The organism is Streptomyces sp. H27-H5 (genome assembly GCF_026627505.1).
In the GTDB taxonomy this organism is placed as follows: Bacteria; Actinomycetota; Actinomycetes; order Streptomycetales; family Streptomycetaceae; genus Streptomyces.
The window spans coordinates 1-56,403 of the sequence record NZ_JAPNLK010000002.1 but is presented as its reverse complement, the minus strand read 5'-3'; the positions used below and the strand labels follow the sequence as shown (position 1 = coordinate 56,403).

At 71.6% G+C, this 56,403-nt stretch carries 47 protein-coding genes, 2 pseudogenes and 1 riboswitch (1 of these 50 only partly in view); of the genes and pseudogenes, 22 read left to right on the top strand and 27 right to left on the bottom strand.

Annotated features, from left to right (window positions below; all coding sequences use genetic code 11):
- Positions 1-270, bottom strand: the 5' portion of a protein-coding gene (locus OTB19_RS01205) for an ATP-binding protein (RefSeq protein ID WP_267796026.1). Its footprint begins 1,743 nt before the window's first position; 270 of the gene's 2,013 nt are visible here — the first part of the coding sequence; the start codon lies at positions 268-270; its stop codon lies off the left edge, out of view.
- 128 nt (positions 271-398) lie between these two features.
- Here OTB19_RS01205 and OTB19_RS01200 point away from each other — a divergent pair, with 128 nt between their 5' ends.
- The gene (locus tag OTB19_RS01200) at positions 399-1,454 is read left to right on the top strand and encodes an Lrp/AsnC family transcriptional regulator (protein ID WP_267796025.1); all 1,056 of its coding nucleotides are present in this window, start codon (positions 399-401) and stop codon (positions 1,452-1,454) included.
- 176 nt (positions 1,455-1,630) lie between these two features.
- On the opposite strand, the gene OTB19_RS01195 is transcribed toward OTB19_RS01200, so the two are convergent.
- The 7 genes from OTB19_RS01195 to OTB19_RS01165 all read right to left on the bottom strand — a co-directional run bounded on the left by OTB19_RS01195 (position 1,631) and on the right by OTB19_RS01165 (position 7,613).
- On the bottom strand, positions 1,631-3,025 hold the full coding sequence (locus tag OTB19_RS01195; RefSeq protein WP_267796024.1) for a nucleobase:cation symporter-2 family protein: 1,395 nt from the start codon (positions 3,023-3,025) through the stop codon (positions 1,631-1,633).
- Between the two features lie 361 nt (positions 3,026-3,386).
- A complete protein-coding gene (locus OTB19_RS01190; RefSeq protein WP_267796023.1) occupies positions 3,387-4,790 on the bottom strand; it encodes an 8-oxoguanine deaminase in 1,404 nt (467 codons plus the stop codon).
- A gap of 190 nt (positions 4,791-4,980) precedes the next feature.
- Positions 4,981-5,904, bottom strand: a complete 924-nt coding sequence (pucL, locus tag OTB19_RS01185; protein ID WP_267796022.1) for a factor-independent urate hydroxylase — start codon at positions 5,902-5,904, stop codon at positions 4,981-4,983.
- Between the two features lie 5 nt (positions 5,905-5,909).
- Complete coding sequence (gene uraH, locus OTB19_RS01180) at positions 5,910-6,314, bottom strand: hydroxyisourate hydrolase (RefSeq protein ID WP_053676788.1); 405 nt, start codon at positions 6,312-6,314, stop codon at positions 5,910-5,912.
- A gap of 7 nt (positions 6,315-6,321) precedes the next feature.
- Positions 6,322-6,828, bottom strand: coding sequence for a 2-oxo-4-hydroxy-4-carboxy-5-ureidoimidazoline decarboxylase (gene uraD / locus OTB19_RS01175; protein WP_267796021.1), 507 nt, complete (start codon positions 6,826-6,828; stop codon positions 6,322-6,324).
- Between the two features lie 153 nt (positions 6,829-6,981).
- Positions 6,982-7,365, bottom strand: coding sequence for a helix-turn-helix domain-containing protein (locus OTB19_RS01170; RefSeq protein ID WP_267796020.1), 384 nt, complete (start codon positions 7,363-7,365; stop codon positions 6,982-6,984).
- Entirely contained in the window at positions 7,362-7,613 is a 252-nt protein-coding gene (locus tag OTB19_RS01165) for a hypothetical protein (protein ID WP_267796019.1), read from the bottom strand. Before OTB19_RS01165 ends, OTB19_RS01170 begins: the two co-directional genes overlap by 4 nt.
- A gap of 125 nt (positions 7,614-7,738) precedes the next feature.
- Here OTB19_RS01165 and OTB19_RS01160 point away from each other — a divergent pair, with 125 nt between their 5' ends.
- The 3 genes from OTB19_RS01160 to OTB19_RS01150 all read left to right on the top strand — a co-directional run bounded on the left by OTB19_RS01160 (position 7,739) and on the right by OTB19_RS01150 (position 11,224).
- Positions 7,739-8,572 carry a TIM barrel protein gene (locus OTB19_RS01160; RefSeq protein ID WP_267796018.1) on the top strand — a complete coding sequence of 278 codons (834 nt, stop codon included), beginning with the start codon at positions 7,739-7,741 and terminating at the stop codon, positions 8,570-8,572.
- A 75-nt stretch (positions 8,573-8,647) separates the two neighbouring features.
- Positions 8,648-9,547, top strand: coding sequence for a 2-hydroxy-3-oxopropionate reductase (locus tag OTB19_RS01155; protein WP_266950471.1), 900 nt, complete (start codon positions 8,648-8,650; stop codon positions 9,545-9,547).
- A 219-nt stretch (positions 9,548-9,766) separates the two neighbouring features.
- A complete protein-coding gene (locus OTB19_RS01150; RefSeq protein WP_267796125.1) occupies positions 9,767-11,224 on the top strand; it encodes a catalase in 1,458 nt (485 codons plus the stop codon).
- Between the two features lie 353 nt (positions 11,225-11,577).
- Here the strand turns inward: OTB19_RS01150 and OTB19_RS43545 are convergent, their stop codons facing one another.
- Positions 11,578-12,066, bottom strand: a complete 489-nt coding sequence (locus OTB19_RS43545; RefSeq protein ID WP_420716772.1) for an agmatine deiminase family protein — start codon at positions 12,064-12,066, stop codon at positions 11,578-11,580.
- 164 nt (positions 12,067-12,230) lie between these two features.
- On the opposite strand from OTB19_RS43545, the gene OTB19_RS01135 reads away from it, so the two are divergent.
- Positions 12,231-12,797 (top strand): TetR/AcrR family transcriptional regulator, encoded by a 567-nt coding sequence (locus tag OTB19_RS01135; protein ID WP_267796017.1) that lies wholly within the window; start codon positions 12,231-12,233, stop codon positions 12,795-12,797.
- Positions 12,798-12,993: 196 nt separating this feature from the next.
- Here OTB19_RS01135 and gcl read toward each other — a convergent pair whose 3' ends face one another.
- Positions 12,994-14,772 carry a glyoxylate carboligase gene (gene gcl / locus OTB19_RS01130; RefSeq protein ID WP_267796124.1) on the bottom strand — a complete coding sequence of 593 codons (1,779 nt, stop codon included), beginning with the start codon at positions 14,770-14,772 and terminating at the stop codon, positions 12,994-12,996.
- 265 nt (positions 14,773-15,037) lie between these two features.
- On the opposite strand from gcl, the gene OTB19_RS01125 reads away from it, so the two are divergent.
- Both OTB19_RS01125 and OTB19_RS01120 read left to right on the top strand, forming a co-directional pair.
- A complete protein-coding gene (locus OTB19_RS01125; RefSeq protein WP_267796016.1) occupies positions 15,038-15,883 on the top strand; it encodes a hypothetical protein in 846 nt (281 codons plus the stop codon).
- A 129-nt stretch (positions 15,884-16,012) separates the two neighbouring features.
- Positions 16,013-16,501, top strand: coding sequence for a glutathione peroxidase (locus OTB19_RS01120; RefSeq protein ID WP_267796123.1), 489 nt, complete (start codon positions 16,013-16,015; stop codon positions 16,499-16,501).
- Between the two features lie 70 nt (positions 16,502-16,571).
- On the opposite strand, the gene OTB19_RS01115 is transcribed toward OTB19_RS01120, so the two are convergent.
- Together OTB19_RS01115 and OTB19_RS01110 are read right to left on the bottom strand one after the other, a co-directional pair.
- Positions 16,572-18,287, bottom strand: coding sequence for an AMP-binding protein (locus tag OTB19_RS01115; RefSeq protein ID WP_267796015.1), 1,716 nt, complete (start codon positions 18,285-18,287; stop codon positions 16,572-16,574).
- Positions 18,288-18,332: 45 nt separating this feature from the next.
- Complete coding sequence (locus OTB19_RS01110; protein ID WP_267796014.1) at positions 18,333-19,604, bottom strand: winged helix DNA-binding domain-containing protein; 1,272 nt, start codon at positions 19,602-19,604, stop codon at positions 18,333-18,335.
- Between the two features lie 400 nt (positions 19,605-20,004).
- Between OTB19_RS01110 and OTB19_RS01105 the strand changes: the two genes are divergently transcribed.
- The 8 genes from OTB19_RS01105 (at position 20,005) to OTB19_RS01070 (ending at position 28,076) form a co-directional block, all read left to right on the top strand.
- Positions 20,005-21,018, top strand: a complete 1,014-nt coding sequence (locus OTB19_RS01105; RefSeq protein WP_267796013.1) for a magnesium and cobalt transport protein CorA — start codon at positions 20,005-20,007, stop codon at positions 21,016-21,018.
- Between the two features lie 538 nt (positions 21,019-21,556).
- Positions 21,557-22,744: an ATP-binding protein gene (locus OTB19_RS01100; protein WP_267796012.1), complete on the top strand. Its 1,188-nt coding sequence runs from the start codon at positions 21,557-21,559 to the stop codon at positions 22,742-22,744.
- Positions 22,741-23,583 (top strand): roadblock/LC7 domain-containing protein, encoded by an 843-nt coding sequence (locus OTB19_RS01095; protein ID WP_267796011.1) that lies wholly within the window; start codon positions 22,741-22,743, stop codon positions 23,581-23,583. Before OTB19_RS01100 ends, OTB19_RS01095 begins: the two co-directional genes overlap by 4 nt.
- A complete protein-coding gene (locus tag OTB19_RS01090) occupies positions 23,576-23,968 on the top strand; it encodes a DUF742 domain-containing protein (protein ID WP_267796010.1) in 393 nt (130 codons plus the stop codon). The genes OTB19_RS01095 and OTB19_RS01090 overlap by 8 nt, the downstream gene beginning before the upstream one ends.
- A 3-nt stretch (positions 23,969-23,971) precedes the next feature.
- Entirely contained in the window at positions 23,972-24,532 is a 561-nt protein-coding gene (locus OTB19_RS01085; protein ID WP_267796009.1) for a GTP-binding protein, read from the top strand.
- 10 nt (positions 24,533-24,542) lie between these two features.
- Entirely contained in the window at positions 24,543-25,931 is a 1,389-nt protein-coding gene (locus OTB19_RS01080; protein WP_267796008.1) for a cytochrome P450, read from the top strand.
- A gap of 103 nt (positions 25,932-26,034) precedes the next feature.
- Complete coding sequence (locus tag OTB19_RS01075) at positions 26,035-27,282, top strand: cytochrome P450 (protein WP_267796007.1); 1,248 nt, start codon at positions 26,035-26,037, stop codon at positions 27,280-27,282.
- Entirely contained in the window at positions 27,279-28,076 is a 798-nt protein-coding gene (locus OTB19_RS01070; protein WP_267796006.1) for an enoyl-CoA hydratase/isomerase family protein, read from the top strand. The genes OTB19_RS01075 and OTB19_RS01070 overlap by 4 nt, the downstream gene beginning before the upstream one ends.
- A 152-nt stretch (positions 28,077-28,228) precedes the next feature.
- Here the strand turns inward: OTB19_RS01070 and OTB19_RS01065 are convergent, their stop codons facing one another.
- From OTB19_RS01065 to OTB19_RS01055, 3 genes are all read right to left on the bottom strand, one after another.
- Positions 28,229-28,798 (bottom strand): hypothetical protein, encoded by a 570-nt coding sequence (locus OTB19_RS01065; protein WP_267796005.1) that lies wholly within the window; start codon positions 28,796-28,798, stop codon positions 28,229-28,231.
- A gap of 223 nt (positions 28,799-29,021) precedes the next feature.
- Positions 29,022-29,810, bottom strand: a complete 789-nt coding sequence (locus OTB19_RS01060) for a tyrosine-protein phosphatase (RefSeq protein WP_267796004.1) — start codon at positions 29,808-29,810, stop codon at positions 29,022-29,024.
- A gap of 152 nt (positions 29,811-29,962) precedes the next feature.
- Complete coding sequence (locus OTB19_RS01055) at positions 29,963-30,247, bottom strand: hypothetical protein (RefSeq protein ID WP_267796003.1); 285 nt, start codon at positions 30,245-30,247, stop codon at positions 29,963-29,965.
- A 265-nt stretch (positions 30,248-30,512) separates the two neighbouring features.
- Here OTB19_RS01055 and OTB19_RS01050 point away from each other — a divergent pair, with 265 nt between their 5' ends.
- Complete coding sequence (locus OTB19_RS01050; protein ID WP_324290492.1) at positions 30,513-30,977, top strand: AfsR/SARP family transcriptional regulator; 465 nt, start codon at positions 30,513-30,515, stop codon at positions 30,975-30,977.
- A gap of 133 nt (positions 30,978-31,110) precedes the next feature.
- Here the strand turns inward: OTB19_RS01050 and tsaD are convergent.
- Positions 31,111-32,043: pseudogene (gene tsaD, locus OTB19_RS01045) on the bottom strand (tRNA (adenosine(37)-N6)-threonylcarbamoyltransferase complex transferase subunit TsaD); the annotation flags it as partial.
- A 173-nt stretch (positions 32,044-32,216) separates the two neighbouring features.
- Here tsaD and OTB19_RS01040 point away from each other — a divergent pair.
- Complete coding sequence (locus OTB19_RS01040) at positions 32,217-33,197, top strand: trypsin-like serine peptidase (RefSeq protein WP_267796002.1); 981 nt, start codon at positions 32,217-32,219, stop codon at positions 33,195-33,197.
- A gap of 258 nt (positions 33,198-33,455) precedes the next feature.
- Here OTB19_RS01040 and OTB19_RS01035 read toward each other — a convergent pair whose 3' ends face one another.
- Positions 33,456-34,424, bottom strand: a complete 969-nt coding sequence (locus OTB19_RS01035; RefSeq protein WP_267796001.1) for an oxidoreductase — start codon at positions 34,422-34,424, stop codon at positions 33,456-33,458.
- A 163-nt stretch (positions 34,425-34,587) separates the two neighbouring features.
- Between OTB19_RS01035 and cbiE the strand changes: the two genes are divergently transcribed.
- Genes cbiE through OTB19_RS01020 form a run of 3 tightly spaced genes read left to right on the top strand, consistent with a single transcriptional unit; the run spans position 34,588 to position 37,368 of the window.
- Positions 34,588-35,874: a precorrin-6y C5,15-methyltransferase (decarboxylating) subunit CbiE gene (gene cbiE / locus OTB19_RS01030; RefSeq protein WP_267796000.1), complete on the top strand. Its 1,287-nt coding sequence runs from the start codon at positions 34,588-34,590 to the stop codon at positions 35,872-35,874.
- A complete protein-coding gene (gene cobM / locus OTB19_RS01025) occupies positions 35,871-36,620 on the top strand; it encodes a precorrin-4 C(11)-methyltransferase (RefSeq protein WP_267795999.1) in 750 nt (249 codons plus the stop codon). The genes cbiE and cobM overlap by 4 nt, the downstream gene beginning before the upstream one ends.
- Positions 36,610-37,368 carry a cobalt-precorrin-6A reductase gene (locus OTB19_RS01020; RefSeq protein WP_267795998.1) on the top strand — a complete coding sequence of 253 codons (759 nt, stop codon included), beginning with the start codon at positions 36,610-36,612 and terminating at the stop codon, positions 37,366-37,368. The genes cobM and OTB19_RS01020 overlap by 11 nt, the downstream gene beginning before the upstream one ends.
- Positions 37,369-37,547: 179 nt before the next feature.
- Here the strand turns inward: OTB19_RS01020 and OTB19_RS01015 are convergent, their stop codons facing one another.
- From OTB19_RS01015 to OTB19_RS01005, 3 genes are read right to left on the bottom strand one after another with little or no spacing between them, the layout of a single operon-like run.
- The gene (locus tag OTB19_RS01015; RefSeq protein WP_267795997.1) at positions 37,548-39,050 is read right to left on the bottom strand and encodes a precorrin-2 C(20)-methyltransferase; all 1,503 of its coding nucleotides are present in this window, start codon (positions 39,048-39,050) and stop codon (positions 37,548-37,550) included.
- A complete protein-coding gene (locus tag OTB19_RS01010) occupies positions 39,047-39,694 on the bottom strand; it encodes a precorrin-8X methylmutase (RefSeq protein WP_267795996.1) in 648 nt (215 codons plus the stop codon). Before OTB19_RS01010 ends, OTB19_RS01015 begins: the two co-directional genes overlap by 4 nt.
- Positions 39,691-41,013, bottom strand: coding sequence for a cobalamin biosynthesis protein CobG (locus OTB19_RS01005; RefSeq protein WP_267795995.1), 1,323 nt, complete (start codon positions 41,011-41,013; stop codon positions 39,691-39,693). The genes OTB19_RS01010 and OTB19_RS01005 overlap by 4 nt, the downstream gene beginning before the upstream one ends.
- A gap of 243 nt (positions 41,014-41,256) precedes the next feature.
- A riboswitch (cobalamin riboswitch) is annotated at positions 41,257-41,335 on the top strand.
- A 52-nt stretch (positions 41,336-41,387) separates the two neighbouring features.
- Between OTB19_RS01005 and cobN the strand changes: the two genes are divergently transcribed.
- A complete protein-coding gene (gene cobN / locus OTB19_RS01000; RefSeq protein ID WP_267795994.1) occupies positions 41,388-44,996 on the top strand; it encodes a cobaltochelatase subunit CobN in 3,609 nt (1,202 codons plus the stop codon).
- A 154-nt stretch (positions 44,997-45,150) separates the two neighbouring features.
- Here the strand turns inward: cobN and OTB19_RS00995 are convergent, their stop codons facing one another.
- Entirely contained in the window at positions 45,151-45,372 is a 222-nt protein-coding gene (locus tag OTB19_RS00995; RefSeq protein ID WP_053681386.1) for a hypothetical protein, read from the bottom strand.
- A gap of 254 nt (positions 45,373-45,626) precedes the next feature.
- On the opposite strand from OTB19_RS00995, the gene OTB19_RS00990 reads away from it, so the two are divergent.
- Positions 45,627-47,843, top strand: a complete 2,217-nt coding sequence (locus OTB19_RS00990) for a terpene synthase family protein (protein ID WP_267795993.1) — start codon at positions 45,627-45,629, stop codon at positions 47,841-47,843.
- 129 nt (positions 47,844-47,972) lie between these two features.
- On the opposite strand, the gene OTB19_RS00985 is transcribed toward OTB19_RS00990, so the two are convergent.
- From OTB19_RS00985 to OTB19_RS00960, 6 genes and pseudogenes are all read right to left on the bottom strand, one after another.
- Positions 47,973-49,211, bottom strand: coding sequence for a GNAT family N-acetyltransferase (locus OTB19_RS00985; protein ID WP_267795992.1), 1,239 nt, complete (start codon positions 49,209-49,211; stop codon positions 47,973-47,975).
- 128 nt (positions 49,212-49,339) lie between these two features.
- Entirely contained in the window at positions 49,340-50,503 is a 1,164-nt protein-coding gene (locus OTB19_RS00980) for an XdhC family protein (RefSeq protein ID WP_267795991.1), read from the bottom strand.
- A gap of 79 nt (positions 50,504-50,582) precedes the next feature.
- Positions 50,583-52,046, bottom strand: a complete 1,464-nt coding sequence (locus OTB19_RS00975) for an NCS2 family permease (RefSeq protein ID WP_267795990.1) — start codon at positions 52,044-52,046, stop codon at positions 50,583-50,585.
- A gap of 362 nt (positions 52,047-52,408) precedes the next feature.
- A complete protein-coding gene (locus OTB19_RS00970) occupies positions 52,409-54,814 on the bottom strand; it encodes a xanthine dehydrogenase family protein molybdopterin-binding subunit (RefSeq protein WP_267795989.1) in 2,406 nt (801 codons plus the stop codon).
- A gap of 2 nt (positions 54,815-54,816) precedes the next feature.
- Positions 54,817-55,422, bottom strand: coding sequence for a (2Fe-2S)-binding protein (locus OTB19_RS00965; protein WP_267795988.1), 606 nt, complete (start codon positions 55,420-55,422; stop codon positions 54,817-54,819).
- 2 nt (positions 55,423-55,424) lie between these two features.
- A pseudogene (locus OTB19_RS00960) lies at positions 55,425-56,276 on the bottom strand (FAD binding domain-containing protein); the annotation flags it as partial.
- Positions 56,277-56,403 lie beyond the last annotated feature (127 nt).

The window sequence follows — 56,403 nt, the reverse complement described above, 5'->3', positions numbered from 1 at the left end:
GAAGACCAGCTCGTGTTCCATCACCGCCCACCGGGATTCGGGCAGCGTGGACAGTTCCACCCAGACGGTGTCGGCGCCGTCGCCGGAGGTCAGGCCGCGTACGGTGCGCAGGGCGAGCCGGGTCTTGCCGATGCCGGCCGGCCCGGTGAGGGTCACCAGCCGTCCGGCGGCGAGCAGTTCGGCGGTGGCCGCCGCCTCCCGGTCCCGGCCGACGACATCGGACAGCTCCGCGGGCACGGTGCGGCGCGCGCACGCTTCGGGGTCACCCACGCGTCCTCCCGCGACGTCCTGTGCTCGCGCACCACCGTCGGATTCATCGGTTCGGTGCACAAAGAGAGATGATCTGCGGAAAGTCCGGTCTTCCGACCCGCGACCGGGAGAACCACCAGGGAGAGGGTATGCACGCGGCCATTTCCGCCGTGGACGACACCGACCGGGCGCTCGTCCACGCACTCCAGCTCGCGCCCCGGGCGAGCTGGGAGCGGCTGGGACCGGTGCTGGGCGCCCGCCCCGACACGCTGGCCCGCCGCTGGGAGCGCATGACGGGGGCCGGCGAGGCCTGGATATCGGGGTTGGGGCTGCGTACGGGCAACCAGTCGCCCTGCATGGCCTGGGTGGAGGTGACCTGCGCGGCGGGCACCGCCCCCGCGGTCGGCGCGGCACTGGTCGGGGACCCGCACACGCTCGGCGTCCAGCACACCACGGGCGCGCGTGACCTGTTGGCGTTCGTGGCCGTCCCGAACCTGCACACGCTGTACCGCTACCTGTCCTTCCGGGTCCAGCGGATCCCCGGGGTGGGGGCGACCCGCTCGTCGATGGTGACGGCGGTGCACAGCGCCCCCGACCGGTGGCGCCTGGACCAACTGACCCCCCTCCAGATCGATCTGCTGACCGGGCGGACCCGCCGCTCCACGTCGTCGGCGGCCCCCGCCGGGCCGGCGCCGACGAGCATGACCGAGGAGGACCGGCCGCTGGTGCTGGCACTGGCCTCGGACGCGCGACGCAGCGTGGCCTCGCTGGCGCGGGAGACGGGCATGAGCGAGTCCACGGTCCGTCGCCGGCTGGGCCGGTTGGAGGCGGGGCAGGGCCTGCGCTACAGCTGCGCGATGGCCTCGGGGGTCTCGGGGTGGCCGGTGTCGGCGACCCTGTGGGCGGAGGTGCCCGAGCACGAGGTGGCCGACTGCGCGGCGGCGGCGATCGGGTTACGCGAGACCCGGACCTGCATGTCCGTCAGCGGACCCTGGAACTTCATGATCAGTGCGCGGCTGCACACGATCGCCGAGCTGTCCCGCTACACCTCGGACCTCTCGCGCCGGTTGCCGGCGATGCGGGTCACCGACTCGGCGGTGGCGCTCCACGTGCGCAAGTCGGAGGCGCAGGAGTTGGACCAGGAGGGCCGACGCGTGCGCACGGTGCTCCCGGACATCTGGACGGAGCCGACGCGCGCGGCCTGAGCCACACGGAACGGGGGCCCGAGAACGGACGGGCGGCGAACGGGCGGGCGGGCGGACGGACGGCCAGGCGATCCCGGGCGCGGACCCGCGGGGGGAACACGGGCGCGCGGCGGTGCGGACGCCACACCCGCAGTGGGTGACGTCCGCGCCGCCGCGCGCCGGCCGGTGACCCGGCCTCAGTGCACGAACGCCGGTTCCGACGTGGCCTGTGCGGCCTCGTCCTCCTTCTTGGCGCCGAGGTGGTTGAAGGCCAGGTTGAGCAGGATCGCCACGACGCAGCCGGTGCTGATGCCGGAGTCGAGGACGACCAACAGGTCCTTCGGGAAGGCGTGGTAGAAGCCCGGGGCGGCGATCGGTATCAGGCCGATGCCGACCGAGGCGGCCACGATCAGGGCGTTCTCGCCCTTCTCCATGGCGGCGCTCGCCAGGGTCTGGATGCCGCTCGCGGCGACCGAGCCGAAGAGCACGATGCCGGCGCCGCCGAGCACGGGCAGCGGCACCACGCCGATCACGGAGGCCGCCACCGGACACAGGCCGAGCAGGATCAGGATGCCGCCGCCGGCCGCGACGACGAACCGGCTGCGCACCTTGGTCATCGCGACGAGTCCGATGTTCTGGGCGAAGGCACTGCACATGAAGCCGTTGAACAGCGGGCTGATGGCACTGCCGAGGGTGTCGGCGCGCAGGCCGCCCTCGATGGTCTTCGCGTCCGCCGGACGGCCCACGATCTTGCCGAGGGCCAGGATGTCGGCGGTGGACTCGGTCATGCAGACGAGCATCACGATGCACATGGAGATGATGGCCGCGACCTGGAACTGCGGGGCGCCGAAGTGGAACGGGGTGGGGAAGCCGACGATGTCCGCGTTGCGGATGGCGTCGAAGTTCGTCATGTGCAGCGGGATCGCGATGAGGGTGCCCACGACCAGGCCGAGCAGGATGGATATCTGCTGGAGGAAGCCCCGCAGGAACTTCCGCATGACCAGCACGATCGCCAGGGTGAGCGCGGCCATGCCGATGTTCTGCATCGACCCGTAGTCGGAGGCGGTGCTGTTGCCGCCCTGCGACCAGTTGAACGCCACCGGGAGCAGTGAGACGCCGATCAGGGTGATGACCGTGCCGGTGACGACGGGTGGGAAGAAGCGGACGAGCTTCCCGAAGTAGGGGGCGGCCAGGAAGCCGAGGAGTCCGGCGACGATGATCGCGCCGAAGATGACGGGGATGGCGTCGACCCCCTCCCCCTTGCCGATGGCGATCATCGGGGTGACACCGGCGAAGGAGACGCCGTTGACGAAGGGGAGCTTGGCGCCGATCTTCCAGAACCCGAGGGTCTGGAGCAGGGTGGCGAGGCCGGCGGTGAAGAGCGAGGCGCCCATCAGGAAGGCCGTCTCGGTGGCGGAGAGACCGACGGCGGGTCCGACGATCATGGGCGGGGCGACGACACCCGCGTACATGGCGGCCACGTGTTGGAGACCGCTCGTGAACATTTTCAGCGGAGGCAAGGTCTCGTCGACCGGGTGCGTCTCCTCCGGTACTGCGACTGCATCTTTGCGAAACCTGGGCGTTGCGGCCACGGCTTCCTCCGGTCGGGTAACACGTCGGCAGGGACGTGGGTGTCTGGGAGGTGGTGCGAAAGCTGTGCTAGTCGAGCCGTTGTGAAGTTGTGGAGGTGCCGTCCCGAGGGGGTGTGGGGGACGCACGGGGTGCGGAAACGATTCGCCCGAGTCGTTCCCACGGGATGCCGCGGTGCGTTGGAGCCCGCGGGCCGTGGCGTGCCGATGGTGGTGCGCGCCGTGAGAGCGTCACGAGCCACCGCCCCCGGGGGCGCCTTCGGTGTGTTGACCTCGGGCGCTTCCCGGGAACGGCTGCCGCGGACCCCGCTCGGGTCCGCGGCCGCCGGTCGAGGGCCGTCCCCCTCGACCGGACTCCGGGGGATCAGGCCTGCGCGGAGAGCCGCGCGAGGCGCTGGGCCTCTTCCCGCGTGGACACGGCGATCGCGTCCTCGTCGGCGAAGAGCAGTCGGTTGTTCTCGACGATCTGCTTGCCGTTGACCAGCGAGAGGGTGACCGGGGCGGCCGCGCCGAAGACGAGCGCGGTGACCGGGTCGGCGATGGAGGAGTGTGCCAGCGTGCTGACGTTCCACATCACCAGGTCGGCGAGCTTGCCCACCTCAAGCGAACCGATGTTGTCGGCGCGACCGAGGACCTGGGCGCCACCGTACGTACCCAGGCGCAGGGCCTGGCGCGCGTTCAGGGCGCGCTCGCGGTGGACGGGGTTCAGGCGGTTGATGAGCAGCGCGTTGCGCAGCTCGGTGTGCAGCTCACCGGACTCGTTGGAGGCGGTGCCGTCCACGCCGAGGCCGACCGGTACGCCGGCGGCCAGCATGTCGGGTACGCGGGCGATGCCGGCGGCCAGCCGGGCGTTGGAGGACGGGCAGTGCGCCACACCGGTCTTGGTGCGGGCGAACGCGGCGATGTCGGAGTCGTTCATGTGGACGCTGTGCGCCATCCACACGTCCTCGCCGAGCCAGCCGGTCGACTCGAAGTAGTCGGTCGGACCCATGCCGAACAGTTCCTTGCAGAACTGCTCCTCCTCGACGGTCTCCGAGCCGTGCGTGTGCAGGCGCACGTTCAGCCGGCGGGCCAGCTCGGCGCCCTGCTTCAGCAGCTCGGTGGAGACCGAGAAGGGGGAGCACGGGGCGACGGCGACCTGGGTCATCGCGTCGAAGGAGTGGTCGTGGTGCTTCTTGACGGTCGCCTCGGTGTCGGCGAGCGCGCCTTCGAGGGTCTCGACGGCGTGGTCCGGCGGCAGGCCGCCGTCCTTCACGCTGCGGTCCATCGATCCGCGGGCCAGGGTGAAGCGGACGCCCATCTCGGACGCGGCGCGGATGATCGAGCCGGAGAGGTCGCCGGAGCCCTTGGGGAAGACGTAGTGGTGGTCCATGGCGGTGGTGACGCCGCCCTTGGCCATCATCGCCAGGGAGCCCTGGGCGGCCGTGTACGTCATCTGCTCGTCGATGCGCGCCCACGTCGGGTACAGGGCGACGAGCCAGTTGAAGAGGTTGTGGTCGGTGGCCAGACCACGGGTGATCCACTGGTAGAAGTGGTGGTGCGTGTTGACCAGACCCGGGGTGACGAGGTGACCCGTGCCGTCGATGCGGCGGACCACGTTGGCGAGGTTCTCGGGGGCTTTGCCCGCACCGATCGACTCGATCTTGTTGCCGGCGACGACCACGTGACCCGAGGCGTACTCGGTGTCGTTCGCGTCAACGGTCGCGATGGCACAGTTCTCGATGACGATGCGCTCGACGGCGCTGTCCTGGGCTGCCGGTGCTGCCATGGGACTTCCTCGTGCTTTCAGTGGCGGTACGGGCACGGCAAAACCCAGGGGATTTGAGTGCCGGAGCCGGGGGCCTTGACAGCTGACAGTACTGCCGCCCCGTGTGTTGCGTCCGGGTGCCGATTAAGGAAGTTGAAGAGTGTCGCGCCGATCCCGGGGCCACTGCGGAGCCCCGGGACGCGCGTGCTCGTCAGAGGTTGGTCATGTCCACGGGGATACGGGCGTCGACGCCGTCGCGGAGGACCGTCGCCTCGATCAGACCGTAGGGGCGGTCCGCGGCGAAGTAGACCTCATTGTCGTTCTTGAGGCCGAAGGGCTCCAGGTCGACGAGGAAGTGGTGCTTGTTCGGGAGCGAGAAGCGGACCTCGTCGATCTCCGAACGGTGGTTGATGATGCGCGAACCCATCTGGTACAGGGTCTGCTGCAGCGACAGCGAGTAGGTCTCCGCGAAGGCCTGCAACATGTGCTTGCGGGTCTCGGCGTAGGACTTCTCCCAGTTGGGCATCCGCTGCTCGTCGTCCGACCAGTTGAAGCGCCAGCGGGCCGACACCTGGGTGGCCAGGATGCGGTCGTAGGCCTCCTTCAGGGTCGTGTACTTGTCCTTCACGTAACCCCAGAACTCGGAGTTCGTGGAGTTCATGACGACGAGGTCCTTGAGGCCGGAGATGACCTCCCAGTTGGTGCCGTCGTACGTGATCTGGGTGACTCGGGTCTCCATGCCCTCACGGACGAACGAGTGGTTGACCTCGTCGGAGCCGATGAACTTGGAGTTGGCGTCGGAGGAGGCGATCCGGGACCAGGAGTACTCCTCGATCCGGATGCGCGCGCGCTGGATCGGCTCCTGGCTGTTGACGAACCAACGCGCCAGGTGGATGCCGAACTGCTCGGCGGACTCGATGCCGTACTCCTTGGCGAACGCGTACACCGTGTTCTTGGTGGTGTCCGTCGGCAGGACGTTGGCGTTCGAGCCGGAGTAGTGGACGTCGTCCATGTCGCCGGAGAGGGCGACCGAGACGTTGAGGTCCTTGATGTGGTGGGTGTCGCCGTCCCGCGTGATCTTGACTACGCGGTTCTCTGCTTTCCCGTACTGATTCTGGCCGAGAATCGTGGGCATGTCTGCTAGCTCCCTCGGTAAACGGAGTAGCCGAACGGGTTGAGCAGCAGCGGTACGTGGTAATGCTCGCCCGGGTTCACCGCAAAGGTGATGGTGACCTCCGGGAAGAACGCACCGCTGTCCCTTACGCGGGGGGCGTCCTGCTGCGCCTCGGCTTGCTTCTTCGAACTGTGCTTGTTCAGGAAGTACGTCTCGGTCTCGAAGTCGAGACGCACGTGGGTGGTGCCCTCCGGCAGGGCCGGCAGGTCCTTGCAGCGCCCGTCCGCATCGGTGGCGGAGCCGCCCAGGGCCGCCCACTCGCCGCCCGGACCCGTACGGGCCGACAGGGAGATGGCGACACCCTCGGCGGGCTTGCCGATGCTGGTGTCCAGGATGTGCGTGGACACCGACGCGGTGGTCTCGGTGCTCATGGCGTGCTCACTCTCCTTCTACGAGGCGGGTCAGACGGATCCGGTTGATCTTGACGAGCTCGCCGCGGGCGATTTCCCGCTCCGCTTCCGGCGAATTGTCGATCCGGACCTTGACCGCGTCCCGCATGAACTCACCGGTCGCACCGGTGGCGCAGATGAGGAAGACGTGGCCGAACTTCTCCTGGTACGCCAGGTTCAGTTCGAGGAGCTCGTTCTTGAGGTCCTCCGAGGCACCGGCCATGCCACGCTGCTCGCGGGCGGAGGTCGGGTCTCCCGGCTTCGGCCGGCCGATCGGCGCGTGGCCCCCCATCGCCTCGGCCAGGTCCTCGGCGGTGAGCTCCGCCATGGCGGACTCGTTGGCCGAGAACAGGGCGTCGGCGGTGGTGAAGGGGCGCTGGGCGAGCAGCTTGCTCCCCCATGCCGAGCTGGCACAGACCTCGTGCAGTTCGGCCGTGGCCGCGCTGTCGTCCAAGGCGTTGAACCGGGTGAGACCCGGGGTCGGACTCGAAGTCACGGTAGGCCTCCGTGGCCTGTTGTTGCTTGACGGGCTGCGCATAGCTAACGCCCTCGACAACACCGCGTCAACACTTTGTTGAAACTTCGCGTACACAAAAGCCGCCGCCCGGATGAATCGGGCGGCGGCTCGTCACCGTGCGTCAGACGCTGTTCACGCTTGGCTGTTCTTGTTCGGGTTTTCCCTGTTCAGGTAGTTGTAGACCGTGAAGCGGCTTACCCCCAGGGCGCCCGCGACCGTTTCCACACCGTGCCGCACGGAGAAGGCGCCACGCGCCTCCAGTATGCGCACCACGTCCTGCTTGGACTTCCGGTCGAGCCGGGCCAGGGGCACTCCGTGGCGCCGCTCCAGCGCGGCCAGAATGTGATCCAGCGAGTCGGACAGCTGGGGCAGGCGCACGGCCAGCAGGTCCTGACCCTCCCAGGCGAGCACGACGTCGTCGGGCTGCGCCAGGGAGGGATCCATCAGCTCGCCGCCGATGGCGTCGACCAGCGGCTTGACCGCGGTGACGAACGGGTGGTCGCGGGGCTCGGTCACGGGGTCTCCTCCCGGATCACGTTCACCTGGAGCGAGACGCGCGTGGCTCCGGCCTCCAGCGAGTCGCGCAGGAGCGCGGAAACGGCGGTGAGCACCTCGTCGGAACCACCCTCGGCGGTGTTGCCGAAGGGGCCGACGTCCACCGCGTCGAGCTGCGCCTTCTGGATGACCTCGCGAGCGGCCACGGCATGGGCGGGGGCCTCTTCGAGATCGAAGGGCTCGGTCGTGAATTCCACTCTCAATCGCACGCGGTCAAGCTACCCCGCGCTCCGGAGGTTTCGGCAGTCCGCACTTGACAGCCACGCGAACCTCGTTGCAGTCTTCCATCAAGCAGAAACTAACTTCCGCAATACGGAAGGAGCGCACACCCCTCATGGGATACACGGACCAGCGCTTCGATGTAAACCTTTCGATCCTCTACACGGAACTCCCGCTCCTGGAGCGTCCCGCGGCCGCCGCCGCGGCGGGCTTCACCGCGGTCGAGCTGTGGTGGCCCTGGATCGAGACCCCCACCCCCGCCCAGGCGGAGCTCGACGCCCTCAAGAAGGCTCTTGAGGACGCCGGCACCCAGCTGGTGGGCCTGAACTTCTACGCCGGCCGGTTGCCGGGTCCGGACCGCGGCGCGGTCTCGGTCCCCGGCGAGGAGTCGGAGCGCTTCAACGCCAACATCAACGTGGCCGCCGACTTCGCGGCCTCGGTCGGCTGCAAGGCGCTGAACGCCCTCTACGGCAACCGCGTGGAAGGCGTCGACCCGGCCGCCCAGGACGAGCTCGCCCTGCAGAACCTGGTCGTGGCAGCCCGTGCCGCGGACCGCGTGGGCGCGATCCTCCTGATCGAGACCCTCAACAAGCCCGAGTCGCCGCTCTACCCCCTGGTGAGCGCGCCGGCCGGCATCGAGGTCGTGGACAAGGTGAACGAGGCCACCGGTCTCGGCAACGCCAAGTTCCTCCTCGACCTGTACCACCTGGCGATGAACGATGAGGACCTCTCCGAGGTCATCGAAAAGTACGCCGCCAAGACCGGGCACGTCCAGATCGCGGACAAGCCCGGACGCGGTGCCCCCGGCACCGGCGAGCTGCCCCTGGAGGAGCTGCTCGACCAGCTGAGGAAGGCCGGATACGAGGGCTACGTAGGCCTGGAGTACAAGGCCGCCGACGCTGCCGCTTCCTTCGCATGGCTGCCGGCCGAGGCCCGCGCCGCGAAGTAGGCGGACCAAGTCCGGGCGATCAGCCAGGCACCTCACGCACTTTTCGTACCAAGCATGAAGAGAAGGACCCTCATCATGAGCAACCCCGCTGCGCTCCCGTCGATCGCCTGGGTCGGTCTCGGCATCATGGGCTCCCCCATGGCCGAGAACCTCCTGAAGGCCGGCTACTCGGTCACCGGATTCACCCTGGAGCAGGACAAGCTGGACCGCCTCGCCGCCGCCGGCGGCACCGCGGCCGGCTCGATCGCCGAGGCCGTCAAGGACGCCGACGTCGTCATCACGATGGTGCCCGCCTCCCCGCAGGTCGAGGCCATCGCCTACGGCGAGAACGGCATCCTGGAGAACGCGAAGTCCGGCGCGCTGATCATCGACATGTCGTCGATCACCCCCCAGACCTCGATCGACCTCGCCAAGAACGCCGCCGAGAAGGGCATCCGCGTCATCGACGCCCCGGTGTCCGGCGGCGAGGCCGGCGCCATCGAGGCCGTACTGTCGATCATGGTGGGTGGCGAGCAGGCCGACTTCGACGAGGCCCTGCCGGTCCTGGAGGCCCTCGGCAAGACCATCGTCCTGTGCGGCCCGCACGGCTCCGGCCAGACGGTGAAGGCCGCCAACCAGCTCATCGTCGCGGTGAACATCCAGGCGTGCGCCGAGGCCGTCGTCTTCCTGGAGAAGTCCGGCGTGAACCTCACCGCCGCCCTGGACGTCCTCAACGGCGGCCTGGCCGGCTCCACGGTGCTGACGCGCAAGAAGGACAACTTCCTGAACCGCGACTTCAAGCCCGGCTTCCGGATCGACCTGCACCACAAGGACATGGGCATCGTCACCGACGCCGCCCGCAACGTGGGTGCGGCCCTCCCGGTCGGCGCGGTCGTCGCCCAGCTGGTCGCCTCGCTGCGCGCCCAGGGTGACGGTGGCCTGGACCACTCCGCCCTGCTCCGCGCGGTCGAGCGCCTCTCCGGCGCGCAGATCTGATCACGGATCCGAACGCCCTTCCCCCCAGGGGGACCTGAGTTTCCGGATGGTGCCGGTGCTGACACCTGTCCTGTCGCGCCCAAGCGCCGGCACCGTCCGGATTTCCTCTCCACACTCTTTCTTTCAACAAACTGTTGACGTCGAGTTCACGCCGAAATTAGGCTGTTCCGCATGACGGAAGATGCATTCCGCCAGCAGTTTCCCGTACGGAAGGTCACCATGTCGAAGCGCACGCTGACGACCGAGTCCGGCGCCCCGGTCGCCGACAACCAGAACTCCGCCACCGCCGGCGTCGGTGGCCCGCTCCTGGTCCAGGACCAGCAGCTCCTTGAGAAGCTTGCCCGCTTCAACCGTGAGCGCATCCCGGAGCGTGTGGTGCACGCCCGCGGCTCGGCCGCGTACGGCCACTTCGAGGTGACCGACGACGTCACCGCCTACACCAGCGCCGCGTTCCTGAACACGGTCGGCAAGAAGACCGAGACCTTCCTGCGGTTCTCCACCGTCGCGGACTCCCTCGGTGGCGCGGACGCCGTCCGCGACCCGCGCGGCTTCGCGCTGAAGTTCTACACCGAAGAGGGCAACTACGACCTCGTCGGCAACAACACCCCGGTGTTCTTCATCAAGGACCCGATCAAGTTCCCCGACTTCATCCACTCGCAGAAGCGCGACCCCTTCACGGGAAAGCAGGAGCCGGACAACGTCTGGGACTTCTGGGCGCACGCCCCCGAGGCCACGCACCAGATCACCTGGCTGATGGGTGACCGCGGCATTCCCGCGTCCTACCGCCACATGAACGGCTACGGCTCCCACACCTACCAGTGGACCAACGCCCAGGGCGAGGCCTTCTTCGTCAAGTACCACTTCAAGACGAACCAGGGCATCCGCAGCCTCTCCAGCGACCAGGCCGCCGAGCTCGTCGGCAAGGACGCGAACTCGCACCAGACCGACCTGCTCCAGGCGATCGAGCGCGGCGTGAACCCGAGCTGGACCCTCTACGTCCAGGTCATGCCGGCCTCCGAGGCCGCGGACTACCGCTTCAACCCGTTCGACCTCACCAAGGTGTGGCCGCACAGCGACTACCCGTTGCAGCGCGTGGGCCGCCTGGTCCTCGACCGCAACCCGGACAACGTCTTCGCCGAGGTCGAGCAGTCCGCGTTCTCCCCGAACAACTTCGTCCCGGGCATCACCGCCTCGCCGGACAAGATGCTCCAGGGCCGTCTCTTCGCGTACGCCGACGCCCAGCGCTACCGCCTCGGTGTGAACCACACCCTGCTGCCGGTCAACGCCCCGAAGGCGACCACGGCCGACAACTACGGCCGCGACGGCGTCATGGCGCTGCGCAACGGTTCGCGCCACGACAAGAACTACGAGCCCAACTCGTACCGGGGTCCGGCCGAGACCGGTCTGGCGCTCGGCGCCCCGAAGGCCGTCTCCGGCTACACGGGCACCCACGAGGCCCCGGCCCACACCAAGGACGACGACTTCTTCCAGGCCGGTGAGCTCTACCGCCTGATGTCGGAGGCCGAGAAGCAGCGTCTGGTGGCGAACATCGCCGGCGGCCTGTCCCAGGTCACCATCGAGGACGTCATCGAGAAGAACCTGGCTCACTTCCACGCCGCGGACGCCGACTACGGCAAGCGCGTCGAGGAGGCCGTCCGCGCCCTGCGCGACGCCTGAGCCGCTCAACTGTACCGGGGGCCTGACGGGAGGTCAGGTCCCGGGTGCTGAGCCCGCACCGCGGACCCGGATGAGGGGTGGTACGCGGTGGGGGCAGGACGAGGACCGCGGCGGGCGTGCGAGCCAGTGCGGTGGTAATGGGTTCCGAGGCCCGTCTCTTGACCTGAGGGAGACGGCGCCGGAGTTCTCGTCGCCGCCCGCCGCGGTCCCAGCCTCTTCCTTCCGTACAGGGGCCGTGCACAGAGTCCCCTGTACCGGAGGGGAAACACCCTCCCCCAACACTCCGCCCGGCGGTGCGAACGTCCTGTCGCGCCAGCCTCGCACCGTCGGGCGGTCACAGCCGAAGCGCCGAGTCACGGACGGTCCCGTGACCCGGCGCTTTGTCGTGCGCGGGGCGCGTCGGCCCCGACCGCCCCCCGGCGGCCGGGGCGGGCGCTCAGCGGCCCGCCGCCGGTCGCCGTCGAGCCGCGATGGCGGCCGGGTCCCAGCCGGGCCGGGGCACGGAGTCCAGCAGCAGCCGGGTGTACGCGTGCTCGGGGGCGGACAGCAGCGTGGCCGTCGCACCACGCGTTGAAGCGGAAGTCGACGCCCACCCGGTCGCCCTGCTCGTCGTAGGCGAAGATCGGGCCGGAGTCGCGCAGCCAGGAGTCGTCGATCGGCAGCTCGATCACCTCGACCCCGGGATCGTCGCCGAAGACGGCGCGGGCCTCGTCCACCGAGTCGGCCGCGGCGATCATGACGACCGGTTCGAAGTCGGCGATGGCACGGGCCACCGCCGCGTACTCACGCCGCGCCGCCTCGAAGGCCGGTCCCCACAGGGCGGGCCGGGTGGGCCACGCCATCAGGCAGGCCTCGTGCTCGACCCACGGCGGGCATGCGGGGGTATGTAGGGCTCGGCGGACTCATGGGAGAGCTCCTTTGGTGCGGGCTGGGCTGGTGGGGCTGATGGGACGGGTACGAGGTGGGTGATCGCCGGCGTGCACCCCGTCGACCTCCGGGACGGATCTTGATCTTGGAAGCTGCCGTACGCGTGATCGCCCGCAACGGCGTCAGGGGACTGCGCGTCGAGGAGCTGGCGTCCGAGGCGGGGGTGTCCACGGCGCTGATCTACTACCACTTCAAGGACCGGGCCGGCTTGATCCAGCGGACCCTCGCCTTCATCAGCGACCGCGCCACCGGTTACACCGACGAGGCGCTCGACGACTCCGAGGACGCCCGGGGCGTACTGCTCCAGTTGCTGCTGAGCGAGCTCCAGGACACCACCCGGGTCCGTGAGAACAGCATCACCTGGGGCGAGTTGCGGGCCAGCGCGATCTTCGACACCGACCTGCGCGAGACGCTGGCGGACTCCACCCGCACCTGGAACCGGGACACCGCCGATTCGATCATGGACGCCCAGGTGGCGGGCCTCGCCGACCCCCGGGCGGTCCCGCTGGACGTCGCCGAGCGGCTGACCGCGCTGGTGGAGGGGTTGAGCGAGCGCTGGCTCAGCGGTTCGCTGGCCCTGGACCGTGCCCGCGATCTGATCGCGGGCGCGCTGGACGCGGAACTCGGCGCGCATCCCGGAAAGTGACGCGGCGCGCCGGGGTCGCCCGGGCCACCGCCCGAACGACCCCGGCAACCCCGGTGACCCGAGCAGCCCCCGTGCGCCCGGCGGCGCGCACCGCCTCGGCGCCCCCGGCGACGGAACGCGGAACGGCCCCCGCCCCTCCTTGCCGGAGGGACGGGGGCCGTCGCGGTCGTGGCGGGCACGACCCACCGCTTCACGCTCAGACGGTCAGCGGGCGGATCGCGGTCGGGGCGTGGCCCGGCTCGGTCGCGAGCTCCTCGAACTCGGTGACGTCGCTCATGTCGACCGTCTTGCTCATCGAGATGTTGGTGACGCGCTCCAGGATGGCCTCGACGACCACCGGGACGCTGTACTCGGCGGCGAGCTTCTTGGCCTCCTCCAGGGCGGCACCCAGCTCGTTCGGGTCGGTGACCCGGATCGCCTTGCAGCCGAGGCCCTCGACGACCTTGACGTGGTCGACGCCGTACACACCCAGCTCGGGGGCGTTGATGTTCTCGAATTCGAGGTTGACCTCGAAGTTGATGCCCAGGCCGCCCTGCGCCTGACGGATCAGACCCAGGTAGGCGTTGTTCACCAGGACGTGGACGTACGGGATCTTGTGCTGCGCACCGACCGCCAGCTCCTCCAGCATGAACTGGAAGTCGTAGTCGCCGGAGAGGGCGACGACGGGGGTCTGCGGGTCGGCGGTGGCGACACCCAGCGCGGCCGGGATCGTCCAGCCGAGCGGGCCGGCCTGGCCGCAGTTGATCCAGTGGCGCGGCTTGAAGACGTGCAGCATCTGCGCGCCGGCGATCTGGGAGAGGCCGATGGTGGTGACGTAACGCGTCTCCGGGCCGAAGGCCTTGTTCATCTCCTCGTAGACGCGCTGCGGCTTCATGGGGATGTTGTCGAAGTGCGTACGACGCTGGAGCGTGCCCTTGCGCTCCAGGTGCGAGGCGACCCACGCGCTGAAGTCGGGGAGCTTGCCCTCGGCCTTGAGCTCCTTGGCGACCTCGATGAAGATCTCCAGCGCGGCCTTGGCGTCGGAGGCGATGCCGAGGTCGGGGGCGAAGATCTTGCCGATCTGGGTGGGCTCGATGTCGACGTGGACGAACTTGCGGTCGCCGAGGTACGCGTCCAGGTTGTAGCCGGTGTGACGGTTGGCCCAGCGGTTGCCGATGCCCAGGACGAAGTCCGACTCCAGGAACGTGGCGTTGCCGTAGCGGTGCGAGGTCTGCACACCGACCATGCCGGCGGCCAGCTCGTGGTCGTCGGGGATGACGCCCCAGCCCATGAGGGTGGAGATGACCGGGACACCGGTCAGCTCGGCGAACTCGACCAGCAGGTCGGAGGCGTCGGCGTTGATGATGCCGCCACCGGCGACGATCAGCGGACGCTCGGACTCCAGCAGGAACTGGATGGCCTTCTCGGCCTGCTTGCGGGTCGCGGCCGGCTTGTGCACGGCCAGCGGCTCGTACAGGTCGGGGTCGAACTCGATCTCGGTCAGCTGGACGTCGATCGGCAGGTCGATGAGGACCGGGCCCGGACGGCCGGAACGCATCAGGTAGAAGGCCTGCTGGAAGACGCCGGGGACCTGCGCGGCCTCCAGGACCGTGGTCGCGGCCTTGGTGACGGGCTTGGCGATCGAGGCGATGTCGACGGCCTGGAAGTCTTCCTTGTGCAGCTTCGCGACCGGCGCCTGACCGGTGATGCACAGGATCGGGATCGAGTCCGCGATGGCCGAGTAGAGGCCGGTGATCATGTCGGTGCCGGCGGGGCCGGACGTACCGATGCAGACACCGATGTTGCCCGGGGTCGTGCGGGTGTAGCCCTCGGCCATGTGCGAGGCGCCCTCGACGTGCCGGGCGAGGGTGTGGTTGATGCCACCGACGTTCTTGAGCTCGCGGTAGAACGGGTTGATCGCAGCGCCGGGCACGCCGAACGCTTGCGAAACGCCCTCGCGCTTGAGGATCTCCACTGCAGCGGCGGCGGCTGTCATACGAGGCATCGAGTTCTCCTGCGGGTCTGGCGGTCAGGCTTTTCCGTAATCCGGAAGTTTTGTTCTGCTATACGGAACAAGCTAAGCGGCCACTCCGGGGCGCGTCAAGGCGCTTCGGCACCCCGGAACCCACCAAAAGCCGCTTCTCGCTCGGTGACTTGTACGAATGACCATGACGCGACGGGAAATCGAGGACGCGCCCGCGCCGACCGTCGCCGGTGGTGGACCATGGACCCACGCACAGCGACGGAGGGGGTCCGGTCTCATGGCGGAAGCGGTACCAGTGCGCTGCCCGACCTGCCGGCGCGAGAACTCCTACAGCGCGCCGGTCTTCCCCTGCGCCTGCGGGAGCCCGGTCGTGGCACCGCTGAACCTGGCGGCGCCGGCCGTGCCGCTGACCCGCCGCACCTGGTCGGACAGCTGGGTGGCGGTTCGCTGCGAGGCCTGCGGACGGAAGGGCGAGTGGCCGCGCCCGGAGGTGGGGTGCGGTTCCTGCGGGACGGTGGCCCTGATCCCGGTCCACCCGCCGGCATCCGGGGACCCCGACGCGCCCGATTCCGGCCGCGGCGGGCGGGGCACGTCGGGTGCGGGGGACGGCGTACGGGCCGACGCGCGCGGGCCCGCGGCGACGACGGACCCCCCTGCGCCGTCGGACTCCCCGACTGCGCCAGGCGTCCCGCCGACATCGGATGCCCCGGCCGCGACGGACGTCCCGGCCGCGGCTCGGGCGCCGTTCCGGCCGGTGACCATCCGCACGGGTGGGGACGCGGTGGTCACGGCCGCGCTGTACCTGCGCTGGCTCGGCTTCCGTGACGTACGCCGGCCCGACGGGTCGACGACCTCCTCGGCGGCGGTGGACCTGCGGGCCCCCGGGGTCGTCGCACAGGTGGACCCGACGACGGCGCCGGCCGGGCTGCGGGCGGTGGAGTGCGTGTGGTTGAACGGGCTCACGGCCTCGGCGGCGAGCGTCTACTTCTCCCTCGCCGGGTACACGACGGAGGCCCGCGAACGCGCGGACCACCTGGGGATACCGCTGTTCATCATGGACCTGACGGGCACCCCGCAACCGGTCAACGATCCGGCGGACCGGTTGATCGCGTCGGGGGTCTGAGCCCGCGGCGGCGGCAACGACGCCGGCCGGGTCAGGGGCCGGGTGATCGACGCGACCGGGAAGACGGTGAACGACGGGGTGGTACTAGGCTCGGAGACCTTGACCGCCCTTCCCGCCGAGGAGAGCACGATGAGCCTGTACGACATTCCGCTGACCACCCTGGACGACGAGCCCACCAGCCTCGCGGCCCACAAGGGCAAGGCGATCCTGCTCGTGAACACCGCCTCGCAGTGCGGGCTCACCCCGCAGTACTCGGGTCTGGCCCGGCTGCAGTTCGCGTACGAGAAGAAGGGGTTCACGGTGATCGGCGTGCCGTGCAACCAGTTCGGCGGCCAGGAGCCCGGCACCGCGGACGACATCCAGACCTTCTGCGCGGCCGGCTTCGGGGTCACCTTCCCCATGCTGGAGAAGTCCGAGGTCAACGGCGAGAACCGGCACCCGCTGTACGCGGAGCTGGTGAAGACCCCGGACGCCGAGGGTGAGGCGGGAGACATCCAGTGGAACTTCGAGAAGTTCCTGATCTCCCCCGCCGGCGAGGTCGTCGGCCGCTTCCGGCCGCGCACCGAGCCCGAGTCCCCCGAGATCGTCGCCGCGATCGAGGCCCAGCTCCCCGCCTAGTGCTCACCTCGGCCGACACCCGCGGGCGCGGGTGCGGCCGCGGGGGCGCGGCGGCCGACGCCGGTCCGCCTCAGTCCAGGTCGGCCTCGTCGTACTCCGCCCCGGACCCGGCCTCGGTGAGTTCGCGCAGCTCGACCCGGCGGATCTTGCCGGACACGGTCTTCGGCAGCTCCCCGAACTCGATGCGCCGGACCCTCTTGTACGGGGAGAGCACCGACCGGGAGTGCTCGAACAGCAACCGGGCCGTCTCCTTCCCCGGCTCCCAACCGGCGGCGAGCGTGATGTACGCCTTCGGCACCGCCAGCCGGAGCGGGTCCGGAGCGGGGACCACGGCGGCCTCGGCCACGGCCTCGTGCTCCAGCAGCGCGCTCTCCAGCTCGAACGGACTGATCTTGTAGTCCGAGGCCTTGAACACGTCGTCGGCCCGCCCCACGTAGGTGAGGTAGCCGTCGGCGTCCCGCGCGGCGATGTCCCCCGTGCGGTAGAGCCCGTCCGCCATGGCCTCCGCGGTGCGCTCCGGGTCGTCGCGGTAGCCGGTCATCACCCCGGCGGGGCGGGTCCGCAGGTCCACGCAGACCTCGCCCTCCCGCTCGGACTCCTTGCCGGTGACGGAGTCCAGGAGCACGATCTCGTAGCCGGGCGCCGGACGTCCCATGGAGCCGGGCTTGACGGGCACCCCCGGGAAGTTGCCCACCTGAAGGGTCGTCTCGGTCTGGCCGAAGCCGTCGCGGATGGTCACGCCCCAGGCCTCGCGGATCCTTTCGATGACCTCCGGGTTGAGCGGTTCGCCCGCGGCGACCGCCTCGCGCGGGGGGTTGCGGAGCTTGGTGAGGTCGGACTGGATCAGCATCCGCCAGACGGTGGGCGGGGCGCAAAAGGTGGTGACGCCTCCCCGGTCCATCTCGGCCATCAGCCGCTCGGCGTCGAAGCGCGTGTAGTTGTGGACGAAGACCGTCGCACCGGCGTTCCAGGGCGCGAAGAGGTTGGACCAGGCGTGCTTGGCCCACCCGGGCGAGGCGATGTTGAGGTGGACGTCGCCGGGGCGCAGCCCGAGCCAGTACATGGTGGAGAGGTGCCCGATCGGGTACGAGGCGTGGGTGTGCTCGACGAGCTTGGGCCGGGCGGTGGTGCCCGAGGTGAAGTACAGCATCAGGGGGTCGCCGGCCAGGGTCTCCGCGTCCGGGCTGAAACTCCGGTCGGCGGTGTGGAAGTCGGCCAGTCGCAGCCAGCCGGCCGGGACCTCGGATCCGGCGGCGGTCGCGGGGCCCGCGGTGCCGCGCGGTCCGGCGGCGATCCGGGTGTAGGCGCCGGGCACGTCGTCGAACTTGCCGGTGTCCTCGGCGCGCGTGATGACGTGCCGTACCCGGCCCCGTTCGACCCGGTCGCGGAGGTCGGCGGCCCCGAGCAGCGGGGTGGCGGGGATGACCACGGCCCGGAGCTTCATCGCGGCGAGCATGACGTCCCACAGTTCACGCTGGTTGCCGAGCATGACCAGGATCCGGTCCCCCGCCGCGACGCCCTGGGCGCGCAGCCAGTTCGCCGCGGCTCCCGAACTCGCGCTCAGCTCCTCGAAGGACACGCCCTCGCCGGTTCCGTCCTCCTCGACGATGCGCAGGGCGTCGGCCGTGTTCCCCCGGGCGATGTGGTCGAACCAGTCGAGGGCCCAGTTGAACCGCTCGGGGCGGGGCCAGGTGAATCCGGCGTGGGCGGCGGCGTAGTCCCCGCGACGTTCGAGCAGGAAGTCCCGCGCGGCCAGGAAGGTGTGGGTGGCGCTGTTCTCCGTCATGAGAGGCATCGTGCCGCGCCGGACGCGGACACCACCAGGCCGCCGTCAGCCCCGGATTGACCCGAAGCGCACGGCGACCGTGCTCGCAGCCGTACCCGCACCCGTACCCACGTCCTCACCCGTACCCGCGTCCGTACCGGCACCCGTACCCGCGTCCTTACCCGTACTCGTACCGGCGGGCGAGTCGGCCATGTCGGCGAGCAGCGACTCCCCCTCGGCGACGATCTCCTCCTTCAGCGCCCGTGACGCGGGGCCGAAGAGCTCCACGGTGAGCACCCCGGCGTCCGCCGTCCACAACCCGCCGAGGAAACCGTCGAGGAGCAGCACGCGGTGGGCCTGGTTGCCGGTCCACGTGCGGCCCTTCAACTCCGGGGCGATCACCCGGGACCGGTCGGCGTGGGAGAGCAGCAGGTTGTCGAACTCGGGAAGGAACCGCGGCGGGGCCGTCGTCCCGGCATCGGGCCTCGGCGCGTCGGGCAGGTCGAACAGTTCGACACCGTTCTCGTCGCGGAAGGTGAGCAGCCGCGGCCGCAACCGCTCGAACGACTCCTTCAGCCGGGTCAGCCCGGCCCAGGTCTGCATGTCCTTCACCGAGGCCGGCCCGAAGGCGCCGAGATAGCGCAGCACCACGTCATCGACGCCCTGCGCCTCGCCCGCGGCCTGTGCTTCCCGCGTGCCCGTGCCCCGCGCTTCCCTCACGCCTGGCGCCTTCCCGACGCTCCGCGTCTTCCCGGCCGGCCGCCGGAGCCAGTTCTCCACGGTCGTGAGCCGTACCTGCCCGCTGCGCCCCCACACCCCGCGCGGGGTGACCTGTACGAGCGGCAACAGGCAGCGCGCGGCGACGGACAGGGACTGCGGGTCGGCGTCGGGCCACTCCTTGAGGAGCTCCTCGCGGATCTCCCCCATGGTGCGCGGCTCGGCCTCCACGAAGGCGCGCGCGTCGAGGGCCAGCCGGTCCAGGTCCACCCCGAGGAGACCCTTGCGGAACTGGTTGACCTCGCGGTCGCGCGCCGCCTGGACCAGCGGCCGGAGCGTCAGCGCGTCGTCCGCGGTGTGGGTGTGGATGGTCGAGCGCATGGTGACCATCCGGACCACCTCGCGGGACTCCATCAGCCCGGCCAGCTCGGTGGGCCTGAACCCGGCGAGTCGGGCGTGCAGCTGGTAGTACGGCGGTTTGACGTTCTGCGCCTGGAGCCCGAGGAGGTGCGCGACGGCGTCCCGCGCGGACATCTCGGCGCGGCTCAGCAGCAGCTGGCGGGCCAGCGTGGCACGGTTCAGTGCGCGGGTGTCGAGTACGGGAGCGGTTCTGGAAGCCATGGCAGCACGCTAGCCGTGCCTGCGGACAAGAACCGTCCGCAACGTCCTGGACCATTTCCCCCTATATCCTTCCTCTCGCCCCCACCCACGCGTCCGTCCGACCACCGGGAGCTGAGCTGCGATGCCGGAGCGCCCACACCGCCGTCCCTCCACGCCGTCGGACCCCTCGTCCCCTCCGCCGGACCCCTCGCCCTCCGCGTCGGACACGGCATCCTCCTCGCGGGGCCCGTCGGGGTCATCCGGGTCACCGGGCTCGCCGGGGTCGTCAGGCCCGCCGTCGAGGCGTACGGGGTGGCTCCGCCCCTCCTCCCCGGCCGGCGCCGCACCCACCACTCCCCCGGCGTCCGCGTCCGCCCCGAGCCCCGCGTCGCCCGAACCGACGCCCCCGAACCACCGCAGCGTGATCGACTCCGCCGTCTACCGCGACGGCCGCCGCGCCGCGTCCCCCGCCTCCCTCGCCGATACCTTCCGGCAACTGCGCGAACAGCCCGACGGCATGGCCTGGATCGGCCTGCACCGCCCGACCGAGGCCGAACTCCACTCCCTCGCCGCCGAGTTCAACCTCCACCCGCTGTCCATCGAGGACGCGCTGGAGGCACACCAACGCCCCAAGCTGGAGCGCTACGGCGACACCCTCTTCGTCGTCCTGCGCGCCGCCCGGTACCTGGACGCCCTGGAGGAGGTCGACTTCGGCGAACTCCACGTCTTCGTCGGCCCGGACTTCCTCATCACGGTCCGCCACGGCGCGGCCCCCGACCTCTCCGCCGTCCGCCGCCGCATGGAGGAGACCCCCGACCTCCTCTCCCTCGGCCCGGAAGCCGCCCTGTACGCCATCCTCGACGCGGTCGTCGACGGGTACGCCCCGGTCGTCGAGGGCGTCCAGAACGACATGGACGAGATCGAGACCGAGGTCTTCCGCGGCGACCCCGAGGTCTCCCGCCGCATCTACGCGCTCTCCCGCGAGATGGTCGAGTTCCAGCGCGCCACCCGCCCGCTGGTCGGCATGCTCCACAGCCTGATGGCGGGCTTCGCCAAGTACGGCACGGACGAGGAACTCCAGCGCTACCTCCGCGACGTCGCCGACCACGTCACCCACACCAGCGAGCGCGTCGACGGCTTCCGCCAGGCCCTGACCGAGATCCTGACGGTCAACGCCACCCTGGTCTCCCAACAGCAGAACGCCGAGATGCGCGCCCTGGCCGAAGCCGGCTTCGAACAGAACGAGGAGATCAAGAAGATCTCCGCCTGGGCCGCCATCCTCTTCGCCCCCACCCTGGTCGGCACCATCTACGGCATGAACTTCGAGGTCATGCCGGAACTCAAGTGGGCCGCCGGCTACCCCTTCGCGGTCCTGCTGATGGCAGTGGTCTGCGTCAGCCTGTACGTCATCTTCAAGAAGCGCGACTGGCTGTAGCCGGCACATCAGCGCCGTTGAGTGCATCCCCTCTCGCGAACGTCGAGAAGCAGCCAATCGCGTCGGCTTGATCGCGTCGGAAGGGGGTTCCGCCCCCGGCGGGGCGACACCTCACCACGTGCCCCGGCGTCGATGAACCGGGCGCGATCGGCCTGCCGATGAGGTCCGGTGGGGGTTTGGTCGGCGGTGTACCGGTTCCAAGTGAGGGATTGTCACCTCTCTCGTGAAGAAGTGCTGACGAATCGGCAACGGGCGGGGTGACCGGCGGCGGATGCCCGGTCGAAAGACCCAGTCAACGCGCTTTTGCGACGGCCGGGTTGGGGGTAGGCGCCGCGATGGCGGACGTCCGGACAGCCGAAGATCCGGTGATAGCATCCCGGCATCTGTGATCTTGATCCGTTTTGACACGGATGCTGATGTGTGATTGACGGCATGCTCTCCGCGTAACAGCAGGTGGACCGTGCCGATCAGCTGTGTTGCGGGGCCTCGCGAGGTGTATCTGCAGCCGTCCGCATGCCATGCGCCGGGAAAGGTTTCCATGAATCGAGACGCACTTGTGTGGTGCCTGGTTGCGGTGGCGGCGATAGCCGTTGTCGCGGTCGTGGCACTCGTCGCCCGCAACAGAGCACTGGGGGCGAAGAAGAAGCAGACCGAGGCCGAACTGAGGGACCGGCTCCTCGCGGCAGACAGCCATCTGCACGCGTCACGCGCCGAGCTGCAGAGATTCCGCAACGAGCAGGACGCCACGCTCCGCGCGGCCAAGGAAGCGGCGGAGGAGAACACCAAGGCCGTCCTCAAGGGTGCCGCCAGCCTCCTGCAGAGCCTCGCGGCCGAGCAGACGACGCTGCTGGACGGCATCCAGCGCAAGTTCGGCGGACACGCCGTCCTCGGCGACCTGTTGGACGTGAACCACGCCAACGCCCAGATGGCGCGCAAGGCTCAGGGCATCGCCGTCATGTGCGGTGCGCCGCTCGGCCGTCGCAACAGGCCCGCCAGCGTCTACGACGTGGTGCGCAGCGCCCAGGGTCAGATCCGCAACTTCCACCGGGTCGCCATCATGCAACAGACCAGTCTCGCCCTGAAGGCGTACGCGGTCGCGCCCGTCGCCCTCGCCGTGGCGGAACTGCTGGACAACGCGGCCAGCTTCTCGCAGCACGACGCGCCGATCGAGGTCACGTTCCAGCGCGTCCAGAACAACCTGTGCATCGTCATCGACGACGCCGGCGTGAGCATGAACGACGAAGAGCGGCAGCGGGCGACCGTGCTGCTCTCCGGGGAGATCGCCCCCCGTCTGTCGCAGCTCGGAACCCAGCCGAAGTTCGGGTTCCCGGTCATCGGCCTGATCGCGCGTCAGCACGGTTTCAAGGTCGACGTCACCGGAGTCTCCCGATACGGCGGCGTCAGGGCCGTCGTCCTCTTGCCCGAGGAGCTGTGGACCATGGAGGAGATTCCGGCCGCCCAGGAGGCTCCGGTCAGCGACATCCGGCGCGCCACCGAGAGCCGGCCCCAGGGCGTGACCTCGCGCACGATGCACGGGCTGCCCAAGCGCGGCTCGCGCCAGGCGCCCATCGCGAGCGTCCCCGACCCCGACACCACCTCGTCGGCGGCGCGGACCCAGGGGGAAACGGGCCGCGCTTCCGGGCGCAGCCTGGGGGCCTTCCAACGCGGCACGCTCTCCGGCCGCAATCTTGACGCCACCTCGTTCGAAGGGCCCGAAGAGGCATGACCGCAGACCTGTCGTGGATGCTGGAGGACATCGTGCACAACGTGCCCCGTGCACGGCACGCCGTCCTGTTGTCCGCGGACGGCCTCCCTCGCGGCGCGACGGAAGGCCTGGCCGAGAAGGATGTGCGCACCATCTCCGCGGCCATGGCCGGGATGCAGTCGCTCAGCCGGGCGACGGCCCACTTCGCCGGACCGGAGGAGGAACGGCAGTGGAACCAGACCGTCATCGAGTTCTCGCACGGCTGGATCTTCCTGATCGGGGCGGGGCAGGGCTCCTACCTCGCCGCCGCGGCCGCCCCCGATGTGGACATGCAACAGATCTCCTTCCGCATGCACCGCCTCGTCGCCCGACTGGGCAACAACCTCACCTCACCGCCTCGGGTGAACGCCGAGGACGCCGGAGGGCCGCGGGGGAACGCCCCCCGGCACCAGAGTTCCGGTGACGCGGGATTCGCCCTCGGCGAGCTCGACCAGGTGATGTCCGAGGTCAAGGGTGCCCGCCACGCCGTGCTGCTGGGATCGGACGGTCTTCCCCGCGGGGCGACCAGCGGGATGAGCCGCGACCTCGCGGACACGATCTCCGCGGCCATGACGGGCATCCACGCCTACAGCCGGGTCACCTCCCAGTTCGCGGGGGTGACCGAGGACGCGCAATGGCGTCAGACGGTCATCGAGTTCCAGCACGGATGGATCTTCCTGATGGCGGCCGGCCCCGATGGTTTCCTGGCCGCCGCCGCCGAACACGACTGCGACATAGAACAGTTCACCACGCGTCTGCACGAGGTGGTTCCCGGACTGACCGCGGCGGCGACACCGGGGAAGGGGACGGACCATGTCTGATGGGCCCGAACAGGATCAAGAGCTGGAACTGACGTCACCGTTAGTCCCCCTGTTCGTGATCACGAACGGACGCGCGCTGCCCCCGGACCACGAGTACGAGCACACGACGCTCGTGACGGCGGCGGTGGAGAACGGACAGGCCGCGGCGCGCACCCTGTCCCCGGAGGCGGGGCAGGTCATGGAGCTGGTCGCCGACGGCTTCCTGTCCGTGGCCGAGGTGGCGGGGCACACGCACCTGCCCCTGGGCATCGTCCGCATCCTGCTGGCGCAGTTGGAGGAGGAGAACCTCATCCTCGCGAGGACACCGATACCGCGCGCCGAACGTGTCGACAGAGAACTGGTCAGCGCCGTTCTCGAAGGCCTGAAGAATCGATTCGGAGCGTAGCGCGTGTACCTGGATCCAGATGTCTCCCACGCGGTGAAGATCCTGATAGTGGGGCACTTCGGGGTCGGCAAGACCACCTGCATAGGCAGTCTCTCCGAGATCGAGCCCCTACGGACCGAGGAAGAGATCACCGAAGCCAGCGTGGGCTTCGACGACCTGTCGGGCACCCCCGACAAGAAGACCACCACCGTCGCGATGGACTTCGGTCGGCTCACGCTCAGCGACACCCTGGTGCTCTACCTCTTCGGAACGCCCGGCCAGGAGCGCTTCAAGGAGATGTGGGAGGAGCTCTCCCGGGGCGCGCTGGGCGCGCTGGTCCTCGTCGACCCGGAGCGGCTGCACGAGTCCTTCCCCGTCCTGGACCTCGTCGAGCGTTTCGGCCTGACGTACGCCATCGCCGTGAACCACTTCGAGGGCACCACGCACTACCCGCTCGACGAGGTGCGCGAGGCTCTGAACCTCACCGCCGAGACCCCTGTCGTGGAGTGCGACGTACGAGACGAGAACTCCTCCGCGCGGGCCCTCATCACCCTCGTGACCCACCTCATGTCCCAACTCGGCTAGGAGCGCAGCAATGCAACAGCCCCGTGAACCGCAGGAGATACCCCCCGGCTGCCCCGCGCACGGGAACGTCCGGATGTACGGCCCGTCGTTCGGAGCCGACCCCGACAGCCACTACGCAGGGCTGCGTTCGTTCGGCCCCAGTGCGCCCGTGGAGATCGCCCCCGACGTCCAGGCCGAGCTCGTCACGAGCTACGACGCCGCCCTGTACGTCCTGCAGAACCCCTCTTCCTTCGTGCGCGACTCCCGCCGCTGGAACGCCCTGAACGAAGGGCGCGTCCCGGCCGACAGCCCGGCGCTGCCCATGTTGGGTTACCGCCCCAACGCGCTGTTCAGCGACGGCGCGGCGCACGCGCGGCTGCGTCGGGCCGTCACCGACAGTCTCGCCACGGTCAACGAGCACCAGCTCATCCGGCAGACGCAGCAGTCCGCCAACTACCTGATCAGCCAGTTCAGCACCGACGTCCTCGGGCAGGCGGAGCTGATGGCCGAGTACGCCCAGCCGCTGCCCCTGCTGGTCTTCAGCGACCTGTTCGGCTGCCCGCCCGAGATCGGCGACCGCGTGATCGCCGGGATCAGTGGCATCTTCCAGGGAACGCCCGGGGCCGACGAGGTGCTCGGCGGGGCGCTCACCGAGCTGATCGCCCTCAAGCGGCGGCGTCCCACGGATGACCTGACGACGCGCCTGATGGAGCACTCGGCCCAGCTGAGCGACGAGGAGGTGCTGCACCAGCTGGTCACCCTGCTCTCCGGTGGCACCGCGCCGCTGGCCGCGACGATCGGCACCAGCAGCGCCCTGTACCTGGGAGAGGACTGGCAGGTCGGCCTTCCGGTCGAGGACGCGGTCTCCCAGACCCTCTGGAACTACGCGCCGATCGCCAACTACGCGGCGCACTATCCCACGCACGACGTCGAGTTGGGCGACAGGCTGGTCCGGGCCAACGACCCGGTCCTGATCTCCTTCGCCGCGGCCAACACCGACCCGAAGCTGACGGAGCACCGCGAACAGCTGAGCGCCAAGGCGCACTTGGCGTTCGGTGCGGGTCCGCACGCCTGCCCCGCCAAGGACCCGGCTTTCATGATCGCCGTGACCGCCGTCGAGACGCTGCTGAACCAGCTTCTCGACGTCGAGCTGCGTGTCCCGTTCAAGGCGCTGACCTGGGCGCCGAGCCCGTGGAGCCGCACGCTGGTCACCCTCCCGATCCGGTTCACCCCGAGGGCCGCACCCCAGGGCGCCGGGTCGACCGGGCCGGCCGGCTCGACCGCGGGCCAGGCGCCCCAGCAGCAGACGGCCGCCTCCGCGACCTCGCACGCCGGTCCCTCGCGTACGAACGCCGGCTTCGCGCCGCAGCCCAAGGGCGGCCTGTTCAGCCGCTTCCTGGCCTGGACCAGGGGCGAGTGAGACCAGTGTGATTCTAGTAACCTCCTGAGTACTCAGTGGTAGGGGATGCTCGAACGATCACGTGGGTATGCATGGCGGCTGGTTCTCAGAAAGGAGCCGCCATATGGGGGTTGCCACAACTCCGTCGTACGACCGCCGGGCGTCCGCCTCCCTCTTCTCCCGTCTACGGACGGCCAGAGGGCAGGCCGACCCCTTCCCGATCTACGCCGAACTCCTGGAGCGCGGCGAGGTGGTGCCCGCCCCCTGGGGCGGCTTCGCCGTGACGGGCTTCGCCGCATGCGACCAGGTGCTGCGCAGCCGCCAATGGCTGGAGCCCGACCGGGAATGGCGGGAGCGCCAGGGGCCCGGGACGCGCTGGAACGCCCCCTCCTCACGCGAGATGAGCAACACGCTCGCCGCGCTCAACGCCCCGGACCACACCAAGGTGCGCCGGGCGGCGGGCTCCTTCGACCGGAACACCGTCGAGCGCATCGGCCGCAATGTGAACCGGACCGCGGATCGACTCCTCGACGCGTTCACGGAGCGAATACGCACCGGCGAGGCGGACTTCTCGGAGCTTGTCTGCGAGGAGCTGCCGGTGGCCACCATAGGTGACTGGCTCGGGCTGCCGCAGGCCGACTGGCCTCGGCTCCGAGAGTTGACGCACGACCAGGTCTTCACCCAGGAGTTGTTGCCGTCGGCCAGCCAACTGGCCTTGTCCGACGCGGCCACGGCCGAACTCCGCACCTACTTCATGGAGCTGGTGCGCGATCGCCGCGCCCACCCCGGCGACGACCCCGTCACCCGGTGGATCCAGACGTGGGACGCGATCGAGCCCGACCGGGACAAGGCCGACGAGGCGGTCTACTTCCTGGTGTTGTTCGTCCTGCTGGCCGCCCTGGAGACCACCGCGACCCTCCTCTCGACGATGACGCTCCGGCTCGTCGAAAGCCCGGAACGCTGGGACATGGTCGCCGACAACCCCGACCTCGTGCCCGGGTTCGTGGAAGAAACGCTTCGCTACGACCCGCCCACCCACGTGATCAGCAGGATCGCGTCGCAGGACTCCGTGCTGGGAGGCATCGAGATCCGCCGCGACGAGATGGTCCACCTCATGATCGGAGCGGCGCACCGGGACCCCGCCAGACACGGCGACGCGGACCGGTTCGACCCCGAACGCACCCCCGACCACCTCGCGTTCAGTGGCGGCATCCACTACTGCCTCGGCGCGCCGCTGGCCCGCCTCGAAGCACAGACCCTGCTGCGCCAACTGATCCGGCGCCTCCCCCGCCTCACCCTCGTACGCCCCCCGTCGATGGCGCCCCGCGTGGCGTTCCGGCGCCTGCTGAACCTGGACGTAGCACTCGCATGACCGACACCACCCCCGCACACGCCCCCAGCCCCGCATACGCGCGAACCGCCACCAAGGCGATCCGTACCGAGCAGGACGGCCCCGTCCTGCACGTCGGCCTCAACCCGTGGGGGCAGGACGACACGTTGGACTCCGCGGTCCTCGACGACCTCATCACCCTGCTCGACGACCTCCACGAGAGACCCGACGTCCGGATCCTCACGCTGTCGTCGCTGGGTACGGACTTCTGCCTGGGCGCCGACCGCAACGAGTACCAGGAGGCGTTGGCCGCCGACCCGTCCGGAGTGGGCCTGCGGCGCATCGCCGACAAGGCGCACCGCCTGTGCCAGGCCCTGGAGAACACCCACGCGGTCACCATCGCCCGACTGCACGGGCGGGTCATCGGCGCGGGTCTCGCCCTCGCCTCCTTCTGCGACCTGCGCGCAGGCGCCGACACCAGCCGCTTTCGCATGCCGGAGGTCGGCATAGGGCTACCGCCGGCGTGGGGCGGGGCGATGGGACGCCTGGTCTCCGAGGTCGGCGCCTCCAGGATCCGCGAGCTCATGCTCACCTGCGACGTCTTCGACGCCGACACGGCCCACCGCATCGGTCTGCTCCACCGGACCGCGCCGCTCGACCGACTGGACAAGGTGATCGATTCCTGGATCAGACCCCTGGTCCGCCGCTCGCCCGAAGCCCTCGTCCTGACCAAACGGATGCTGGCCGGTTACGCGCGGGCGGACAGGACGGCGGACGTCTCCCTGCTCGACTCCCACCTCCTGGCAGCCACCCTCCACCAACACGCGAGGAGCTGATCCGGCCGGGGCCGATGTCCGGCGGGTTGGTGCCTGGCGGGTTGGTGCGGGCGGCCGGCCCGCCAGGCCCTGGTGGTACCCGCCGGCTCCGGTGCCTCCTCGCCTGATCGGGTGCGGGGTCGTCCCGGGGCGACCGTGGTGCGTCCGGGTGGTCAGGCGCAGTTGTCGCAGGCTCCGGCGGTGGGGAGTTGGACGAAGCAGGTGGGGCAGATCGGGGCCGGGGGCTCGGGTTCGCGGGCGCGGCGGCGGGCGAGGGCGGCTTCGAGACGGGGGGCGAGTGCGGGTTCGCCGCCGCCCGGGGGCAGGGTGGCGCCGAAGCGGCGGTAGCACTCCAGCCGTGACACGGCCGCGTGGTTCTCGCGGTCGGTGGCTTCCGTCGTCACCTGTTCCCCGGAGAGTTCCAGGACTTCCCGGTAGCCCTCACCGACCATGCCGTCGTCGGTGCGGACCACCAGGGCGGTCAGGGGCGGGTCGCCCCGCCGGTGTGCCTCGTGCACCACCCTGCCGAGGACGGCGCCGATCCAGTTGTGGAGCAGCGCGGAGGTGCGGATGCCCGAGGCCTGCTGGACGTCCTCGCCGAGGTCCTTGTAGGTGATGACGGCGTGGTAGGTGCCGGCCACCCCCGACAGGCGCGGATAGGCCTCGCGGGCCCAGGCATCGTGTGCCTCGGTCGCCGCGACGGGGGAACCGTCGGCCTCGCGCCAATAGCCGCGCCGTGCCATGCGCCCACCTCGTCCGTCCGTCGGTCGGTCCGCCCGGCCGCCGTTTCGGCGGTGGACGGGCCGGGTCGGGCATCGGGGGTTCGCCGGGTGCCCGTGTCCCGTTCATCCTGCTCCCGTGCGGGCCCGGGCTCAACCCGCTTCGACGAAGAGACGAGGAGACGGAGAGGCGGAGAGGCGAGAAGCCTTGGGCGCGTGTCCGGCGACCGGGGCCCGGCGAGACCCGTCAGGCGGTCTCGGGGACGGTGGGAGCGGCGGATGCCGCAGGTGTCGGGGATGTCGCCGGGGTCAGCAGCCGGGCGCGCAGCCGGGCCACGGTCTCCGGGGTGATGCCGACGTGGTCCGTGAGGTAGGCCGTCGGGGAGCCGTGGCGGGCTTCCAGGTCCGCGAGGACGAGTTCCATGACGATGGCCGGGGCGCGCCCGTACGCGGGCCAGCGCATGGTGCGGCCGGGGTTGGCGGTGTGCCAGTCGGCCTTGAGACGTTCGGTGGCCAGTTCTGTGCGGGCGAAGTCGGCCAGGATCTCTTCCTCGGGCACGTCGAGGAGGGTCAGTACGAAGGCCGCGATCAGCCCGGTGCGGTCCTTGCCGGACGTGCAGTGGAAGACGGTCGGTCCCGGTTCGGCGTCGGCGATCAGCTCGATGGCCTGCCGGATCTCCTCGACGCCGTCCTCCGTCACCTCGGCGAAGCGGTCGGCGAGGTGGCGCCAGGGGTCGATGTCGGGGTCGATCTCGGCCTGGTCGTAGGGGCGGTGCTCGATGCTGAGGTTGGCGTACGTGAAGCGGTGCGGCTCGGGGACCCGGCCCTTGGCGTCGGCTTCCCAGGGGTAGCGGAGGTCGATGACGGTACGGATGCCCAGGGCGAGGAACCGGTCCCAGTCGGCGCCCCGGAGCTTGCCGAGCGAGTCGGACCGGTACAGGGCCCCCGGGACGACGGTTCGGCCGTCGGCGGAGCGGTGGCCGCCCAGGTCGCGAAAGTTGTGCAGGCGCTCGAACTCGATGTGGCGGGCGGTCACTCGGCTGCTCCCTCGGGTGCGGTGGTCTTCCGGCCGCCAGCATGCCTCAGGTGATCGACTCGGGGGCGTGCGGGGGTGGCGGGCGCCGCCCGGAACAGGACGAACCGGCGCGAAGGGCCACCACCGTCATGTCCCCTGCGGGGCAGCCGTGTTCAGCGCCCCGACAGGGCCGGGCGCGGCGGCCCGCCGTAGTAGCGACGACAGGCGCGCAGCATGCCCTCCGCCGACAGGGTGAACACGTCGACGAACTCCCACTGTTGGGGCGCAAGTCGCCCCATCGCCACCGCACAGTCCCCGTCGGCGACGATCCGCGTGATGTCGTGGCGGGCCCCCGGTACCGGCGGGCACTCCAGATCCGCGCCGAGGGCTCCCGCGTGCAGCAACGATCCGTAGCCGTCGAGGTCTCCGGTGTCGAGGTAGTGGTAGGCCGGGCGCACGTGGTCGACCCCGGAGTCGGTGACGACGCGGCTGGGTGGCGGGACCCGCCCGGCGTGCCGACTGTTCGTGGGAAGTCCGTTCGTACGGCCGCACCCCGACCGGCGGCGCAGGTCCACGGTGCCCCGGGGCCATAACCCGGTGCTATCCCCGCCCTATCACGGTTCACGTGCACGAAACCCCCACACCATGGACACCGGGGAGGTGTTCGGGGAGACTTGCCCAGCGCTCCACCCGTTCTCAGGCGTTGCCCCAGCTGGGAGACTCATGACTGTTTCGTCCGGCGGGGTGTTCCACACTCCGGACGCGGTGGTTTTCCGGGTTCTCGGACCGTTACAGGTGACCGGCCTCGACGGGCCGGTGAGGATTCCCCCCGGACTGCTGCGCTCGGCGGGCGAGTTGTGGCAGGGCGACTGCCTGAGTGGCGTGTCGAGCGAGACGTTGCGCGGCAAGGCCCTTCAGTTGGACGAGGAGCGGCTGACGGCCGTGGAGACCCGCATCGAGTTGGACCTGGACCTGGGGCGGCACCATCAGCTCGTGGGCGAGGTCCAGTTGCTGGTACGGGTCCACCCGCTGCGGGAGCGGCTGCGCGGGCAGTTGATGCTGGCCCTGTACCGGTCGGCGCGGCAGGCGGAGGCATTGGAGAGCTACCGCGTCGGGCGCGACCTGCTGGTGGAGGAGCTGGGCCTGGAGCCGGGCCGCCGGGTTCGACAGACCCGGGCCCGGCCGTGAGCCGGGTGGTGGCACCCACCCCGGGTGGACCGGAGGCGGGTACGCCGAGCAGCGCCGGGACCGCGCCGACGACGCCGAGCGCCCGCGACCGCGACCACGCTCCTGACCGCGACCTCGACTCCCCCGGCGGGCCGGTGCACAGGGTCATCGGCGGAACCCTCAGTTCGATCCCGGCGGAGGCGCAGCGCCGCTCCGCGAGGTCGCGCACGCGGGAGTTGGCGGCCACCCCGCCGACGACCACCAGGGTCCGGACCCCGTACTCCTTGCAGGCCGCGACCGCCTTGCGGGTCAGCACGTCGGCCACCGCCTCCTGGAGGGAGGCCGCGCCGTCGGCGACCGGCGGCTCCTCGCCGCGCAGCCGGTGGCCCTCGACCCAGCGGGCGGCGGCGGTCTTGAGCCCGGAGAAGGAGAAGGAGTAGGCGTACGGGTCGCCGGCGCGGGGGCCGCCGGTGAGCGGGCGGGGGAAGGCGACGGCCTTCGGATCGCCGTCCCGCGCGGCCCGGTCGACGGCCGGCCCGCCCGGGTAGGGCAGGCCGAGGACCCGGGCGACCTTGTCGAAGCACTCTCCGGCCGCGTCGTCGAGGGTGTCCCCGAGGTGCAGGATCGGCTCGCGCACGAGATCGCGCACCAGCAGCAGCGAGGTGTGGCCGCCGGAGAAGATCAGGACCATGCAGGGCTCGGGCAGCGGCCCGTGCTCCAGGGTGTCGGCGGCGACGTGTCCGGCCAGGTGGTGGACCCCGTACAGCGGCAGGTCCAGGGCGTAGGCGAGGGTCTTGGCGCCGGCGAGCCCGACCTGGAGCGCGCCGGAGAGGCCGGGCCCGGTGGTGACGGCGATCGCGTCGAGCTGCGACATCCGCAGCCCGGCCTGGTCGAGCGCCTGGCGGACGACCGGGTTGAAGGCGTGCAGGTGGGCGCGGGCCGCGATCTCGGGGGCCACTCCGCCGAAGCGGGCGTGCTCGTCCATGCTCGACGCGACGACGTGCGCGAGGAGTCGTCCGTCGCGCACGATCCCCGCACCGGTCTCGTCGCAGGACGATTCGATGCCGAGTACCACCGGAGATCCCACGACGACACCTTCAACCCTTGTTGCGAATGGTTCGCAACAAGGGTAGCGGCGTCATCCGCCCGTCCGTGCACGGGCTGTGAGCACGGACACGTGCCGTTTCGGGAACCCCCGGCACGTCGTACCCGTCGGACGGGTCGACGAGGGATCTTCGGGAACGGGAGCGGGAGCACCACATGGTCGGCAAGGCGGGGGGCGGGGCGAGACGCGTCCGCTTCGTGCTGCTCGGGATCGTTCTCGCCCTGGTGGGAGCCGGTTCCTGGGTCGTGTGGGAGCTGCGTGTCGTCGCCGCGCACCTCGCGGACGGGGACCCGGCCCGGGGCACCTACCTCCAGGACCCGGAACGCGCCGACCGGACGGCCGCGGCGGTCCTGGACGGGCTCGTGGTGGAGGTCGAGGCGCCGCGCGACGACACCCCGACCCCCGCCGGTTCCGAGGCGGCCGCCGAGCCGGCCGGATCCGCGACCCCGGTGCGGTCGCGGCGGGAGGGCGACTGGCGCCCCTCCTCCCCCCTGGAGGCCCGGAGCACCGCGCCCGAGCCCGCGATCGGCGCGCTGTTCTCCCCCGGCGGCGACTGGGACGCCGACCACCACTGCTCCGCCGGCGTGGTGCAGTCCCCCGACGGGGACCTCCTCGTCACCGCCGCCCACTGCGTGTACCGGGGCGGCTTCCGCACCAACCTCGCCTTCGTGCCGGGCTACCGGGACGGCGTCGCGCCGTACGGCGTCTGGGTGCCCACCCGGATCGAGGTGGACCCCCGCTGGACGGAGTCCGCGGACCCCGATCACGACGTGGCCTTCGTGCGGGTGCGCCGCCCCGGGCACCCCGGGGAGCGGCTGGAGGACGTCACGGGCGCGCCCGCGATCCGGTTCGACCCCCGACTGCCCGCGCCCGCACGGGTGGTGGGCTATCCGAATGACGCCGAACAGCCGGTGGACTGCTTCAACACGGCCCGGGCGGAAGGGCCCGCGCAGGTGCGGCTGGACTGCGCGGGCGTACCGAACGGGACCAGCGGCGGCCCGATCCTGACCGACGGACCCGCCCTGATCGGGGTGGTCGGCGGCCGTGACGGCGGCGGCGACGAGACGACCTCGTACAGCAGTCGGTTCGACGAGGGCACCCGCGCCCTCTACGCGCGGGCGACCGGCTCCCCCTGAGGCGGCTCCCGTGATCCGCGCGGGGTGCGCCTGCGCCTCGGAGGGAGCCCGGGGGCTGGGTGGTTGTCCGTAGCGTCGTCGTCCATGCCGCCGAGTGTCCGGGGACGGCGGGGTCCGGTTCAGGGCCCGTCCGGGGCGCCCGGAGGCGTCCCGGGGGCGGACGGGCTCACTTCGGGGCGCCCGTGACGGCGGCCGCGGCGCGCGCCAAGGGCCTGCCGGGGGCGGATGTCGGCCGTCGACCCCGGAGGCGGCGGCCGTTCAGCGCGCCGGCCACGGGTACGACACCCCGGTCAGTTTCTCGGAGGCGCTCCAGAGCCGCTCCCCGGACGCGTCGTCGAGGGTCCACTTGGCCCGCCAGGACCGGGCGGGCGCCCCGCGCCAGCCGAGCCTCGGCCCGATGAACGCGTCGGGCCGGACCCCGGGGGCGGTGGCCGCGTACAGGGTGGGCAGCGCGCCGGCCTCGGCGGACTGCGCGACGACGGCGATGCCGACGGCGTTGACGGCGGCGTTCGCGGCGGCGTTCGCGGCGACGGCGATCCGGGACGTGAAGGTGCGCCCGGCCCGGGGGGCCGCCCCGGCGTGCAGGTTGGTGGAGGCGTAGCCGGGGTGGGCGGCGGCCGTGACGATCCCGGAGCCGGCGGCCGCCAGGCGCCGGGACAGTTCGTGGGTGAACAGGAGGTTGGCGGTCTTCGAGCGCCCGTAGGCGATCCAGCGCCGGTATCCGCGTTCGGAGTTGAGGTCGTCGTGGTCGAGGTCGCCGAGGGCGTGGAAGGCGCTGGAGAGGTTGACGATCCGCGCCCCGTCGCCGGCGGCGAGGACACGGGGCAGGAGCAGCCCGGTCAGGGCGAAGTGACCGAGGTGGTTGATCCCGAACTGGCTCTCGAAGCCGTCGGCGGTGCGGCCGTGGGGCAGGGCCATCACGCCGGCGTTGTTGACGAGCAGGTCCAGGGTGTCGTGGGCCCGCGACCAGTCCCGGGCGAACTCCCGCACGGAGCCGAGGTCGGCGAGGTCCAGCGGCATGAACTCCACGTCGGCGCCGGGGACCTCGGTCCGCAACCGCCCCACCGCGGCCCGGCCCCGGGCCGCGCTGCGACAGGCCAGGACGACCCCGGCCCCGGCGCGGGCCAGCTCGCGGGCGGCGACCAGCCCGATGCCGCTGTTGGCCCCGGTCACGACGGCGGTGCGGCCGCTCTGGTCGGGGATGTTCCTGACGTTCCAGCCGGGCATCTCGACTCCCTCACGACGACGTGGTTACTGAGGGTAACACCATGGGTCCCGCAGGGCCGGCACGCGGGCCCGCACGTGGGCCCCGTCACCCCGGGGGCCGGGCACACGCGCAGGCCAGTAGGCTGCGGGTCCATCCGCTTCCCCCTCCCCCGAGGTCCACGCAGTGAGCTCCGCACCCCCCGCCCTCCCCGTGACGGTCGTCGGCCTCGGCGCCGACGGCTGGGCCGGGCTCACCGCCGCCGCGCGGACCGCGCTGACCTCCGCCGAGGTGCTGATCGGCGGGCCCCGCCAACTGGACCTGCTGCCGGCCGACGCCTGCCCCGGCGAACGGGTCGCCTGGCCCAGCCCGCTGCGCCCGGCCGTCCCGAAACTGACGGCCGAGCACGCGGGCCGCCGGATCGCGGTGCTGGCCAGCGGCGACCCCATGTTCTACGGGATCGGCCGCGCCCTCTGCGAGGAACTCGGACCGCACGCCCTGCACGTCCTCCCGCACCCCTCCTCGGTGTCGTACGCCTGCGCCCGGCTCGGCTGGCCGGTGGAGGACACCGACGTCGTCACGGTCGTCGGCCGCCCCGTGGCCCGGCTCGCCGCCGCCCTGTACGAGGGCCGGCGGGTCCTCGTGCTCAGCGCGGGCGCCGGCTCGCCGGGCGAGATCGCCGCACTGCTGCGGGAGCGGGGCTTCGGCCCGAGCCGGATGCGGGTGCTGGAGCAGCTCGGTTCCGAGCACGAGGACGCGTACGAGGGCCACGCGGACGGCTGGGACCGGCCGCCGGGCGACCCGTTGAACGTGGTGGCCGTGGACTGCCGTCGCGACCCGGCCTCCCCGGCGCCCCGGATCGGCTCCACCCCCGGCCTGCCCGACACCGCGTACGAGCACGACGGCCAGCTCACCAAGCGGCACGTGCGGGCCGCGACCCTGTGCGCCCTCGCCCCGGCCCCCGGCGAGTTGCTGTGGGACATCGGCGGCGGTTCCGGTTCCATCGGCATCGAGTGGATGCGCAGCCACCCCTCCTGCCGGGCGGTGGCCGTGGAACGCGTCCCCGAGCGGGCCGAACGCATCACCCGCAACGCCGCCGCCCTCGGCGTGCCCGGCCTGCGGGTCGTCCTCGGCGCCGCCCCCGACGCGCTGATCGGACTGCCCGCCCCCGACGCGGTGTTCATCGGCGGCGGCCTGACCGCGCCCGGTCTCCTCGACGCGGCCTGGACGGCGCTGGCGCCCGGCGGCCGGCTGGTCGTCAACACGGTCACGCTGGAGTCGGAGGCGGTGCTCGGCGACCACTACCGCCGCCGCGGGGGCGAACTGGTCAAGCTGGCCGTCGCGCACGCCGTGCCGGTCGGCGGCTTCACGGGCTGGCGGCAGGCGATGGCGGTCACCCAGTGGTCGGTCACCAAACCGCACCCGACGACGGACCGGACGACCGAGAACGAGAACGAGAAGGACCAGACATGACCGTGTACTTCATCGGCGCGGGCCCCGGCGCCGCCGACCTGATCACCGTGCGCGGTGCCCGGACGCTGGCCGCCGCCCCCGTCTGCCTGTACGCGGGCAGCCTGGTGCCGCGCGAGCTGCTGGCCGAATGCCCCGCCGACGCCCGCCTGATCGACACCTCCCGGCTCAACCTGGACGAGATCGTCGCGGAGTTCACCCGGGCGCACGAGGCGGGCCTGGACGTGGCACGGCTGCACTCCGGCGACCCGTCGATCTTCAGCGCGGTCGCCGAGCAGATGCGGCGCCTGGACGCGGCCGGCATCCCCTACGAGGTGGTCCCGGGCGTACCGGCGTTCGCCGCGGCGGCCGCCGCGCTGAAGCGGGAGTTGACCGTGCCCACCGTCGGGCAGACCGTGATCCTGACCCGGATCGCCCAGCAGGCCACCCCGATGCCGCCCGGGGAGGACCTGACGACGCTCGGCCGCAGCGGCGCGCTGCTGGTCCTGCACCTGGCGACGCGGTACGTCGACCGGGTCGTCGAGGAACTGCTGCCGCACTACGGGGCGGACTGCCCCGTCGCGGTCGTCGCGATGGCCAGCCGTCCCGACGAGTTGATCCTGCGCGGCACCCTGACCGACATCGCGGAGCAGGTGAAGGCCGCCGGGCTGGTGCGCACCGCGGTGATCGTGGTGGGTCGTACCCTGGTCGCGGAGCAGTTCCGCGACAGTCACCTGTACTCCGCCGAACGCGACCGGCATGTCTGCTGAAGGGGACTCCGGTCACCTGCTGATCCTGGGCGGCACGACGGAGGCCCGCCGGCTCGCGGAGGCGCTGGAGCGGACCCCGCTGCGGGTGACGACCTCCCTGGCCGGCCGGGTCGGCGCGCCGGTGCTGCCGCCGGGCGATACCCGCATCGGCGGCTTCGGCGGGGTCGAGGGGCTGGCGGCCTGGCTGACCGCCCACCGGGTCACCCACCTCGTCGACGCCACCCACCCCTTCGCGGAGCGGATGAGTTTCCACGCGGCGCGGGCGGCGGAACTCACCGGCGTGCCGCTGCTCGCGTTGCGCCGCCCCGGCTGGATCGCGGGCCCCGGCGACGACTGGACGTTCGTCGACTCCCTCGACGCGGCGGCCGCCCTGCTCCCGGAGAAGGGCCGCCGGGTGTTCCTGACCACGGGCCGGATGGGCCTGCACCGCTTCGCGCACCTCACCGAGCCCTGGTTCCTGGTGCGTTCGGTGGACCCGCCGGACGGGGAGCGGCCGCCGCGCCTCGAAGTGCTGCTCGCGCGGGGGCCGTTCGGCCTCGCCGACGAGCGGGAGCTGTTGGCCCGGCACCGGATCGACGTCCTGGTGACCAAGGACAGCGGCGGCGACGCCACCGCCCCCAAGCTCGTCGCCGCCCGCGAGGCGGCCATCGCGGTGCTGGTCGTGCGGCGACCGCCGGTGCCCGAGGGCGTGCCGGAGGCGGACTCCGTCGAGGCGGCACTGGCCCGGCTGACCGGCTTCCGCGCCTGAACCGCCCCATCGGGGCCGGTGACCGCCCGCGCGGCCGGGGCCCGGGACGGCCACCGCCCCGGGCCCCGGTCGCCGCGTCAACCGGTCGTCACGTCAACCAGCGTCGCGTCGAACGGCCTTCGTGTCGACCGGTCTCGGCTTCGACCGGTCTTGGTTCGACCGGTCGTGGCTTCGACCGGTCAGGCGTAGCGGCGCGGGGTCCACGTCACCCGGGAGCCGTCGGCCCGCTCGGTGACCTGGGTCTGCGAGGAACCGATCAGCAGGATCGTGCGCATGTCCACCTCGGCCGGCTCCAGTTCGGCGAGGGTCACGATCCGCACCGACTGCTCCGGGCCGCCGACGTCCCGCGCGACGACCACCGGGGTCTGCGGGGAGCGCAGTTCCAGCAGGAGTTCCCTGGCCTGGGCGACCTGCCAGGTGCGGCTGCGCGAGCCCGGGTTGTACAGGGCGAGCACCAGATCGGCCGCGGCGGCGGCGCGCAGCCGCTCGGCGATGACCTCCCACGGCTTGAGCCGGTCGGAGAGCGACACGGTGGCGTAGTCGTGGCCGAGCGGCGCCCCGGCCGCCGCGGCCGCGGCGTTGGCGGCGGTCACCCCCGGCAGGACCCGTACCGGCACGTCCTTGTAGGCGTCCTGGCCGGCGACTTCCAGGACGGCCGTGGCCATCGCGAAGACGCCGGGGTCGCCGCCGGAGACCACGACGACCCTCTTGCCGCGGCGGGCGAGGTCCAGGGCGAACTCGGCGCGCTCCGACTCCACCTTGTTGTCGGAGCCGTGCCGGACCTGCCCCGGCTTCACCGGGACGCGGTCCAGGTAGGTCGTGTACCCGACCAGCACCTCGGCGTCGGCCAGTGCGCGCCGGGTCTCGGCGGTCAGCCACAGCGGGCCGGCCGGTCCGGTGCCGACCACGACGACCTCGCCGGGGCCGGACGGCACGCTGCCCGGGTTGCCGATCCGGCTGGGCACCACGGCGACGGCGAAGTACGGGACGCTGTCGGGGTCGGTGTCGGCGAGCAGGCCCGTGCGTTCGCCCGCCATGGTGGCGCGCTCGACGTAGCGGGCCTCGGCGAGCCGGCCGCTGTTCTCCATGGCCCGGCGCACCGCGGGGAAGGTGCGGCCGAGCTTCATCACGACCGCCGAGTCGGTGGCGGCGAGCCGGGCGGTGAGCTCCTCCTCGGGCAGGGTGCCGGGCAGGATGGTCAGCACCTCCTCGCCCTCCACCAGCGGGGTTCCCAGGCGGGCGGCGGCGGCGCTCACCGAGGTCACGCCGGGGATGACCTCGGCCCGGTAGCGGTCCGCGAGGCGCTTGTGCATGTGCATGTACGAGCCGTAGAAGAGCGGGTCGCCCTCCGCGAGCACGGCGACGGTCCGGCCGGCGTCGAGGTGGGCGGCCAGGCGGGCGGCGGAGGCTTCGTAGAACTCCTCCATCGCGCCTTGGTAGCCGCCGGGGTGGTCGGTGGTCTCGGTGGTGACCGGGTAGACCAGCGGTTCCTCGACGTGGTCGGCGCGCAGGTGCTTCGCGGCGATCGAGCGGGCGATGGAGCGGCCGTGGCGGGCGGAGTGGTACGCGACGACGTCCGCCTCCGCGATCACCTCGACGGCGCGCAGGGTCATCAGGGAGGGGTCGCCGGGGCCGAGGCCGACGCCGTAGAGCCGTCCGGGGGTCACGTCGGCGGCGCTCATTCGGCCACGCTCGCGATGGCGTTGACGGCCGCGGCGGCGATGGCGCTGCCGCCCCGCCGGCCCCGCACGATCAGGTGGTCGAGGCCCGAGGGGTGGGCGGCGAGCGCGTCCTTGGACTCGGCCGCGCCGATAAAGCCGACGGGGACGCCGATGACGGCGGCGGGGCGCGGCGCGCCCTCCTCGATCATCTCCAGCAGGCGGAAGAGGGCGGTCGGGGCGTTGCCGACGGCGATGACCGAGCCCTCCAACAGGCCCCGGTCGCGCCAGACTTCGAGGGCCGCCGCGCTGCGCGTGGTGCCCATCCGGGCGGCGAGTTCCGGCACGGCCGGGTCGGAGAGGGTGCAGATCACCTCGTTGTCGGCGGGCAGCCGCTTGCGGGTGACCCCGCTCGCGACCATCTGCACGTCGCACAGGATCGGCGCGCCGGCCTCCAGCGCGGCGCGCGCCCGCAGGACGACGTCCGGGGTGTACCCGAGGTCCTGGGGCAGGTCGGTCATCCCGCAGGCGTGAATCATGCGCACCGCGACCTGGGCGACCGAGGCGGGCAGCCCGGAGAGGTCCGCCTCGGCGCGGATCGTGGCAAAGGACTGGCGGTAGATGGCCGCGCCGTCCTTCTCGTACTCAAACACGGGGCACTCGCTCATTTCTTCACTGCGGGTTCGGGGGCTGGTGGGGTGGTGCGGGCGTCCGCGAGGGCCGCGGCAAGTTCGGTGGGGGTGTCCGGCACGTGGTGGCGTGCGGGGCGGCCCGGCGCGGCGAGCCGGTAGCCGGTCGGGCCGGCGACCAGGTCCACCCAGGCGGTGCCGCGCGGGTGTCCGCAGCGCCGCTCGCAGCCCGACCAGTGGACGGGCAGCGGGCCGCGCGCGCGGTCCACGACGGCCCGCGCGTCGGCGCGCACGTCCGCGAGGGATTTCGCGCAACCCGGGCGTCCGGTGCACGCGGTGACGGACTGCCAGGGGCCGTCGGGGGCGAGCACCAGTGCGGCGTCCTCGATGCGGGCCGTGACGGAGGCGGCCCAGGGGGCGTCGCCCGGGGGCAGTACGACGCCGCGCCACGGGGTGACGCGCAGTTGTCCGCGGCCCTGTTCCGCGACCTCGACGAGGACCCGCCACTGCGCGGTGCTCGCCCGGCCCAGCGGGGGCAGGACGCACAGGGCGCCGCGGCCGTCGGCGTCGGGCCCCGCAGGCGCGGGCGGCGGCGCGTACGGCCAGGCCTGTGTGCCCGCGTCCACCGCCTCGATCCCCGCGACCGCACAGCGTCGGGCCAACTCGGCTGCTTTCAGGGGGTGTTCGGGGGGCAGTTCGGAGACCCGCCAGGCGCGGGTGCCGGCCGCGGCGGCGGTGTCGAGGAAGTACGCGGCGGCCAGCAGCACCGCCCGGGGCGCGTGCGGCGCGGCGACCTCCACGGCGTCGGCGGCCCCGCCGAGCCGGATCAGCGCCCGTCCGTCGGGCCGGCCGAGCACGGTCACGTCGGGGCCGAGGGCCGCGACGTCCCCGCGTCCGTCGTCGAAGGCGAACAGGAACCTCCCGGACAGGGCGGTGGCCCCGGCGCTCGCGCAGAGCAGCCGGTCGAAGGCCAGGGCCCAGGCGAGCGCGTCGGGCCGGTGCGGCCCCTCCAGCCCCGCCATCGGGGTCGCCACGATGTTCCGCACCCGCTCGTGGGCGGGCGCCGGCAACAGCCCGGCGGCGTCCAGCAGTTCCGCCGGGCCCGCGCCGCAGTCCTCGGCGAGGCCGCGGAGCTGGACGTTCCCGCGCGAGGTGATCTCCAGGTGGCCGTCCCCGAAGCGGTCCGCGGCGAGCGCCAGGGCCTCGGCCTGCGGGGCCGTGAGCAGCCCCGCCGGGATCCGCACCCGGGCCAGGAAGCCGTCGTCCGCCGCGTGCAGCCGCAGCGCGCCGGGGCAGGCGTCACCGCGGTCCCGTATGAGGGGTTTCTCCCGCGATGCGGCGGAGGGGGGCGTGGGCATGGCCGCGAGCATACCCAGGATTGCCGCCCCCCGACCTGTGTCCGTCACCACCCCGGGGGCCCGGGCCGCCCCGCCCCGCGCCCACCGCCCTCTCCGCCCCCACCAGCCACTTTCCGGCCCGCCGGGGTTTGGGACACCCCGTGCCCGGGGCAGGGCCCCCGGCAACGGAGCCGCGCACGCCGCCCCCCTAAGATGACCACCGGCGGGCCGCACGGCCCGCCGTCGCCGAGGACGGCGACATGGGAGGAAGCCCGGTGAGATTCCGGCGCGGTCCCGCCACTGTGAACCCCGGGGAGCGATCCGCGGGGTGAGTCAGGAACTCCCGCTGTCCTCACTGCCCGGGGCGCGGAAACCCCGAGGAAGGCTGCCGCCGCATGATCCTGCTGCTGTCGACGTCCGACACCGATCTGCTCAGCGCCCGCGCCGCGGACGGCCCCGTCCCGTACCGGTTCGCGAACCCCTCCCGCCTTCCCCTGGCCGACCTGCCGGGCCTCCTCGACGGAGCCGACCTGGTCGTCGTACGCCTCCTGGGCGGTCTGCGCGCCTGGCAGGACGGTCTCGACCTGCTGCTGGCCCCGGACCAGACCCGTCCCGTGGTCGTGCTGACCGGCGAACAGGCCCCGGACGCCCAGCTGATGGAGGCCTCCACGGTCCCGATCGGCATCGCCGCCGAGGCGCACGGCTACCTCGCGCACGGCGGCCCCGCCAACCTGGACCAGCTGGCCCGCTTCCTCTCCGACACCGTGCTGCTCACCGGTCACGGCTTCGAGCCGCCGGCCGCGGCGCCCACCTGGGGCCCGCTGGAGCGCACCCCGCAGCGCACCGACGGCCCCAAGGTCGCGGTGCTCTACTACCGCGCCCACCAGATGAGCGGCAACACCTCCTTCGTGCACGCCCTGTGCGAGGCCGTCGAGGCGCAGGGCGCGCAGGCGCTCCCGCTGTACGTCTCCTCGCTGCGCACGCCCGAGCCGGGCCTGATCACCGAGCTGGAGTCCGTCGACGCGGTCGTCACCACCGTTCTCGCGGCGGGCGGCACCAAGCCCGCCACCGCCTCGGCGGGCGGTGACGACGAGTCCTGGGACGCGGGCGCCCTGGCCGGGCTCGGCGTGCCGATCCTCCAGGCCCTGTGCCTGACCGGGTCGCGCAGCACCTGGGAGGAGAACGACGAGGGCCTGTCCCCGCTCGACGCCGCGACCCAGGTCGCGGTGCCGGAGTTCGACGGCCGTCTGATCACCGTCCCGTTCTCCTTCAAGGAGCTCGACGAGGACGGGCTGCCCGCCTACGTGGCCGACCCCGAGCGGGCCGCCCGGGTCGCGGGGATCGCGGTGCGCCACGCGCGGCTGCGGCACATCGAGCGCCGCGACAAGAGGATCGCGCTGGTGCTTTCGGCGTACCCGACGAAGCACTCCCGGATCGGCAACGCGGTCGGCCTGGACACCCCGGCGAGCGCCGTGGAACTGCTGCGCACGCTGATCGCCGGCGGCTACGACTTCGGCCCCGTCGAGGAGGTCCCGGGCCTGGTCTCGGGTGACGGCGACGAGCTGATCCGGGCCCTGATCGAGGCCGGCGGCCACGACCAGGACTGGCTCACCGAGGAACAGTTGGCCCGCAACCCCGTTCGCATCCCGGCCGCCGACTACAAGCGGTGGTACGGGGAGCTCCCGGCCGATCTGCGCGCGAGCGTCGAGGAGCACTGGGGCGAGGCGCCCGGCAACATGTTCGTGGACCGCTCCGCCAACCCCGAGGGCGACATCGTCCTCGCGGCCCTGCGCCGCGGGAACCTGCTGATCCTCATCCAGCCGCCGCGCGGCTTCGGCGAGAACCCGATCGCGATCTACCACGACCCGGACCTGCCGCCCTCGCACCACTACCTGGCCGCGTACCGCTGGATCCAGGCGCGCGCCGAGGACGGCGGCTTCGGCGCCGACGCGATGATCCACCTGGGCAAGCACGGCAACCTGGAGTGGCTGCCGGGCAAGAACGCGGGCCTGTCCGCGTCCTGCGCCCCGGACGCCGCCCTCGGCGACCTGCCGCTGATCTACCCGTTCCTGGTCAACGACCCGGGCGAGGGCACCCAGGCCAAGCGCCGGGTGCACGCCACCCTGGTCGACCACCTGGTGCCGCCGATGGCGCGCGCGGAGTCGTACGGCGACATCGCGCGCCTGGAACAGCACCTGGACGAGTACGCGCAGATCTCGGCGATGGACCCGGCGAAGCTGCCGGCGATCCGCGCGCAGATCTGGACCCTGATCCAGGCCGCGAAGCTGGACCACGACCTGGGGTTGGAGGCGCGCCCCGACGACGACGGCTTCGACGACTTCCTGCTGCACGTCGACGGCTGGCTGTGCGAGGTCAAGGACGCCCAGATCCGCGACGGCCTGCACGTCCTGGGCGGCGCCCCGACCGGCACGGCCCGGGTCAACCTGGTGCTCGCCATCCTGCGCGCCCGCCAGATCTGGGGCGGTACGACGGCCCTGCCGGGCCTGCGCGAGGCGCTCGGCCTGGACGAGTCCGCGGCCACCCGCACCTCCGCCGACGAGGCGGAGGAGACGGCCCGCGCGCTGGTCCAGGCCATGGAGGACGCGAACTGGGCTCCGGAGGCGGTGGCCTCGGTCGCCGCCGCTCACTCGGCGGACGTGGCGGCGGTGCTGGACTTCGCGGCCCGCGAGGTCGTCCCGCGCCTGGCCGGCACCACCGACGAGATCGCCCACGTGGTCAGCGCCCTGGACGGTTCCTTCGTCCCGGCGGGCCCCTCCGGTTCGCCGCTGCGCGGCCTGGTCAACGTGCTGCCGACCGGCCGGAACTTCTACTCCGTCGACCCGAAGGCCGTCCCGTCCCGGCTGGCGTGGGAGACCGGTCAGGCGCTCGCCGACTCCCTCCTGAACCGCTACCGCACGGACAACGGCGAGTGGCCCCCGTCCGTCGGCCTGTCCCTGTGGGGCACCAGCGCGATGCGGACCTCCGGCGACGACGTGGCGGAGGCCATGGCGCTGCTGGGCGTGCGTCCGGTCTGGGACGAGGCCTCGCGCCGGGTCACCGGCCTGGAGCCGATCCCGTTCGACGAGCTGGGCCGGCCGCGCATCGACGTCACCCTGCGCATCTCGGGCTTCTTCCGGGACGCGTTCCCGCACGTCATCGGTCTGCTGGACGACGCGGTGCGGCTCGCGGCCTCACTGGACGAGCCGGCCGACCGGAACTTCGTCCGGGCCCACGCCCAGGCGGACCTGGCCGAGCACGGCGACGAGCGGCGCGCGACGACCCGTATCTTCGGCTCGCGCCCGGGCACGTACGGCGCCGGCATCCTCCAGCTGATCGACTCGCGCGACTGGCGCACGGACGCCGACCTCGCCGAGGTCTACACGGTGTGGGGCGGGTACGCGTACGGTCGCGGCCTGGAGGGCCGTCCGGCGCGCGCCGAGATGGAGACGGCGTACAAGCGGATCACCGTCGCCGCGAAGAACACGGACACCCGCGAGCACGACATCGCGGACTCGGACGACTACTTCCAGTACCACGGCGGCATGGTCGCCACCGTGCGCGCCCTGCGGGGCACGGCGCCCGAGGCGTACATCGGGGACTCCACCCGCCCGGAGACGGTCAAGACCCGCACGCTGGTGGAGGAGACCTCCCGGGTGTTCCGCGCCCGGGTGGTCAACCCGAAGTGGATCGAGGCGATGCGTCGCCACGGCTACAAGGGCGCCTTCGAGCTCGCGGCGACCGTGGACTACCTCTTCGGGTACGACGCCACGACGGGCGTCGTCGCGGACTGGATGTACGACAAGCTGACCGAGACGTACGTCCTGGACCCGGAGAACCGCGCCTTCCTGGAGGAGGCCAACCCCTGGGCCCTGCACGGCATCGCCGAGCGGCTCCTGGAGGCGGAGTCGCGCGGCATGTGGGAGAAGCCGGACGCGCGGATCCTCGAAGAGCTGCGCCAGGTGTACCTGGACACCGAGGGCAACCTGGAGGGCGAGGCCGAGTAGGGCCGGGCGGCGGCCGGGGAGTCCCGGCCCGCCCTCGCGCCACCGGAGCGACGAACGCCCTCCTCGCCCGTCGTCGGGGCGGGGAGGACGCGCTCTTCTGCGGCCCGCCCTGCGCCCGCCCGCCCGGACCGCGGGCGGGGCGCGGGCCGGTCGCCTACTTGGTGGTGGTGTTCAGCGCGACGAGCGCCGCCGCCCACCGGGCGTATTTCAGTTGGCCGAGGTCGGCGACGGTCTTGACCCCGAACGCCTCCTGGAGCAGTTCGCCGTCCCGGTCGGTGACGCCCTTCAGGGCCGCCACCGGCGCCGCGAGGACGTCCGCGAGCGGCTTGTCCTCCCAGGCCTTGTCCAGCACCTTGCTCAGATCGATCGAAGACATCGCCGCTTCCTCCCGTATGGGATTTACATAGGGGAGGAAATCTAGATGAACAGGACATCGGTCCGGACGTTCGACACGACGGACCGGATCCCTATCCCCCGTCAGGACCCCATGTCGCGGAACGGCACTTCCGTCACCTGAAGCAGTGAAATCCCCCTTGTCCCTCCTGCACCAGGGGTAGGTGCCTGCTGATCTCGTGCGGGGGGCCGCAGCCGAAGGCCTCCGCACCCTCGGACCGAAAGGCCTACCCCGCCGTGACACAGCCGTTTCAACTGCCGGATTTCTACGTGCCTTATCCGGCGCGACTGAACCCCCATCTGGAAGCCGCGCGCACCCACGCCAGGCAGTGGGCCCGCGACTTCGAGATGCTGGAGGGGTCCGGCGTCTGGGAGGAGAGCGACCTCGAATCGCACGACTACGCCCTGCTGTGCGCGTACACGCACCCCGACTGCGACGTCGACGCGCTGAACCTGGTCACCGACTGGTACGTGTGGGTCTTCTTCTTCGACGACCACTTCCTGGAGATGTACAAGCGCGCCCAGGACCGGGACGGCGCCAAGGCGTACCTCGACCGGCTCGCCGGCTTCATGCCGATGGACCTCTCCGACGGTTTCCCCGAGGCGACCAACCCGGTGGAGGCGGGCCTGAAGGACCTGTGGCTGCGGACCGTCCCCGCGATGTCCGCGGACTGGCGGGAACGGTTCTCCGAATCGACCCGGAACCTCCTCAACGAGTCGATGTGGGAACTCGCCAACATCAACATCGGGCGGGTGGCCAACCCCCTCGAATACATCGAGATGCGCCGCAAGGTGGGTGGCGCCCCCTGGTCGGCCGGCCTGATCGAGTACGTCTCCGCGGAGGTCCCGGCGCGCGTCGCGCACGCGCGGCCGCTCGCGGTGCTGCGCGACGCCTTCTCCGACGCCGTGCACATCAGGAACGACATCTTCTCCTACGAGCGCGAGGTCGCCGACGAGGGCGAACTCTCCAACGCCATCCTCGTGTTGGAGACCTTCCTCGGCTGCTCCACCCAGGAGGCGGCCGAGGCCTCCAACGACCTCCTGACCTCCCGCCTCCACCAGTTCGAACAGACCGCCCTCGCCGAACTGCCCCAGCTCTTCGCCGACCACGCGATGAACCCGGCCGAGGTCGCCGCCGTCCTCGCCTACGCGAAGGGCCTCCAGGACTGGCAGTCCGGCGGCCACGAGTGGCACATGGTCTCCAGCCGCTACATGAACAAGGAGGCCCGGGCCACCGCCCCGCTCAGCCTCCCGTTCATGCCCGCCGGGCTCGGCACCACCGCGCTCGACGTCCGGTCCCTGTTCACACAGCGCTCCGCGGACCTGCGCCGCCGCTCCTTCACCCACGTGCCGTTCGAGAAGACCGGGCCCTCGGTCATCCCGGACATCTACATGCCCCACCGGCTCTCGCTGAGCCCGCACCTGGCGCACGCCCGCGAGGAGTCGGTCGCGTGGTGCAAGGCGATGGGGATGCTGGACCCGCAGCCGGGCGACCCCGGTTCGGCGATCTGGTCCGAACGCAAGCTGCGGGGCTACGACTTCGCCGTCTGCTCCGCCGGAATCGACCCCGACGCCACCCCGCAGGCCCTGGCCCTCAACGCGTGCTGGCTGAGCTGGGGCACGTACGGGGACGACTACTACCCCGTGGTCTTCGCCCAGGCGAAGAACCTCACCGCGGCCAAGGCCACCACGGCCCGGCTGATCGCCATGATCCCCGTCGACCACGCGGAGCAGGCGGCGCCGGTGACGGCGATGGAGCGCGGGCTCGGCGACCTGTGGGTGCGCACCAGCGCGGGCATGTCCCACGAACAGCGCACGGAGTTCCGGGCGACGCTGGTCAGCATGTTGAAGAGCTGGCTGTGGGAGGTGGAGAACCAGGTCCTGAACCGGATCCCCGACCCGGTCGACTACGCGGAGATGCGCCGTCACACCTTCGGCTCCCACCTCACGATGTACCTGTGCCGGCTCGGCCACCAGAACCGCGGCATCCCCGACGAGATCTACGCCTCCGGCACCATCCGGTCGCTGGAGAACGCCGTCGCCGACGCCGCCTGCATGATCAACGACGTCTACTCCTACCAGAAGGAGGTGGAGGTCGAGGGCGAGGTGCACAACTACATCCTCGTCACCCGGAACTTCTTCGACATCGGCTACCCGGAGGCCCTGCACATCTGCCACGCGCTGATGACGCAGCGGACCGAGGAGTTCGAGCACATCGTCGCGACCCAGATGCCGCTGCTCTACGACGACTGGAAGTTGGGCGAGGAGGCCCGGGCCGCGCTCGACGCGTACGTCGCCGAGCTCAAGGACTGGCACGCGGGCATCCTCAACTGGCACGAGAAGATCGCCCGTTACCGGCCGGAGGACCTGCACGAGCTGCCGGTCGGCCTGGGCGCGGGCGCCTGGAGCGACGGCTTCGGGATGTCCGCCGCCCAGATCTCGCTGCCCCACTGACCGGCAGGCGGGGGCGGTCCGCTCGCCCGCCCCCGCCCGCCCGGACCGCCCGCCTGCCCGGCTCGCCTGCCCGCCTGCCGACCGCGTGCCCGCGACCGTCGCCGTACGCGGCTGCGCCGGCGCGCCCGCTCAGAACTCGTCCGCGGTGTGCGGGAGCAGTTCGGTCCGCAGCGCCGCGTCCAACGCGGCCGCCGCGGCCGGAACCCGTTCCTCCACCAGCCCGGCGGCGACCAACTCGACCACCCGGGTCCCGCCCAGGTAGCAGGCGGCCAGCTCGCGCACGTCCAGCACCAGGTCGGGCGCTGCCCGGGCGGGCTCGCAGGCGGCTCCGTCCGGTCCGGCCTTGAGCCGGTACCGTCCGGCGTTCGCGGGCAGTCGCGGGTCGGACAGCTCCAGCACCAGCTCCACCGGCGCGGCCCACGCCCGGGCGGTCAGCGCCGCCGGCACGTCGACCAGGCGCAGCCACAGCGCCGGGAACTGGGCGGTGACCCGTACCTGGTCCCGGTCGGCGGCGAAGTGCAGCAGCGGGTCGTCGACGGGGCGCCCCCAGGCGCTGACCTTGCCGGTCAGGTCGAGGGAGGACACGCACTCCCACAAGGCGGCGGCGACCGCCGGGGTGTCGGCCTCCAGTTCGTCCACGCGCACCAGGCCCGGGCCGCGGGGCCCGCCGTCCCCCGCCGGGGAGGCGGACTTGGTGCGGTAGAGCACGTACCCGGCGATCGGTTCGCCGGGCTCGCCCAGGACGACGGTCCGGGGCGGGCTCAACTCCTCGTCCTCCTCGTCGTGTTCGCCGAGCCACTCGTCGGCCCAGCGCTCCGCGCTGCGGCTCGGCCGGCCGGCCCGGGCCGCGCGGGCGGCCTCGTGGTAGGGGCCGACGAGGTCCGCCGCGTCGGCGGGATCGACCAGGCGCAGGGGGCGCCGGTCGGGGGCGACGCGCAGCGCCAGGGGGCGGGTGGAGTCGATCTCGATGGTGACGCCCTGGGTGGCGGCGCCGTAGCCGAAGCGGCCGTAGATGGCGGCCTCGGAGGCCCACAGCACGGCGATCGGGCCGCCGGCGGCGGCGGTCCGGCGCAGTTGTTCGTCCATCAGGGCGGTGAGGACGCCGCGGCGGCGGTGCGTGGGGGCGACGCACACGAAGGTGAGCCCGGGGCAGGCGAGGTCCGCCCCGGGCACGGAGAGCCGGAAGTGGTGCGCGGCCATGAAGCCGACCAGCGCGTCCCCGTCGTAGGCGCCGATGCGGGCGCACCGGGTCAGCAGGGCATGGTGCAGTGCCCGGCGGTCGCGGTCGGGGCGGTCGTGGAAGACCAGGTAGGCGAGCTCCAGAGCGCGGTCGATCTCGGCCTCGGGTACCTCGCGGATGTCCACCATGATCGGGAGACTAATCGGTCATCGCGGACCGGTCACCCCATAGTGGCCGGATCCGTACGCCCACCCGGGGGCACGCCCCGCGTGCGGGGCGGTGGTGCGGCCGCCCGGCGCGGGGAGGCGCCGGCCCTTCAAGCGACGGAACCTATCCGTCCCACCACGGTGTTCGATCCGTCGTGGTGGATCGGGATGCGCGCGCCGGTCAGGGCGGCGCCGGTGCCGCCGCGGCGGTTCGCGACGATCTCGGCGGCGATGGACAGCGCGGTCTCCTCCGGGGAGCGGGCGCCGAGGTCCAGGCCGATCGGGGAGCGCAGGCGGGCGAGTTCGAGTTCGCTCACGCCGACCTCGCGGAGCCGCTTGTTGCGGTCCTCGTGGGTGCGGCGGGAGCCCATGGCGCCGACGTAGGCGACGGGAAGCCGGAGGGCCAGTTCGAGGAGCGGGACGTCGAACTTGGCGTCGTGGGTGAGCACGCACAGGACGGTCCGGGCGTCGACGGCTGCGGCGTCGACCTGGGCCTCCAGGTAGCGGTGCGGCCAGTCGACCACGATGTCGTCCGCCTCGGGGAAACGGTTCTTCGTGGCGAACACGGGCCGGGCGTCACACAGGGTGACGTGGTAGCCGAGGAACTTGCCGATGCGCACGAGCGCGGAGGCGAAGTCGATGGCACCGAAGACGATCATCCGCGGGGGCGGGACGCTGGACTCGACCAGCACCTTGAGCGGCTCCCCGCACAGTCGGCCGTCCGCGCCGACCTCCAGCACGCCGGTCCGGCCGGCGTCCAGCATGGCGCGGGCCTCCTCGGCGAGCGTGCGGTCCAGCTCGGGGTGTCCCCCGAAGCCGCCCTCGTGGGAGCCGTCAACCCGCACGACCACGGCGCGGCCCATCAGCTCGGCCGGGCCCTCGGCGATCCGGGCCACCGCCGCCGCCTCCCCGCGGGCGGCGGCGGCCAGCGCGGCCGCGAACACCTCCCGCACGGGAGAGTCCGCGGCGACCGGGGTGACGAGGATGTCGATGATCCCGCCGCAGGTCAGGCCCACGGCGAAGGCATCGTCGTCGCTGTACCCGAAGCGCTCCAGGACGGGCTCGCCGTCCTCCAGCGCCTGTCGGCACAGTTCGTACACCGCGCCCTCCACGCATCCGCCGGAGACCGAGCCGATGGCCGTCCCGTCGCCGTCGACGGCGAGGGCGGCTCCGGGCTGCCGGGGCGCGCTCCCGCCGACCGCCACGACCGTGGCGACGGCGAAATCACGTCCCTGCTCGACCCACCGGTTCAGTTCCTCGGCGATGTCCAGCATGCGGGCCTCCTCGGAGAGGTTCGGTTTCCAGTATCGGATACGTGGAGATTGAGGCTTGGTGCGCGGGCGTCCGGGTCGGCTAGCCGACGCCGAGCCAGCCCTCGATCGGGTGGAGCGCGAAGTAGACCAGGAAGATGCCGGTCAGCGCCCACATGAAGGCACCGATCTCCCGGGCCTTGCCCTGGGCGACCTTGATGGCCACGTAGGAGATGACACCCGCGGCGACACCGGCGGTGATCTGGTAGGTGAACGGCATGATCACGACGGTCAGGAAGACCGGGATCGCGGTGGCCGTGTCGGCCCAGTCCACGTGGCGGGCGTTCTGCATCATCATCGCGCCGATGACGACCAGGGCCGCGGAGGCGACCTCGCCGGGCACGATCTGCGTGATCGGGGTGAAGAAGAGGCAGGCGGCGAAGAAGAGGCCGGTGACGACGGAGGCGAGACCCGTGCGGGCACCCTCGCCGACGCCGGTGGCGGACTCGACGAAGACGGTCTGACCGGAGCCGCCCGCGATGCCACCGATGGCGCCACCGGCGCCGTCGATGAACAGCGCCTTCGACAGGCCCGGCATGCGGCCCTGGTCGTCGGCGAGCTTGGCCTCGGTGCCGACGCCGATGATGGTGGCCATCGCGTCGAAGAAGCCGGCGAGCACGAGGGTGAAGACGATCATGCCGATCGTCATGACGCCGACGTCGCCCCAGCCGCCGAACTCGACCTTGCCGAACAGCGAGAAGTCGGGCATCGAGACCGCGGAGCCGGAGAGCTCGGGGGGACCGTTCTTCCAGGCCTTCGGGTCGATGTCCACGATGGCGTTCAGGATCACGGCGAGGACGGTGCCGCCCACGATGCCGATCAGGATGGCGCCGGGGACCTTGCGGGCCTGCAGCATGAAGATGGAGAGCAGGGTGACGCAGAAGAGCAGGACGGGCCAGCCGGCGAGCTCACCGACGGCGCCGAGCTGGACCGGGGGGCCGAACTCGGGACCCGCGCCGACGAAGCCGGCCTTCACGAGTCCGATGAGGGCGACGAAGAGGCCGATGCCCATGGTGATGGCGTGCTTGAGCGCGAGGGGGATCGCGTTCATGATCATCTCGCGGAGGCCGGTGACGACCAGGAGACAGATCACCACGCCGTACATCACGCACATGCCCATGGCCTGCGGCCAGGTCATCTGCGGCGCGACCTGCGAGGCGAGCACGCCGGAGACGGACAGCCCCGCCGCGAGGGCGAGCGGCACCTTGCCGAAGAAGCCCATGAGCAGCGTGGTCAGGGCCGCCGCGAACGCGGTGGCCGTGATCAGGGCCGCGGGGGCCATGGTGTTTCCGGCGATGTCCTTGCCGGAGAGGATCAGGGGGTTGAGCAGGAGGATGTACGCCATGGCCATGAAGGTCGTGATACCGCCACGAACCTCGTTGCCGACGTTGGATCCTCTGTGCGTTATGTGGAAGTACCGATCGAGCCAAGAACGCCCCGCGGGGGTGAGAGAGCCGTCGCCGGCCTCTTCCGCGGTGGTCTTGGGCTCCACAGACGATTGGGTCATGGTGCCTAACTCCCAAGGTTCAAAGGGGCACCCGCTTGGAGATTGGAGATGCGGGATTTGGGATGGTGCGTTTGGCTGCACGACCCGGGGTGACGGCCCGAGGCGACGCGAAAAGTGCACTGCGTGAACTGCGGGTACTGCGGGGTTTCGCGGTACTGCCGGTGGCTCCGGGGTGGTGGTGCCTTCCGGGGTGGGTGGTGCGTGGGGGTGTACTGCCGGCGGAACGGGCCGCGAGCGGAGCGGCGTTTCGCATTCCGGACTTCGAGCTCCGGGCGGTGCGGTCGGCAAGTGTGACGTTCCCGTGTCACACCGCCCGGAGAGCTGGGGGTCCGGGGGCCTCGCGGCCCCCGGATCACGCCGTCCTAGAGGGTGCCGGTGAGGGCTTCCGGACGGATCGGCGTCTTGTTGAGCTCCAGGCCGGTCGCCGCCCGGATCGCCGCGAGGACGGCCGGGGTGGACGACAGGGTGGGGGCCTCGCCCATGCCGCGCAGCCCGTAGGGCGCGTTCGGGTCGGCGAGTTCCAGGACGTCGACCGGGATGGTCGGGGTGTCGAGGATGGTCGGGATCAGGTAGTCCGTGAAGGAGGGGTTGCGCACCTTCGCGGTCTTCGGGTCGACGATGATCTCTTCCATGATCGCCACGCCGAGGCCCTGGGTGGTGCCACCCTGGATCTGGCCGACGACGGAGAGCATGTTCAGCGCCTTGCCGACGTCCTGGGCGGTGGCGAGTTCGACGACCTTGACGAGGCCGAGCTCGGTGTCCACCTCGACCACCGCGCGGTGCGCGGCGAACGTGTACTGGACGTGGCCGTCGCCCTGGCCGGTCTTCAGGTCGAAGGCGACGGTCGGCTTGTGCCGGAACTCCAGCTCCAGGTCGATCGCGTCCTCGCCCTCGAGGATGTCCGCCAGCTCGGCGAGCACCTCCCCGCCGTCGGTGACGACCTTGCCGCCCTCCAGGAGCAGTTCGGCGGTCGCCCACGCGGGGTGGTACGAGCCGTTCTTGCGGCGGCCGATCTCCAGAACGGCCTCGCGGACGGCCTCGCAGGTGTTCTTCACGGCGCCACCGGTCATGTACGTCTGCCGCGAGGCGGACGTGGAACCGGCGGAGCCGACCTGCGTGTCGGCCGGGTGGATGGTCACCTGCGTGACACCCAGCTCCGTGCGGGCGATCTGGGCGTGCACGGTGACGCCGCCCTGGCCGACCTCCGCCATGGCCGTGTGGACCATCGCGACGGCCTCGCCGTTGATGATCTCCAGGCGCACGCGGGCGGTGGAGTAGTCGTCGAAGCCCTCGGAGAAGCCGACGTTCTTGATGCCGACCGCGTAGCCGACACCGCGGACGACGCCCTCGCCGTGCGTGGTGTTGGACAGGCCGCCGGGCAGCGCGCGGACGTCCGCGCCCTCGCCGGCGGTCTCCCACTGGCGCTCCGGCGGGAGCGGGCGGGCCTTGACCCGGCGCAGCAGCTCGGCGACGGGCGCCGGGGAGTCCACGACTTGGCCGGTGGGCATGATCGTGCCCATCTCCATGGCGTTCAGCTGGCGGAACTCGACCGGGTCCATGCCCAGCTTGGCCGCGAGCTTGTCCATCTGGGCCTCGTAGGCGAAGCAGGCCTGGACCGCGCCGAAGCCGCGCATCGCGCCACAGGGCGGGTTGTTCGAGTAGAGGGCGATGGCCTCGATCTCGACGTCGTCGATCACGTACGGGCCGACGGACAGCGAGGAGGCGTTGCCCACGACCGCCGGCGAGGCCGACGCGTACGCGCCGCCGTCCAGGACGATCTTGCACTTCATGTGCGTGAGCTTGCCGTCCTTGGTGGCGCCGTGCTCGTAGTAGAGCTTCGCCGGGTGACGGTGCACGTGACCGAAGAAGGACTCGAACCGGTTGTAGACGATCTTGACCGGCTTGTTCGTGGCCAGCGCCAGGAGGCAGGCGTGGATCTGCATCGAGATGTCCTCGCGGCCACCGAAGGCACCGCCGACGCCCGAGAGCGTCATGCGGACCTTCTCCGGCGGCAGGCCCAGGACCGGGGCGATCTGCTGGAGGTCCGAGTGCAGCCACTGGGTGGCGACGTACAGGTCGACGCCGCCGTCCTCGGACGGCACGGCCAGACCGGACTCCGGGCCGAGGAAGGCCTGGTCCTGCATGCCGAAGGTGTACTCGCCCTTGACGATGACGTCGGCGCGCTTGGCGGCCTCGTCCGCGTTGCCGCGGATGATCGGCTGGCGGTGCACGATGTTCGGGTGCGGGACGTGACCGGAGTGGTGGTCGTCGCGGCCCGGGTGGATCAGCGGCGCGTCGGGGGCGATGGCCGAGGCCTCGTCCGTGACGAGCGGCAGCTCCTTGTAGTCGATCTTGATCTTGGCGGCCGCACGACGGGCGGTCTCCGGGTGGTCGGCGGCCACGAGGGCGACCGGCTCACCGTGGTGGCGTACCCGACCGTTGGCGAGGACCGGGGTGTCCTGGATCTCCAGGCCGTAGTTCTTCATCTCGGCCGGCAGGTCGTCGTACGTGAGCACCGAGTACACGCCGGGCAGCGCGAGGGCCTCGGAGATGTCGATCGAGACGATCTCGGCGTGGGCGACGGTGCTGCGGAGCGTCTGGCCCCACAGCATGTCCTCGTGCCACATGTCGGAGGAGTACGCGAACTCGCCGGTCACCTTGAGGGTGCCGTCGGGGCGCAGCGTGGACTCGCCGATGCCGCCCTTGGTGTGCTTCTGCGTGACGTTGGTCGGCGTGCCCGCCGGAACCGTGCGCGTGTTCTGAGCCATGGTCAGACCGCCTCTCCCTGACGGGCGGCCGCGAGGCGGACCGCGTCGAGGATCTTCTCGTAGCCCGTGCAGCGGCAGAGGTTGCCGGACAGGGCCTCACGGATGTCCTGGTCGGACGGGGAGGAGTTCTCCTCCAGCAGCGCGTCGGCCTGGACCAGCAGACCCGGGGTGCAGAAACCGCACTGCACGGCGCCGGCGTCGATGAACGCCTGCTGGATGTTGGAGAGCTCGACGCCCTCGCCGGTCTGCGAGTCGCCCGGCTTGGACTGCCACCGCTTGGCCTCGTCCAGGGAGACGCCGCCCTTGGCGCCGCAGCCGCCGGTGCCGCAGGCACCGCCGTGGCCGTGCTCCTCGCGCTGCTTGGCGAACTCCGCCAGACCCTCGACGGTCACGACGTCGCGGCCCTCGACCTGGCCGGCGGCCACGAGGCAGGAACACACCGGCACGCCGTCGAGACGGACGGTGCAGGAACCGCACTCGCCCTGCTCACAGGCGTTCTTCGAACCGGGCAGGCCCAGGCGCTCGCGCAGGACGTAGAGGAGGGACTCGCCCTCCCAGACGTCGTCGGCTTCCTGCTGACGGCCGTTGACAGTGAAATTGACGCGCATGATTACGCAGCCCCTTCAAGCGAGCGGCCGTTTTCGGTGCCGCGGTACTGCTCCCAGGTCCAGACGAGCTGGCGGCGAGCCATGATGCCGACCGCGTGACGGCGGTACTTCGCCGTGCCGCGGACGTCGTCGATCGGGTTGGCCGCGCCGGAGGCGAGGTCACCGAACTGCTTGGCGATCGACGGGGTGATGACCTTGCCGGACTCCCAGAACCCGCCCTCTTCGAGCGCGGCGTTCAGGAACTCCTCGGCGGCCTTCGCGCGGATCGGGGTCGGCGCGGCCGATCCGATGCCGGTGCGGACCGTCCGGGTCTCGGGGTGCAGCGCCAGGCCGAACGCGCAGACCGCGATGACCATCGCGTTGCGGGAGCCGACCTTGGAGTACTGCTGGGGGCCGTCCGCCTTCTTGACGTGGACGGTCTTGATGAGCTCGTCGGCGGCCAGCGCGTTGCGCTTCACACCGGTGTAGAACTCGTCGATCGGGATGAGGCGGGAGCCGCGTACGGACTCCACCTCGACCTCGGCGCCCGCGGCGAGCAGCGCGGGGTGGGAGTCACCGGCCGGCGAGGCGCAACCGAGGTTGCCACCGACGCCGCCGCGGTTGCGGATCTGCGGGGACGCGACCGTGTGCGAGGCGAGCGCGAGACCGGGCAGCTCCGTGCGGAGGTTCTCCATGATCTGCGTGTACGGGACGGAGGCGCCGAGCCGGACAACATCCTCGCCGACCTCCCACTCCCGCAGGAGACCGATGCGGTTCAGGTCCAGGAGGTACTCCGGCCGACGGTGGTCGAAGTTGATCTCGACCATCACATCGGTGCCACCCGCAATCGGCACAGCTGTGGGGAACTCGGCCTTAGTGGTCTGCGTCGTAAATCCTTCGGGGGTTGACGTCGGGCTTGGCGTGCGCTTGCCCGTGTCAGGTGTCGAGACCGGTGAGGTGGAGGTGGCAGGCGGTGTCGAGTGCGTCCTCGGGGGTGCCGCT

What these genes read in the sequence shown, in the direction of transcription:
- OTB19_RS01200 (WP_267796025.1), top strand. Translation starts at nt 399, where the DNA reads ATGCACGCGGCCATTTCCGCCGTGGACGACACCGACCGGGCGCTCGTC.
- OTB19_RS01190 (WP_267796023.1), bottom strand. Translation starts at nt 4,790, where the DNA reads ATGGCAGCACCGGCAGCCCAGGACAGCGCCGTCGAGCGCATCGTCATC.
- pucL (WP_267796022.1), bottom strand. Translation starts at nt 5,904, where the DNA reads ATGCCCACGATTCTCGGCCAGAATCAGTACGGGAAAGCAGAGAACCGC.
- uraH (WP_053676788.1), bottom strand. Translation starts at nt 6,314, where the DNA reads ATGAGCACCGAGACCACCGCGTCGGTGTCCACGCACATCCTGGACACC.
- OTB19_RS01160 (WP_267796018.1), top strand. Translation starts at nt 7,739, where the DNA reads ATGGGATACACGGACCAGCGCTTCGATGTAAACCTTTCGATCCTCTAC.
- OTB19_RS01155 (WP_266950471.1), top strand. Translation starts at nt 8,648, where the DNA reads ATGAGCAACCCCGCTGCGCTCCCGTCGATCGCCTGGGTCGGTCTCGGC.
- OTB19_RS01150 (WP_267796125.1), top strand. Translation starts at nt 9,767, where the DNA reads ATGTCGAAGCGCACGCTGACGACCGAGTCCGGCGCCCCGGTCGCCGAC.
- OTB19_RS43545 (WP_420716772.1), bottom strand. Translation starts at nt 12,066, where the DNA reads ATGGCGTGGCCCACCCGGCCCGCCCTGTGGGGACCGGCCTTCGAGGCG.
- gcl (WP_267796124.1), bottom strand. Translation starts at nt 14,772, where the DNA reads ATGACAGCCGCCGCCGCTGCAGTGGAGATCCTCAAGCGCGAGGGCGTT.
- OTB19_RS01125 (WP_267796016.1), top strand. Translation starts at nt 15,038, where the DNA reads ATGGCGGAAGCGGTACCAGTGCGCTGCCCGACCTGCCGGCGCGAGAAC.
- OTB19_RS01120 (WP_267796123.1), top strand. Translation starts at nt 16,013, where the DNA reads ATGAGCCTGTACGACATTCCGCTGACCACCCTGGACGACGAGCCCACC.
- OTB19_RS01115 (WP_267796015.1), bottom strand. Translation starts at nt 18,287, where the DNA reads ATGACGGAGAACAGCGCCACCCACACCTTCCTGGCCGCGCGGGACTTC.
- OTB19_RS01110 (WP_267796014.1), bottom strand. Translation starts at nt 19,604, where the DNA reads ATGGCTTCCAGAACCGCTCCCGTACTCGACACCCGCGCACTGAACCGT.
- OTB19_RS01100 (WP_267796012.1), top strand. Translation starts at nt 21,557, where the DNA reads ATGAATCGAGACGCACTTGTGTGGTGCCTGGTTGCGGTGGCGGCGATA.
- OTB19_RS01095 (WP_267796011.1), top strand. Translation starts at nt 22,741, where the DNA reads ATGACCGCAGACCTGTCGTGGATGCTGGAGGACATCGTGCACAACGTG.
- OTB19_RS01090 (WP_267796010.1), top strand. Translation starts at nt 23,576, where the DNA reads ATGTCTGATGGGCCCGAACAGGATCAAGAGCTGGAACTGACGTCACCG.
- OTB19_RS01080 (WP_267796008.1), top strand. Translation starts at nt 24,543, where the DNA reads ATGCAACAGCCCCGTGAACCGCAGGAGATACCCCCCGGCTGCCCCGCG.
- OTB19_RS01075 (WP_267796007.1), top strand. Translation starts at nt 26,035, where the DNA reads ATGGGGGTTGCCACAACTCCGTCGTACGACCGCCGGGCGTCCGCCTCC.
- OTB19_RS01070 (WP_267796006.1), top strand. Translation starts at nt 27,279, where the DNA reads ATGACCGACACCACCCCCGCACACGCCCCCAGCCCCGCATACGCGCGA.
- OTB19_RS01065 (WP_267796005.1), bottom strand. Translation starts at nt 28,798, where the DNA reads ATGGCACGGCGCGGCTATTGGCGCGAGGCCGACGGTTCCCCCGTCGCG.
- OTB19_RS01050 (WP_324290492.1), top strand. Translation starts at nt 30,513, where the DNA reads ATGACTGTTTCGTCCGGCGGGGTGTTCCACACTCCGGACGCGGTGGTT.
- OTB19_RS01040 (WP_267796002.1), top strand. Translation starts at nt 32,217, where the DNA reads ATGGTCGGCAAGGCGGGGGGCGGGGCGAGACGCGTCCGCTTCGTGCTG.
- OTB19_RS01035 (WP_267796001.1), bottom strand. Translation starts at nt 34,424, where the DNA reads ATGCCCGGCTGGAACGTCAGGAACATCCCCGACCAGAGCGGCCGCACC.
- cobM (WP_267795999.1), top strand. Translation starts at nt 35,871, where the DNA reads ATGACCGTGTACTTCATCGGCGCGGGCCCCGGCGCCGCCGACCTGATC.
- OTB19_RS01020 (WP_267795998.1), top strand. Translation starts at nt 36,610, where the DNA reads ATGTCTGCTGAAGGGGACTCCGGTCACCTGCTGATCCTGGGCGGCACG.
- OTB19_RS01015 (WP_267795997.1), bottom strand. Translation starts at nt 39,050, where the DNA reads ATGAGCGCCGCCGACGTGACCCCCGGACGGCTCTACGGCGTCGGCCTC.
- OTB19_RS01010 (WP_267795996.1), bottom strand. Translation starts at nt 39,694, where the DNA reads ATGAGCGAGTGCCCCGTGTTTGAGTACGAGAAGGACGGCGCGGCCATC.
- OTB19_RS01005 (WP_267795995.1), bottom strand. Translation starts at nt 41,013, where the DNA reads ATGCCCACGCCCCCCTCCGCCGCATCGCGGGAGAAACCCCTCATACGG.
- cobN (WP_267795994.1), top strand. Translation starts at nt 41,388, where the DNA reads ATGATCCTGCTGCTGTCGACGTCCGACACCGATCTGCTCAGCGCCCGC.
- OTB19_RS00995 (WP_053681386.1), bottom strand. Translation starts at nt 45,372, where the DNA reads ATGTCTTCGATCGATCTGAGCAAGGTGCTGGACAAGGCCTGGGAGGAC.
- OTB19_RS00985 (WP_267795992.1), bottom strand. Translation starts at nt 49,211, where the DNA reads ATGGTGGACATCCGCGAGGTACCCGAGGCCGAGATCGACCGCGCTCTG.
- OTB19_RS00980 (WP_267795991.1), bottom strand. Translation starts at nt 50,503, where the DNA reads ATGCTGGACATCGCCGAGGAACTGAACCGGTGGGTCGAGCAGGGACGT.
- OTB19_RS00975 (WP_267795990.1), bottom strand. Translation starts at nt 52,046, where the DNA reads ATGACCCAATCGTCTGTGGAGCCCAAGACCACCGCGGAAGAGGCCGGC.
- OTB19_RS00970 (WP_267795989.1), bottom strand. Translation starts at nt 54,814, where the DNA reads ATGGCTCAGAACACGCGCACGGTTCCGGCGGGCACGCCGACCAACGTC.
- OTB19_RS00965 (WP_267795988.1), bottom strand. Translation starts at nt 55,422, where the DNA reads ATGCGCGTCAATTTCACTGTCAACGGCCGTCAGCAGGAAGCCGACGAC.